The organism is Tellurirhabdus bombi, from assembly GCF_021484805.1.
Lineage (GTDB): Bacteria > Bacteroidota > Bacteroidia > Cytophagales > Spirosomataceae > Tellurirhabdus > Tellurirhabdus bombi.
The window spans coordinates 3,863,059-3,920,729 of record NZ_CP090557.1 but is presented as its reverse complement, the minus strand read 5'-3'; the positions used below and the strand labels follow the sequence as shown (position 1 = coordinate 3,920,729).

The window sequence follows — 57,671 nt, the reverse complement described above, 5'->3', positions numbered from 1 at the left end:
ACCCAGGGAAACTGGGGTGATATTCTGACCGGTGACGGTGCAGCAGCCCCGCGTTACATCGAGGTGCGCTTGTCGAAGTTTGGGAATGAAGTTGTCTTTAATCCACAAACAACGGAATGGCAACTTTCCTACGACGGACGCAAGCGGGAGCCGGTGACACTGCCGGTGAAGTTTCCGCTGCTGCTGGCCTTAGGTGTGGAAGGAATTGCGGTGGGTCTGTCAACGAAAGTACTGCCGCACAACTTTATTGAACTGCTGGAAGCTTCCATCAATATTTTAAAGGATAAACCCTTTGAATTGTATCCTGACTTCCCGACGGGCGGCCAGATGGACGCCAGCAACTACAACGACGGATCACGGGGCGGAAAAGTCCGCGTACGGGCTAAGATTGAAGAACTGGACAAGAAAACACTGGTCATTCGTGAGATTCCATTTGGCACCACGACAACCTCTGTTAAGGACTCGATCATTAAAGCCAACGATGACGGGAAGATCAAGGTCAAAAAGGTAGAGGATCTTACCTCAAGAGAGGTAGAAATTCACGTTCACCTGGCTCCTGGTGTATCGCCCGATATTACGATTGACGCGCTTTACGCCTTCACCGAATGTGAGGTTTCTATTTCGCCGAATGCCTGCGTGATCATTGGCGATCGTCCCCACTTTGTGAATGTCTCGAAAATTCTGGAGGTCTGTACGCACCAGACAGTACAATTGCTGGAACAAGAGCTGCAAATTCGCAAAGGAGAACTGATGGAGAAGTTGCTCTACAGTTCGCTGGAGAAGATTTTTATCGAGAACCGCATTTACCGCAAGATTGAAGAGTGTGAAACCTTCGAGGCGGTCCTGGAAACCATTGGTAAAGGACTCGAAAAATACAAGAAGCAGTTTTACCGGGCCATTACACAGGATGATTTGATTCGCCTGACTGAAATCCGGATTAAACGAATTTCGAAATACGACGCTTTTAAAGCCGACGAGCTGATGAAGCGTTTGCAGGAAGAGCTGGGCGAAGTAGAGGAGAATCTGGCTAACCTGACTCGGTACGCCATCGCTTACTTTAAAGACCTGCTGAAGAAATACAGCAAAGGCCGCGAACGGAAAACCGAAATCCGGGCATTTAACACCATTGCTGCTAACGTGGTAGCCGCCGCGAATGCGAAGCTCTACGTTGACCGCGAAGGTGGATTTATAGGCTCGGGCCTGAAAAAAGACGAGTACGTTTCCGATTGCTCGGACATTGATGATGTGATTGTGTTCCGGCGGGATGGCAAATGCCTGGTTACTAAAATACAGGATAAGGTTTTTGTCGGGAAAGACATTATCTATTGCTCTGTATTCAAGAAAGCTGACGAACGCAAAGTCTACAACTTGGTTTACCTGGATGGTAAGTCAGGGCTGTCGATGGCGAAGCGATTTAACGTCACCGCCGTTACCCGCGACCGGGAATATGACCTGACGATGGGCAATCCGAAATCGAAAATACTTTGGTTTACGGCCAATGACAACGGAGAGGCGGAGGTAATCACCGTTAGCCTGACCGCCCAGAGCGCCGCCAAAGTGAAACAGTTTGATTTTAATTTTGCAACGGTTGGCATAAAAAACCGGTCTGCACAAGGAAACATCCTGACAAAGTACAGCGTCCGGAAGATTGTGCAGAAATCGGGTGGTGTTTCGACGCTGGGCGGTGTGGATATCTGGTACGACGAACACCTGGGTCGGTTGAACCGGGATGAGCGGGGCCGTTATCTCGGAAACTTCAGCAACAGCGATACCATTCTGGTGGCGTATAAAAATGGGCAGTATGAGTTGACCAATTACAGCCTGACCAACCACTACGAACCGAACGAAATTGATGTGCTCGAAAAGTTCGATCCGGAAAAGGTGGTATCGGCGGTGTATTACGAAGCAACGCAGAAGGCCTGGTACGTGAAGCGGTTCCGGGTTGAGACGACCACCATAGACAAGAAGTTTAGTTTTATTGGCGAAACGAAAGGATCAAAAGCCCTGGCGGTATCGACCCAAAAATTTCCGCGCATCGAAATTGCCTACCAGGTAAAAGATCGTGGACCAGTAGAGAAGATGATTCTGGAGCCAGAAGGCTTTATCGATGTGCGGGGTTGGAAAGCCCTTGGCAATAAACTACCTTTTGCGCGGGTAAAAGAAGTAAAGATTCTGGCTCCCAAAGTCGTAGAAGAAGTTGCCACAACGCAGGCCCTGCCGATCAGTTCGGTTTCCGAGGATGCGGACATCGAAGAGGTGAGCAATGAACCGGAATCGACAGAAGCAGAAGTTACTGCTGTAAAGCAATTAAATCTATTTTCGTAGATGAATCCGATGGAGTATACAACCACTCGTAAATCCGGAGGCCACAAGCGAAATACCAAACGTCTCCTGCCCTTGATGCGCCTGAAACGGCTTGTCAAGGCAGGATTTCTGTTGTTGTTTCTGGGCTTGTTGCTGATCCTGCTTTGCAATTTGTGGGTTGTGTCCTCCACGCGGAAGCAAATTTACTTTAACATCAATCGATTGCCCTCCAACGATGTAGCGTTGGTACTGGGAACGAGCAAAACGGTAGCCAACGGCCGGGAAAACCTGTTTTTTCGTTACCGGATGGAAGCAACAGCCCGCTTGTTCAAAGAAGGTAAAATCAAGTATATTATCCTGAGCGGAAACAACGATTCGGAGTATTACAACGAGCCGGTGGATATGAAAAAGGCTTTGTTGAAACTAGGCATTCCAGAAGAAGTGATGACGCTGGATTACGCCGGATTCCGGACGTTTGATTCCGTTATTCGTTGCAAGGAAGTCTTTAATCAGGATAATATTACCATTGTCTCTCAAAATTTCCACAATGCCCGTGCGCTCTACATCGGGAATTACGAAGGAATCGAAGCCGTTGCCTTCGCTGCTCAGGATGTACCTGATGGCTACTCGATCCGCACGCTGATCCGTGAATACCTGGCCCGTCCGCTGGCCATGTTGGACGTGCATATTCTGCGTCCGCAGCCTGAATTGGTAAATCACGAGATCAAGCGCACAAAACACAACCAGTAACTTTCTTTATGACCGATATCAATTCAATAAAAGACGAGCAGTGGGCAACTTTTTTCGGTGATCAGGATGATTATTACCTCAATGTGGTGGACGAAGTGAAGGCGGGCAAAATCGTTGTTTTTAACGTCTACGCTTTCTTCTTTGGATTATGCTGGATGCTGTACCGGCGCATGTATTTAGTCTGTGCCTTGGCCATTGGGGTTCTGTATGTAGAGAATTGGGTGGAAGAGCTTGTGTTTGCCCTTTATTTTCCGTCTGTGACCGACGAAATCCGAACGGTCGTTAGTAATCTGGTTTGGGCCAGCGCCGTTGGGTGCTTTGCCAACTGGTTTTATATCCAGCACGCCCGGCGGCAAATCAGCAAAGTTTTGGCCCAGCAACAGGAAACTGAACAAACACTGGTTGAAATAGAAGCGAAAGGGGGAATCAGCTGGATGCCAATTATTATTATTCTTTCCCTTGTTTTGTTCTCCTTACTTATGTTGCGGTTTGGTGCCTGAGCTGCTTAATCTATTAGCGGTGTTGCTTTTTGGCTGCGCTATTCTTTACTTGCTACGCAGAAACAGGAAAGCTCCTTTGCCTGTTTACGGTAAAGAAATCACTATCTAACCATTTACATCATGGCCATTAAACGCAATGCAACCGCCCGCTGGGAAGGTTCAGGTAAAGACGGAAAAGGAACACTGACCACGGCAAGTACCGTTCTGAATGAGTCGCAGTATTCATTCAATACACGTTTTGCCGAGGGCGTTGGAACAAACCCAGAAGAATTGGTTGCTGCCGCGCATGCCGGTTGCTTTTCCATGAAGCTGGCTTTCAACTTACAGGGAGCGGGCTTCACCGCAGATTCCATTGAGACAAAAGGCGTTGTGACGCTGGATACAGACAGCGGAAGCATTTCTGGCTCTCATTTGACGGTTAAAGCCAGTGTACCGGGAATTTCCAAAGATCAGTTTGACGAATTAGTGGCTGATGCCGAGAAAAACTGTCCTATTTCGAAGCTGTTTAATACCAACATTACGGTTGATGCCGAGTTAAACAGTTAAGAGTAAGGATAGGCTTTTAAGGGAAGGGAACAATTTTCGTCGTTTGGAAGCCTATCCTTTTTCGCTTGCGACACGGGCACAGCTGGTTTATTCCGCCTGAAAAGCTTGCAAACTGCGTTTCTTTTCCTACTTTTGCACTTCATTCAGCGTTCAGCACAGAGAGGTGTCCGAGTGGTTGAAGGAGCACGCCTGGAAAGTGTGTATACGTCTAAAGCGTATCGAGAGTTCGAATCTCTTCCTCTCTGCAATATTTTCGATAACCGACTCATTACGAGTGGGTTATTTTTATTTTAAGGGCTTTTAGTTTGCAAAAGGTTTCAACATTAGTCGTCAATTCGCTCCACTTTAAAGTTAAAATCAGGAAATTTCGTTTGAAGGCCTTGGCGTATTGCTTCGGCTTCCGCTTGCGTAAACGTCTTGTCGGATTCAATGCCTTCAACCGCTTTTTCAATTAAGCCTGCTCCTTCAGTTCCTTTGGCATCCTCAACCTGATACCAACCTTCCAGCAAGTCCTGCATAAATACTCCATATCGTGCCATGCGTCTGATAATTTTAGGGATATGGGTACTAAACCAAATCGCTCAAAATTTGATTGATACCCCACTGTATTTGTTTATGGTATGGCCCGCTAAACGAATACGCTAACAGACACGCAACAAAATAGCCCCATCGATCGATGGGGCCTGGAAAGGTAAAAGAACGGATGGCTTACGATTTCCGAAGCCAGGCTTTCCGAGTGGCTAACTGCTCCGGACTCGGGTTTTCGATAAAGCTTAACTGGTTGTACTTTTTAGCTACCGATGGCATTACCCGTGTTTTTAGGGTTACAGGCTGAACAACTCCCTGCCCATTTTTACGGGAAACTACAATGGCCAGCTCATCGCCTTCTTTGACAGTCTGCATCCACTCTTTCCGGAAATCGCCGTAAGTAGAACTGGTAACTGAAGCCCCATTGATGGATAAAATGACATCGCCTTTTTGATAGCCTAATTGTTGGCCAACGGTGTTCATCTGGTTGGTACTAGCCACTTCCAGGCGCTCATTATCGATTTCCTGAAGCAGCACATTGCCCATCGTAAATACATTGACCGCTTTTTCCTCCTCCAGCTTCACGCCAACCAGATTGAAAACCTCGTGGAGCGGCAAAGGCTGGGAGCCCGCTACATGTTCATTTAGAAACGCTTTGATTTCGGTCGGGGCGATTTTCCCGATTTCGTCAAACAGTTGGTCGTCCGTAAATGGTTTTTGAACCCCAAACTGCTTCGATAAATCCTGAACCAGATCAATCAGACCCGCTTTTCCGCCCGATAGCTGGCGCAGTTTAATATCCAGGCACAAACCGATCAGCGCGCCCTTCTGGTAGACGTTGCCGTATTGCGGAGCGTATTTTTTCAGGACATTAGCACTCATCTGGGTGAAGGACAGCCGATCATTATACTGTTGCCGGGAGCTGGTAATCTTCGTGCTAAGTACGTTTAGAAGTTGCTCCGGCGTGGTGAGGTCATACCGCGTTTGCACCAGATGCGCGTGGTATTCGGTGGTGCCTTCGTAAAGCCACAAGTGCTGCGACATTTGAGGGCGATTAAAATCAAAATTATGAATTTGTTCGGAGTGAATGCTAAGCGGCGTCAGGATATGAAAAAACTCGTGGGCGGCAATATCGCGGAAGTAAGCGCCGAATGCTTCCGGTTCGTATTCCTGAAAATAATACACCGAAGAGTAAGAATGCTCCAAAGCACCTTCGCTACCGGACAGGCTGGGTTTGTCGGATAAATACACCAGAAAAGCGTATTTATTAACCGGCAGATTACCGCCTAAATACTGACCCTGCGCCTGCAAAAGAGGGCCCACGTGCTGGGCTAAAAAATGTGCAGACACTTTTTTAGTGGGCGAATACACCGAGATCAAAACGTCGGTATTACCTACCCGCACTACGGCAGTATCGGGCACACAATACATAATCGGACTGTCCACCAGATGGTTGTACGATTCGGTAACAAATCGATCCGTGCTCTGGCTGTCATCCTGATCGATCAGGGGTGTACTCCCGTAAAAGGCAGTCGGGTGCGTAATGGTTACTTCGTATTTCCGCTTTTCCATATTCGGGAAATAACCCATTAAGCCGTGGTTATTCAGCACGAAGTTCGTGTCCTGTTCAATGTTCACGCCTGCCGGCTCGAACACGGCTTTATTGCGTTTATCAACGGCGTCAAACGTGTCATTAACCAGGTACGTTATCTTATACAATTTATTGGCTTTCGCTATTTTCCAGCTATTTACGTTCACCTGAACCACTGGGAGCGATTGGCCATCCCGATCGAGAGCTACCAGGTTTTCAATAAAGCGGCCATAATCATCTTCAGAATAGGTGCCAGGAACAATTTTCGGAATGTTGTACGTAATGTCGTTGTTTTTCACTTCGGGTGTGATCAACTCAACCCGGATTTTATCCTTTTGAACGTTCGTTAAATCGATAAAAAATTGATACGAATCAGTTTGCTTTATGCCATCGGTGGCAAATAAAGTCCAGGAAATGAGGTAAAGAAAGAAGAAAGGGACCGCTGTTTTTTTGATTTTCATGTTTGTGGTTAAAGCTCGCTTACGTTTTGAGCCGTTTAATTTAGGTTATTTTTAATTGTCTACCCACTCGCCCGGTTGTTTTCCTGGTTGACTTTGGCGATTCGTCGTTTAATCACTCTGATCCAATAAGCTCTGGTAAGTGGATTGCGAAGAACGGTGTTGTCAGGGAGTGAATGCTCCCCTAAAATGAGGGATTATAGCAAGCGGGTTTCGAGTGCCAGCAGAGTTGTTCCCTATTATTTTGCTAAAAGGCACACTTTTAATGAGTACTTAACTTGAGTATATCTGTTTTAAGTATATTTGCTTATGTAATAAGGCATCGAGCCTAAAACACTTAGTACTTCTTGATTATCTTCCGTTTTACGAAAATAAGTGCATTGAGCCGCTATTTGGTATTTTGTAAGTAGGCCTCGCTTACTCTTTATCAATTACAAAAATTGCGTTTTACTACTCAATCTTTATAAACCGTTTTCTGTCAGGGTGCTTAATGACCCATAATCTGCCTGTTTTATTTTCTGTTATGATTTTAACCTTACTCACGGATGAAAATGATTGCTACCTATTTACGCTGGGGACATTATGATATGGTTCCCTGTCTGGATGAAATAGAAGGATTCAAGACACTTTCCTTTTTAACTGCGCATACTGAATTTTACCACCCGGTTTGTGTCTACGACCCTCTGACAAACAAGATGTTATGGCATCCGGAAAATCCTTACCGGCAGCTACAGGAAAATGATCCGGCACTGCGTCGTTTTTTGCTCATTTCGCAGCAAAACCAATGGCGGACCGAATTGGCTTTCTGTTAAGTAGAAGAGCTAAAAAAGCCCGGACGCAACGCAACCGGGCTTTCAAGATGCAATTATTTAAGTTCGCACGTGATGCGGTGCGCATCGAATATACACTGCTTTACGCTTATTTCCATGTTTCGGCTGCTTTTGGCGCGCAAAAAAGAGGAAAAAGCGTTGTTTGCTTTATCTCGTAAGTGTTGTGCGACGTAGTGGCTCTGCTACAGAAGTTTTACGGTAATCTTATTGTAATAGAAGACGGATTGTGCCTCGAAGCCGGAGTCCGTCCCAACAATCACCCAAAGCTCCCCATTTGCGTTAGTTTTTGCCGTGAAGGGTTTTTCTAGGTTGTTGCGCTTAACGAGCGTATAGACTTCCACATCATCGCCCGCACCTACATTTCCGATGGTAATCATGTCTTTGCCGTCGGAGGCCTGGTTGCCTTTGTCGATGTTCATTCGGTAATGATCGTCATTTTCCCGCACTTTTTTAGGCTCAGTACCAGATGCTCCTACTTTGACATACACGGAGCTGCCCGGCGATCCGCCAACGCCAAAACTATTGGTCGGGTAGTTTGACGCAAACTCAACCTCAAACGCCAGTTTGTAGTCCGTATTGGGGCGCAGGCCGGTGACCCGCTTTTTTAAATACATGAATAAATCATCGCTGCGGTTATAACCAGATACCATCAACGATTTTTTGGTGGTATCTAAAGGAGCTGGTAGCGCTTTGAGCTCATGTTTGAAATCGGCAACCGTATCCTGATGGACAGCCGAGAAATCAGCATAACCTACTTTCCAGTCTTCCAGGCTGGTTTTAAAGTCCGAATTAATCAGGGTATCGCCGGGGCCAGGTTCGACAACAGAATCACTTGTTTCACAGGAAGATAAGGCTGCCACGAACAAGGCAGGAACAAACCATTTTAGTTGCTTAATCATTTTTAGTTAGGTTTACTTTTTAATCAGAAGTGTGGTAGCTACCCGTTAGAAGACCCGCTAAAATAAAGTAGGGTTGTAATGGGCAGGTCAACAAAATGGGTTACAACGGTTATAGCAAGCACCCTTTGGGCATAGCATTAAAGCCCGAACGCGCTGATTATCTTTACACAACGGTGGCGCGCTGGTCTGTTGTTGAAGAGGCTAACTCAACTATTTTAAAGCTGATTTTTTTGATTGACCAGATAATAGAAGAGAATTTTAATTAGTAAGGGATGTGATACCTTTGCTTTTTTAGAAAAGCAATGATCAACAATATTTTTGAAAGTAAAGTACTTTGGGCGCAAATCGACGGTAACATGCACCTACGGCATTCCGCCTACGCCGATTTAGCGGCCCAGGCCCGGGTTGAGTTTCTGGAAGCGGCTGGTCTGAGTCTGGGTGTCGTGGCCGGTCTGAAAATTGGCCCTATCCTTTTCCGGGAAGAATTGATTTATCTGCGGGAGGTTCGCCTGAACGAGGTAATTAAAATTGTTACCCTGGTGACAAAAGCGCGCCCCGATTACTCCCGTTGGTCTTTTCGGCACGAATTGTACCGGACCGATAGCATTAAAGCGGCCATCATTAACGTAGACGGTGCCTGGCTGGATTTGCAACACCGCAAACTGACCGGTCTGCCAGAAATGTACTTGAATCAGGTTGCAGATTTACCCAAAGCCGAGGATTATCAGGAAGAGCCCCTAAAAGAATAACTTCAGCAAAAAGCCATTATAGAACCGCTCTAGTGGCTTTTTAATGAGTCGGCAGCACTTTTTGTTTGTCGGCTCTTCGCTGGCAACCAGTTCTCTGCCCAGGTATTGGATCTGTTGCACCGACCTCTCGATAATGCCACTGGCGGCTTAAGAAGTTGGCTTTGCCTACCTTAGCTGCTTGACCGGAAAAGTTTGCAGCGAATAGCTGGCTTCTTGAATAGGGGAGTCAAGTTGCTACCGTTATCATTTAATTGAGCCAAAAAGTATACGAAAAAGCAACATCAGGGAAAAAGTTGCTTACTGATTGGTGAACAAGAGAAGAAGTTACCTGTATATTTGTTACCAAAATAGCTGCTTTACCAATCTTTGAGCGGGCTTCAACTGCCCGCATCCCCAATGAGCGATAAACTCCGGATTGCCATGGTCGACGACGATCCTCATTTCTTGGATTTGTTTGAACGGGCTATGTATATGTATCAACCTCCGGTAGAAATTATCCGCTATACGTCAGGCGTTGATATTATTCTGTCATTGATTCAAATGGAGGTGGCCAATCGCCCCCACATTATTTTAATGGATTTGGTTTTGCCTGGCTGGAATGGAATTGAAGTAGCACAATCAATTCGAGAGCGCTCGGGATTCAAAAGCATGCCCATCCTGCTGCTTACCTGTTCCGAAAAACCGCAGGAAGTGCAGCGGGCCATCGATGGCGGACTGAATGCGTTTATTACCAAGCCTTTTTCCTATCAGGAAATGAAGGTACTCGTAAAGCGGATTTATGATTACTGGTTTATGTTTGGCGGCCTGCCAAGTCTTAATTAATGGTTTTCAATTAGCTTCCATAACTGTTTTTACAAAGTATTTTCCTGCCGAATTGAAAGCTATTTTATTCAAAATCAAGGGATACTGAAAACTATAAAACCACCCTCACGAGTGGTTTTATAAAATAAACAAGTGTGTCCTGCTTATTCTTCAATCTTGGCGGAAGCAGGCTTACGGCCGCGTTTTTTAGGCTCGCCTTCTTTCTTGACACGTTCCTGCTGCTCGGTTAGTGCCAGCTCAAATGCGCGAGCTGAATCTTCGTAATCGAATGATTTAACCGAGAAAATAAACAGTGTTGTTGTATAATCAAGGTTTAAATTCTTGAGGATTCCCTGCAGGGGAATGGTATAACTACGGCCAATTTTGACCAGTTCAAAAACATCCGCGCTATCATCTGTAGCCGGAACCAGGTACAGTGATTTAACTTTTCTTTTTCCTTCTTCAACGCCAACTCGGAAACGAGTTGTTTCAGGATTTACATCTAATTTTTCAATTGTTTTAATCGGAAAAATCAGTCGGCCAGTTAGCGAAATCGAAGCGGTTGGAGCGGCTTCCTTTTGCTCTTTGGCAGGTTTCGGTTTTGTTTCTTCGTTGTCCTGCGGAGAGAAGAAACGAATTTTTTTCTCTTTCATTGATTAAATGTTCTTGTAAGATTTAAATAGGTGTTGGTCTTCAAAGCGTTCATACATGCTGAACGATTACAAAACTATTGAAATAAAATTAAGTAAGTCAATAAAAACTTTTATAATGCCCTAAAGCAGTCAAGTTTTTATAAATCAATGTGAATTAGTAAATGAAAAAAATGGTGTATTCACATTAATTAAATGCCTCTTGAACGATCACTTAAATGCCAATAAAATACATTGATGTATGTACTATCATGCTTAAATGCATAATAGAAAAAGAGTAATGAAATGCGGCTTAATTCAAATCATGATTAAGAAAAACCTGAATACCAATAGTCGCTTGGCCTTGCAAAATACTAGCCGTTTGATAACCAGCGAATCCGTACTGTTACCTGTAACAAGAGCAGCGACTTGACTATAACAGAAAAAAGGTAGCCACGGATAGGGGGAAAGTCACTTTTCCGTGTCGTATAGTAAATGGCAGTGTGTTCAAATCAAAAGAATTGTAGCTTTGCGAGAGAAAAATTCAAAGCAAGCTCGTGCAAATTGCAGACCAGGACATTGTAGCAGCCATACGACAAGGTGACGAGTCGCTGTTCGAAAAAGTATTTCGGCAGTATTACTCGGTGCTCTGTCAGTACGCGAATACATTTCTGAAAGACTGGGATGATGCGGAGGAAACGGTACAGGCAGTTTTTCTAACTATCTGGGAAAAGCGGGAAAATCTAGACATTCAGGTTTCGCTCAAATCCTATCTCTACCGGGCGGTGCATAACCGTTGCCTGAACCGGTTGCGGCACGTAGCCGTGCAGGCCGAATACCAGCAGCAGGCAGCTTATGATGGCATTCAATCGGCAGAAACGCCCACCCAGACGCTAATTGCGGATGAGTTGTCGGTGCGCCTCCAGGAAGCCATCCAGCAACTGCCTACGCAATGTCGGCTTATTTTTGAAATGAGTCGTTTTGAAGAATTAAAATACCAGGAAATTGCTGATCGTCTTGGACTTTCTATCAAAACGGTAGAAAATCAAATTGGAAAAGCGTTGCGTATTTTGCGAACGGAACTAGCCGATTATTTACCCTTATTGATCCTTGAATTGGGTTTGAATAGCTTAGCTGATTTCTTTTGATTTATTGTTAAGAATTTGATTTAAGAACTAGTGAACCAAAAGAGCCAATTGCCAGCTCGTCAAGTTCCTACCGTGTAGTATGGCCGAAGAACCCGAAAACCGAATAGATGACAGCCTGCTGGGTAAATTCCTGGCGGGTGAATCCGACGCGAATGAGTCGGAGCGGGTTCGTCATTGGCTTACCGAAAGCAATGAACAGCAGGAGTTTAGCCGCTTCGAGCGAATTTGGGAGACGGCCGGACAATTAAAACACAAGGCATCGGATACGCCAGCGCCCGTAGATACAGATGCTGCCTGGGCAAAAATGAAAGGGCGTATGAAAGCGCCGGCTGAAACAGAGAAACCAGTCGGGATAAAGCTTGACTTGCAGCCTGAAAGAAAGGAAGAACCCACGATTGAAGCCCAAATTCGGCCGCTACCAACGCGGCCCCGTTCGACCTGGACCGCCTACTGGCGGGTGGCAGCGGCGGTGGTTTTGCTGATGAGCCTTGGATGGTTTGGCTGGCGGGAACTCCGGCAGCAACAAACCCCGGACTTGGTGGCGCAGGTAGCCGTAAAGAGTAAAAACAAAACGGTTGAGCGCCTGCTGCCGGATGGGACCAAGGTTTTCCTCAATAAAGACAGCCGCATCGATTATCCTGAGCGGTTTGCCGCCGACAGCCGGGAGGTTGTGTTAACGGGTGAAGCCTTTTTCGAGGTAAAACCCGATGCCGCCCGGCCTTTCCGAATTAAAGCGGGGCAGGCAACCATTCAGGTGTTGGGAACGTCGTTTAGTGTAAGGGCTTACACCAAGGATGTGGAAGTCGCGGTGAAGACGGGAAAAGTGCAGTTTGCCGTTAAAAAGCAGCAGATCTTTTTAACCAAAAATGAACAGGCCCGTTACGATGTTGCCAAAGATACCATCCAAAGAGCCCCTCGTTTTGATCCTAATTTATTTGCCTATAAAACCGGTCAGTTGCTGTTTGAAAACGAGCGGCTGGAAGATATTGTCCGCACGCTCAGTACAGTATACCGAACGGATATTCGACTAAGTAACGCAAAATTAGCTAATTGCCGCCTCACGGTTGGCTTTGACCACAACCAGTCAATTGATTCGGTGCTGACAATTACGGCTGAACCATTAAGGCTTGCATGGCGGCATGAAGGGCAACAATATTACCTGTACGGAGAAGAATGCCGGGAATAAAGCGTAGGGACTAAGTCATCCCCTGCGCATTGCCCAAACCAACAAAGCTACATGAATCCCCACCGTATCCTTATACTTGTTTTTGCCACCTTATTACTTGGTAGCAAATCCACTTTTGCCGACATTCCGCCCCTGGATCGACTCATCACGGTCGATATACGGAATGAACGAATTGATGTTGCCTTGAAGTCGATTGCCCGCGAGGGGAAATTTTTCTTTTCGTATAGTCCCGTTATTTTTAATGAAGGCACATTGGTTACCTTTCGGACGCCGGGCGGTGGCTTACCCGTGCGGTCAGTTTTGACGCACCTCTTCAAAGGAAGCATTGAGTATAAATTCAGAGGAAATCACGTGATTTTGCGGCGGGCCGCCGTCCCGGACCCGGAACCGAAAAGTTTCATCTTGGATGGCTACATCGTTGATCGGCAGACGGGTAACCGGATTCCGCAGGCCAGTATCTACGAGAAAACTTCGCTGGCTTCCACCGTCAGTAATCCATACGGATATTTTCGTTTGAAGCTACCCGCCGAAGTACCGGCGGTGCAGCTTGAAGTACGGAAGAAATATTACTACGGAGAGACCGTCACCTTAGCGGCAAAAAAATCACAGTCAGTTGATATTCGGTTAGTTGCATCGCCTTTGCAAACCGCTTCGATACAAACGTTGCCGGTACGCGTGCGGCAGGATACCACCCGCCCGGTGATAAACATACCGAGTACGCCACCCGTGGTTGCGGTGGTGACCGATACAAATCCGATTCCTGCGGCTAGCTCATCCACCAACAAAATTGATTGGAACCAGGCTAAACAGGAATTGCAGCGCAGTAAAGAGCAATTTATGAGTTGGGTTTTGTCTAAAAGGCAGGCCATTCACGAAGCGAACATGGGCGGTGATACCCTGTACCGGGATCTTCAGGTATCCTTCGTGCCTTTCATCGGAACCAATCATACCTTGAGTGCCCGGGTTATTAACCGGGTATCGTACAACATTCTTGCGGGCTATTCATTAGGAATGACTGGGGTCGAAATTGGGGGCGTATTGAATATCGATCAGGGTAGGGCCAGCGGCGTGCAGGTGGCGGGCTTTTCGAATCTGGTAGGTGGGCTGTCAGATGGCGTTCAGGTGGCGGGCTTCGTTAATTTAGATGGCCAAGGTTTCCGGGGCGTTCAGGCCGCTGGCTTCGGAAACACAATCGGAGGTTCTGTAACCGGGGTGCAGGCGGCGGGTTTTTATAACTTGGTACTGGGCGATCTAACGAGCAGTGTGCAAGTGGCGGGCTTCACAAACATGGTAAATGGCGATGCGCGTGGTAATTTTCAGGCTGCTGGTTTCCTCAACGTGGCGGGGCATGATATGGAAGGTTTCCAACTGGCTGGTTTTGGGAATGTCGTTGCGGAGCAAATGAAGGGAACGCAACTAGCGGGCTTTTTCAACGTAGTGGGAAATGATTTAACCGGAACGCAGATCGCGGGTTTCTTCAACCGCGCCGGTCGGGTTAGCCGGGGGCGGCAGTTGGGCTTCATCAATATTTCTCAATCATCCGAAAAGGCCCCGCTTGGCTTTTTTAGTTACGTAAAAGAGGGTTACCGACGTTTGGAAGTGTCGTTCGATGAGCTAAATACCGCCAACATTGCTTTTAAAACAGGGCACCAGCGATTCTATAATATTTTTACCGCGGGTGTTAATCGAATGCAGCCCAATGAAGTGCGCTGGAGTGCTGGCTATGGCTTTGGCCGGGCGTTTGATTTCGGTCGTGGTTGGATGCTCAATACCGATCTGATAGGGATTTACCACCTGCCCGGCGGAGGTCTCTTTGAGAAGGCAGGTAATTCACAAATTCGGTTTGCCGTTGCGTTGGAGAAAAAATTAACGCGGCATCTGGCCCTGACGTTTGGTCCCACGGCTAATGCCTATTATAGCGAACGAATTTATCCAAAACCAACGATTCGCCCCGTTGAGGTCCCTATCTTCGACTCCCAGTTAATGGGCGATTATGGTCGCCTGGATAGCTGGCTGGGCTTTTCAGTTGGTATTCGAATTTGTAACCATTAATTGAATGAGCGAAAGAATGAATGAGCGCATAAGGTGCGTAATTTCAATGTTTTATGCTTGGAAATGACCTGACTTAACTTTGCTCAACTACTTCAGTAATCAGGCAAAATTATCCACAGGGTCAACGGACCGAAAGTCGGCCAGTCATTCGCTCTTTCTCTCAATCACTCTTTCGCTCATTGGCTTAATCGGCTTGTCATTTACAGGCTCATTTCGCCACAAATGGGCTCGGCCAGTCGTTTCCGAATGGTCGCGGAGTCCGATTCTTGGGCAAGCACAAACATGAGTTTCGTAATGGCTGCTTCAACGGTGCAGTCAGCGCCGCTCACCACCCCGATTTGGTCAAGATGCTTGCTGGTTTGGTAACGTCCCTGCGTGACGCGACCCCCATCGCATTGCGACACATTGAAGATAATCATCCCTCGATCAACGGCCCGTTTTAGACCATCCAGGAACCAGGCATCTGTAGGCGCGTTGCCCGCTCCAAAGGATTCCAGGACAATTCCTCGCAGTGTCGGCAATTCCAGAATAGCCTGTACAACCGGCTGGCTAATGCCCGGAAATAAGGGCAAAACCATTACCCGCGCCTCCATCCGATGGTGAAGAGTCAGCTTGACATCGGGTTGGTAAGGCGTAATGAAAGGTGTATTGTATTCAATCCGAACGCCTGCCATTGCCAGATGCGGGTAGTTTTCAGAGTGAAAGGCGTTAAAGTGCACACTTTCTTTCTTTTTGGCCCGATTACCCCGCAAAAGCATCGAATTAAAATAAATGCAGACTTCGGGCACAAGCGGCTGACCATTTTCCTGCGCAGCGGCAATCTCAAGGGCTGTGATGAAGTTTTCGCGGGCATCGGTTCGAGCTACGCCAATGGGCAATTGAGCACCGGTAAGAATGACCGGTTTGTTCAAGCCTTCGAGCATAAAACTCAGGGCCGAAGCCGTATAAGCCATCGTGTCCGTTCCGTGGAGAATGACAAAACTGTCGTATTCATCGTAATTATCCCGAATGATATGTCCCAACTGGCTCCAAACGGCTGGCTGCATGTTCGAGGAGTCAATCAGGTGATCCAGAATAATCACGGTCAGTTCAAAATCCAGGCGTCGAATTTCGGGAACGTGATCGAGGACTTGCTCAAAATTAAATGGAACAAGCTGATCATTATTTCGGTCGTAAACCATACCTAAAGTGCCTCCAGTGTAGATCACGAGCACCGAGGAGCGAGGCGTATTGGGCAAAACAGGATTAATGTGAACAGTACGGTAACTCACGGGATTAATGGTTGGATACAGGGAAATTTTTCAGAAAAGAAAAGGCGTTGGCCGTGGTTGCGTCGGCTACTTCTGCCAAGGTGACTTGCTTTAAATCCGCAACTCGCTGGGCGATAAGTTTAATGTAGGCGGGTTCGTTGCGTTTCCCGCGATAGGGAACCGGGGCCAGATACGGCGCGTCCGTTTCCAGAACCAAATGCGCCAAATCGACGTGAGGAAGCACTTTGTCCAGACCGCCGTTCTTAAACGTTGAAACGCCACCAATACCCAGTTTAAAGCCCAGATCGATAGCTCGTTGCGCCTCATCCAGCGTACCAATAAAGCAGTGGAAAATGCCAGTCAAATCTGGTAAGGCTAGTTTTTCGATCAGGTCAGCCGCTTCGGTAAAGGCATTTCGGTCGTGACCGGAACGGCTATGAATGGAAATGGGGAGCTTGTAGTGAGAAGCCCATTGCAACTGCGTCCGAAAGGCTTCGAACTGCCGATCAACGTGCGTGAGGTCCCAGTAAAAATCCAGCCCAATCTCGCCAACAGCCATGAACGGGTAGCGACTCAGCCAGCTCTCAACGGCCGCCAGTTCGGCCTCAACCGTTTCGGTTACGTAGCAGGGGTGTAAGCCCATCATCGGCAAACAGCGGTCGGGGTAGCGTTCGGCCAAAGCCATCATGCTGTCAATCGTTTCGCGGGCGCAGTTAGGCATCCAAATCTGGCGGATTCCGGCTTCGTCGGCCTTGACCAAAAGAGCGTCGAAATCGTCGGTAAACTGCGGATCGTAAATATGGGCGTGGGTGTCGATTAAAGTCATTGAGTCAATCATCGTAAGTTCAGGCGGGGGCCGTAAACGGTAAAAGTTCAAAACGATAGCCTTTTTGGGAGAAATGATCCAACACGCGAGGTAGGGCAAATTCCATGTTCCGGCGGGCTTTCAGACTATCGTGAAAAAGCAGAATGGAGCCGGGTTCGGTATACTGAATGGTCTTTTTTAGAACGGTTTCGGGCGTCAGATTGGGCGAAAAATCACCGGATAAGACGTCCCACATAATGATTTCGTGCGTTTTTAGCACCTCCCGCGCTTGGCTGCGTTTAATACGCCCATAAGGTGGCCGCATCAGGTTGGTCGCATTATGGAGTTGCTGCTGACACTGGGCAAAATTTTCCAGATAAACCGCATCTTCTGTTTTCCAGCCATTCAAGTGATTAAACGTATGATTGCCGATCGCGTTTCCACTGGACACGACTTTCTGATAAATGAAAGGATGTTTCCGAACATTATCACCGATGCAGAAAAAGGTAGCCTTGGCCCGATATTGATGAAGCGTTTCCAGAACTGACTCGGTAACATCCGGGATAGGGCCATCATCGAAAGTCAGGTAAATGACGGGCTCCTGGGTGCGAACACGCCAGCGAAAACGCGGATAAGCTACCCGAAGCAGAAAATTTGATTTGTGTAAAAACATAGCTAGCGCAGCAAAACCCGGTTGCCCGTTATTCAAGATACCGTTCCGGCCATACGCTGCCGATCCGGTCTAATTTAGCTCGCGATCTTTCCAGCGAAAACCCTTTTTTTGAGCAGCCAGGCCAAAAAAAACCACGTAGAGCGAATAAACAAACTGCGTGGGGAGTATCCAGCCTACCGCCTTTCGTTTTTGCAAAAATACCAGAACCTGTCCCAAAAACAGCCATTCGGGCGCGACTTTCAACAAGAAGAGCAAGAATGCCTGAAAACCAGTCAGGCTACCCAGGAAAAAAAGAAGTGGAGTCGCTAAAAAAGCAGCGTTGGCCGAAAAAATAAACACCGCCAACACCGAAGGAAGGTAACTTTCGTAGGCACGCCATTTGCTGGCCCAGCGTTTGCGTTGGTGGTAAAAAGCCGAAAAGGATCGGTGCGGTGACGTCTGAACGATGGCCGCCGAGTTTTTTAGAAAATGTATATCGTTGGGGTGTTGCCGGGCAATTTTGTGCATCAACAACTCATCATCCCCGGAAGCAACGTGATCGACGCCGGAAAATCCACCTACTTCGCTGAACACCTTTTTTTCGTAAACCAGATTGGCTCCGTTGCACATCGTTGGCACGCCCAGCATCATCGTGCAGGCACCGGCCCCGATCAGGCTGCTGCCTTCGACGGTCTGTAAAAAATCAGAAGAAGTCTGTTCGGCGGTGAACGTAACCGGCCCGCTGATGAGTTTAGCGCCCGTTTGCTGGTAATACATAGCGATGGTTTCCAGCCAGCGTGGCCCCACGCGGCAGTCCCCGTCGGTGGTAACAATCAAATCGCCGGTGGCCTGGGCGATGCTGGCGGTGATGGCGCGTTTCTTGGGCGAGGCCGTGCGTTCGTTGGGGAGCGGGAGGAGCCGAAGCGGGTAGGAAACCTGAGAAATCAGATTTTGCGTGATTGACAAGGTATTATCGGTTGACGAATCATCGGCGACAATAACTTCAAAATAGGCTTTGGAATAGGTTTGTTGCTCTAAATCCGCCAACAGCTTAGGCAGTGTCTTTTCCTCATTCCGAACGGGGATAATGATCGTAATGGTTGGTTGGTTGACTGCCGGAGCCGGTGGAAGTGGTTTGTTTTTAATCCAGACAAGAAACAGCGTCAACGTAAAAACGGCGTAAATACCCAAAATCCCGGCTAAAATGTACAGCATACTCAGGCGTTGGTGGGTTTAAGTTTCCAAACCCCGATCAGGCCCACCAGAACGGGAATCAGGACGTTGATGAGCCAGAGGGTTAGGGTGGCCGACAGAACCTGCGGAGCCGGAACCGCCCACTGGCTGAACACGAACAGAGAGGCTGCTTCCCGAACTCCTAAATCGCTGAGCAGATTAAACGCCGGAATGATTGTTTTGCCCAGATAAACCAACCCAATGCCAGAAAACATATCGCGAAAAGAAAGCTCAATGCCAAAAAGTTGCAGGGCAAGCGCAAACTGCACCGTAAAGGTCAGGTGACGAAGCGAGGCAATCAGAAAGGCATGAATCAGCTCCGCCGAGGTGTAGTAAGCCGCCACGGACCAGTATTTTTCGTAGGGTTTTAGCCAGCGGGGAGCCGACGTCGCCAATCGCTTTCGGAACGAAGCGACCAGCAAGCCCAAAGCAAGCAGCCCCAGCAAAGGCCAGAATAAATAACGAAAAAGCGCGTTGGAAGTAGGTGCCGTGGCGTCTAATCGCAGGATAAGCAGGCTTAGAAAACCAAAAAATAAAGCCACGTAAAACTGCATTCCGCCGGCTACCAGGGAGGCACCAAGCCCTTCCCAGCGGCGAGCCGTACGCAGGGAAAGCAACCGCCCGGCCGTGTCGCCCACCTGGGAGGGCAGGGCGAAGCTCATTGACAGACCCGCCAAAACGCCCTGGTAGGCTTCCCAAAAAGAAATGCGGGCAACCCGCTGCGCCAGAATTTGCCACTTGCGCGCTTCCAGCGCCCAGTTCAGCGGAATGAGCAGCAAAAGCGCCACGCCTGAAAAACTGGCCCAGTTTGCCCGTTGCCAATACGTCAAAACCGAACGCCAGTCGTGTTGCTGGCGATGAAACGTATAGGCCACAAAGCCAACGACGCCGGTTAATATGGCAATTTTAACCCAAAAAATGATTTTTTGAGACCGTTTATGGGTTGGTAGCGAATAGAACTCCTTATCTTGCATAAAAACTTGACAACGCCGTACGACCGAACACTTATGAAAACACCCCTTGTTCCTGCCGAAAAAATCATTCTTGGTGTCGATCCCGGTACAATGGTGGCGGGCTACGGCGTCATTATGGTGCAGAACAGGCAAATGAAAATGCTCGAATGCGGCGTTATTCACCTGAGCAAATATAGCACCTACCAGCTAAAACTAGAGAAACTTTATAGCCGCACGCTGCAACTGATCGATCAATTTTCTCCCGATGAAATGTCCATTGAAGATCCATTTTTTGGGAAAAACATTCAGGCGATGCTTAAACTGGGGCGGGCTCAGGGCATTGTGATGGCGGCGGCACTTTCGCGGGGCATTCCCATTGTGGAGTACGCCCCCCGGAAAATAAAACAGTCGGTAACCGGAAATGGCAACGCGTCAAAAGAACAGGTGGCGCACATGGTAGGGCACTTGCTGCAAGTCGAGATTGAGTCCGCCTTTTTTGATGCCACCGACGCCCTGGCTATTGCGATCTGTCACCATTTCCACGAAAATGCCCTCCCTGGCGCACCGAAAACCACGAGCAGCAAGAAAAGTAAAAAAGGTGGCTGGGCTGCATTCGCCGGAGAAAACCCCGACCGGATTAGGTAACTACTGGCTGACACGAATGGCGTCGCCCGTATTACGCGTGAATCGCCCGGAATAAATCAACAGCACTGAAGCGGTAAGCATCGTGAGGGCCAGTAAATAACCCAAAAAACGTCCGTTATCGGTTTACGAAATACGTTCGAATCAACTGAATTGCTTCGCTTTCTGACTGGGCACACGGGCGACAAAACGTACCGACACCATCGACTGGCCCTTCGTACTGCCAGGCAAACGATTTGGCGGATGGACGCCTGGGGTCGGACACGTGGAGGCGGTTGCCTTTGGGCATTACCACCAGCACGTGCTGATTCGGAAACAGCAGTTTAAAGCCCGTTCCCTGCTTGCCCCCATACCGAAGTTTTACTTCTTTCCGGTCGCTGCCGTAGGTATAAATAATGTCGGTGCGTTTTGTGCCATCTGTCCAGAATGAAAGTGACTCGTAGGCCTGGCTACCCGGTTCTCCGTAGGCGTAATTGGCTACCTTTTGCGCCGTAGCCAGCGTGGTACTGGCCAACAGCAGAAAAAACATGAGCAGAATAGACGGCATGCTTTTAGGCAAATGAGTGAATGAATAAATGAGAGAATGAGTGAATAAAGAATTGAATTTCAGTGTATTTATCCCATAAGGTAAGTTAAAGTGCTGAAAATCGACTAAGTATTCGCTCATTCAATCAATCGCTCATTCGTATAAATTGTTTAGATCGGCCGCCGCTAACTCGACGAGTAAGCCGCTAATTTTCTGCGTGACATCCTCAAAATAGCGTTTCCCTTTTTCGGCGGTAGCTTTTTTGGGGTTTCCAATTCCGGTGTCTTCGGTCACCTGCGACCATTTCCGTTCGGCCCACGCCCAGCCTTCGCGGAAGCCCTGCACTTTCCATTTTTTGGCTATGCCATCACCGGCTTCATCCAGCGGAGTGACCAGATCGGGGCGCAAATGGAGGAGTAAGCTGGTTTCCATCTCATCGGCATGATCGCCTTTAGGCTCGTCGAAGTACTTGCTTTTGTCCAGCGTCTGAAACCAGGAGCAACTAGAGAGGAGCATGTTGGGGTAACGAACGCCGAGTTCGCGCAGCATCGTCCGAAAATCGTTTCCGCCGTGACTATTCAGAATCAGCAATTTGTGAATACCTTGCCGGTTCAGTACCTCCACAATGTCATTCAGGACGGCCAGTTGGGTGCTGGGATGCATGTTGATATCCAGCAAAATATCGGTCTGGCCCGTATTTACCCCAAATGGAATCGTAGGTAAAACAATCACTTTGGCGCCTTGTTCCCAGGCAAGTCGGGCGGCTTCGGCAGAGATTGTGTCCGCTTCGATCACATCCGTCGCGTAAGGCATGTGGTAATTATGGGCTTCGGTAGCCCCCCACGGCAAAATGGCCAGGTCAAAGCGGGTTTCCTGGATTTGTTTCCAGTTGGTTTCGGCGAGGATGTAGGGACGCATCAGACTAAACAATATTGGTTAAAAAAGATTGACAAGTTTAAAGAATTAACGCTTTAGAATACCATGTCTTATTTTCAGAAGACTTTTCAATTGCCCGCTTATTCGCGCGGCTTTCACTTGATTACCCCGATTGTGGAACGCGAATTTGCAGAAATTCGCCAAATCCGCGTTGGATTACTGCATGTATTTATTCAACATACATCGGCCAGCTTAACCATCAACGAAAACGCGGACCCCACTGTGCGGGAGGATTTCGAAAGCTATTTTAACCGCGCCGTACGCGAAAACGAACCCTATTATAAGCACGACTACGAAGGCTCCGACGACATGCCGGCTCATATAAAAGCATCACTTTTAGGCAGTTCCGTGAGTATTCCGATTACCAATGGACGGCTAAACCTGGGCACCTGGCAGGGAATCTACCTCTGTGAACACCGCAACCAGGGTGGCCGCCGGACGCTAGTCGTGACCGCATCCGGCGAAATTACCCGGCCCAAATAAAAGCAAAGCTCGTTAAAGCAGACTGGCCAGAGCCGCCTCAACGTCGGTGACGGGCAGTTGGCAGGTCCGGTTGTAACACACATAAATGGCCGTTTTGCCGTCGATGGTCGTGCGTTGTTCGAGCAGGGGTAAGGTGCTTTCTGTTTCGGTACCCGCCAGGACTTTATTGGGGTAAAAGCGCTGATCAAGCTCCTGCCGGAGCGCCTGAGCATCTGGCCCAACAACGGCAATTTCGGCGGTCGGCTGTACCCGCAACGCGTAAAGGGCAGCCCAGTTGGTGAGGTAATCGGCGTTTTGGGCCAAAAGGGGCAGAGCGCGGCCTAGCATCTCTTCTACTCGCTCGCTATATTCTGGCCGGTCGAGCAGCAGGCTCAATACGTACAGATTATGCGCCATCATAGAATTGGAGGCCGGAATGACGTTATCGAAAACCTCTTTCTTGCGGGCAATCAGGGCCTCCCCGGAATTATCCGTGAAAAAGAACAGGCGATCTTCGGCGTCCCAGAAGTGATCCAGCGTGTAACGGGCGAGCCGGTCGGCTTCGGTCAGCCAGCTTTCGTCGAAGGTAGCCTGATACAAAGCTAAATACCCATCGATGACGGCGGCGTAATCTTCCAGGTAAGCCGTAATGGTGGCTTTGCCATTTTTGTAAGAATGCCAGAGTCGCCCGGTCTGCGGATCGGTCATACCGGCTAATAAAAACTGCGCGTTCCGTTGAGCCAAGGTTAAAAAAGAAGACTCCCCAAATACCCGGTAGGCCGTCACCAATCCTTTCAGCATCAGACCGTTCCAGGAGCACAGAATCTTGTCGTCCAGACCGGGCCGGATTCGTTTGTCGCGCTCGGCCATTAGTTGGTAGTGGGCTGTCTCTAGCTTTTGCTGAAACTGTTCGGGCGTAAAATTCCAGTTTGCCGGAAAATCAGCGTTTTCCTCGCTACGGTGCAGAATGTTGCGTCCGTGTTCCCAGTTGCCTGCCTCTGTTATTCCGTAAAAAGCTGCAAACCAGAGGAAGTCATTACCCAGAATCTGCTGAAGCTCAGGCATGGTCCAGGTATAAAATTTACCTTCTTCGCCCTCGCTGTCAGCATCTAGCGCAGAGTAAAAGCCCCCTTCAGGACTGGTTAACTCCCGTTGCAAAAAGGCAATGGTTTGAAAAATGGTCTTGCGGTATAACTCGCTTTTTGTCAGGCTATAGGCTTCCGAATACAGCGTGAGAAGCTGCCCGTTGTCGTACAACATCTTCTCAAAATGGGGGGCAAACCATTCGTCGTCCACTGAATACCGCGCAAACCCGCCTCCCAACTGGTCATAAATCCCACCCAACGCCATGCGGTCGAGCGTCAGCCGAATGTGCTGAAGCGCTTCCTCTTTTTGGGTCAGGTGATAATACCGCAGAAGAAACGAATAAATGCTGGGCATCGGGAATTTGGGCGCTCGCTGGGGGCCGCCTTTTTCGGCATCGAACGATTGCTGGAGTTTAACAAACATCCCATCCAGCAGTTCCTGTGTGTAAACCGGCGCGTCGTCTTTGAGGTAATACTGTTCGGTTACGCTCATGTTCAGGTGCCGCGCAAAGCTTTCCGCCGACTCCGCTAATTGCTCATTCTGGTCCGTAAAAGCATTATGAATACTGTTGAGCAACTGAATCCAGTTCCGGGGTGGAACGTAAGTAACCCCGTAAAAAGGTTTGGCATCGGGCATCAGAAAAACGTTCAGGGGCCAGCCACCCTGCACACCCATGGCCTGCACCGATTCCATGTAAATGGCATCGACATCGGGGCGTTCTTCCCGGTCTACTTTGATGCAGACAAAGTGCTGGTTCATGACCTCGGCTACCTGTTCTTTCTCGAACGATTCCCGCTCCATGACGTGGCACCAGTGGCAGGCGGAATAGCCAATACTGACCAGAATAGGCTTGTTTTCGTCGACGGCTTTCTGAAGAGCTTCTTGCCCCCAGGGAAACCAATCGACGGGATTATGGGCGTGTTGCAGCAAATAAGGACTGCTTTCCTGACTAAGACGATTTGACATAATAGTAGATCGCTGTGCCGATTTTCGACCAGCCGCATAGAAGCAGTAGTGAATGAATCAGCGCGTAATCAATAGTTTTTTCTGTGCAGTTTTCTGGCCGTCCTGAACGCGGATGATGTGCAACCCGGTTGGGAACGGCGCCATGTCCCATTCTAACTGCACAGCCCCCGAAGAGGTTCTAACTTTCTGGCTTTTCAGGAGCTGCCCCGCCAGGTTAATGAGTTGCACGTCTACCGTTGGGCTGTTGGCTGTTGTATATTGAATCGTCGTGTGGGTAAAAGCCGGATTGGGCGAAACAGACAAACCGGCGGTTGATTCAGGCTCCAGGCCGACAATAACGGAGAGATCAAATTTGCAGAGGTAGGTTTCTTTGCCGGTTAAGGTAATCTGCGTGCTCCAGTTTTTGTAGCGGACGGTCAGGGGTGTTTTCTCGTTGTCGTTGGCGTAAGGATTTTGGGCAGCTACTAGCAATTTGTTGTTCTTGAATACGCCCCGCCAGACGGGCAGGCGCTTGTCCATCAGCTCCGGAGCGGGCGTTTCGGCAACCAATTCGTACGTGCCCTCAAACATATCCGCGAATGTTGAGAGGCGATACAGGCCATGAATAAAATGCTCGTAGGCCGCCATTGGCCGCTCGGCATCCCGAAAATTGGGTTCTTCCCAAAGCCACAGCCCTTTGGCACCGGCAAAAAACGGAAAGATGGCGCTGGCCTCGGCCATGAACGGCTGGATGAATTTAGGGTAAGAACCGCAGCAGTCGTGGTAGCGCATCCAGGCGATGGGGTGGACGGGTTTGCTACTCCAGTTGCGATTTACTTCGACCTGAAAAAGCAGGTAAGCCAGATAGTCACCCGCTAACGGATTGGGGTAATCGTAGTAATAATAAATCGATGGCTGAAGAAAATCGAGTTGCTCGTGGAAGGCCCCGCCAATTTTGGTTTCCGTGGAATCTTTAAACAGAAAATTAACGCGGGTTAAATTGGTTGTCCAGTCCTGCCAGGAATTACCCACCACATTCAAATACGTATTTCGAACGGGAACATCGCTATAGGCCGTTACCTTAACACCGGAAAAATCACCTTTCTGGCGCAGAAACCGGATGGCTTCGGCGTACAGGTCAACCATATCCCGTTTGTATGTTTTTAGGAAATCTGTGTCTGGCAATTGGCGGTATTGAGCGGGTGTCTGTGGATTGGCTTTCAGGCGGAGAATTTGGGGATCGGTTTCCAGAACCCGTTCATAATCGAGCATCAATGTACTAAATCCGGGAAACCAGCGCCCCAGCGTATCCTTGCCAATGGAGTGGGCTTTCAGCCAGTTTTCCCACTGGGACCGGTATAAGGCAGTATCATTACCCCAGGGGCTTTCGAGCGTCTCCCAAGGTTGATTTAAGCCATAGGCAACGCCGTAATAATCAATGGCTTGTTGTGATTTATTGGCACTTGTTTCGTCATTGCGCAGGCGGGTTAACTGACTAAAACCCCGTTGTAAAGGCGCAAAAGCAGCCTCTCCCAGACGCGGCCCACCATAGATCAGCTGAAAAGGCAGTTTAAACGCTGGGAATTTATCCCAACCAATTGAATTCGTTGTACTAACAGGTTGAAATACAAATGGTTCGCTGCATTGCTCTTGTCCCAGCGCCGGCAAAACGGCCAGGGTGAAAAATAGCATACGCGCCAAAGACCATTTTTTAAGAGGATAAAGCGGCATAGACAGGTATTTCCCCCAAAACTACTAATTTGGCGGTGAAATTGTGGAGAAAGCAGATATTCCTACCTTTTGGCATTATTTTAGTAAACTATTTCGTTGTCTTTTTATCAATATTCACCTTCAGTTATGAAACGCCTGAGTTTTCTTGCCCTATTGTTGGTTGCCATGAGCATGGTTGTATCTTGTAAGAAAAAGAATAATCCTGAGCCGATAAGCCCATCCGACCGGACAGAAGTAGTAGCGGCACGCCCCTGGAAGCTAAATCAGATTACAGACACCCAGGGAGCGATTATTAACCAAAACCGATTTGACTTGGTGACGCAAGCGATTTTTGGCATGGAGTTTTTGTTCCAGAAAAACAATATTGTCCGGGCAACCGATGCCAACACCAAGCAGGTGCTCAACGGAGGAACCTGGTATTTGGTCGACGAGGGCAAGTCTATGGACATCGAAGTAAGCCAGTTTAAAGGCCGTTTTGAGATTATCTCCCTATCGAATAGCAAGCTGGTCTTGAGAAACAAAGTACCTGTGAACGGGGTGTCTACGGATGCCAACATGGAATTTCTGCCCTCCCTTTAACGCTATTTTCAGACGCAGAAGCTGATTTGGGCACGAATTGAGCCAAGTCCCGGATTGATTGTAAAATCATCCGGGATTTTTTTATATACTCGGCCTTTATTCCTCAACCTTGGATATATTCGCCCGCTCATCCTTCTAACCCCGTTTCAATGAAAAATGTCCCCCGTGTGCTGAACGCCTGGTGTCTTTACGATTGGGCTAATTCAGTGCACTCGCTGGTCATTGTCTCCAGCATTTTTCCGGTTTATTTCGAGGCTACGGCCGTCAATGCGGCGGGTGGTCCCGAAATTGATTTTCTGGGCTTTCCCGTCAAAAACTCGGTTCTTTTCTCCTATGCCGTTTCGAGTGCGTTCTTGCTCATCGCCATTCTGAGTCCGTTCTGTACGGCGGTGGCCGATTACAGTGGTCGCAAAAAAAGCTTCATGCGTTTCTTCTGTTACCTGGGGGCCATCAGTTGCGCACTGCTTTATTTTTTTACGCAGGAAACCACCACGTTTGCCGTTTTTTGCTTCATGGCGAGTTTGGTCGGCTGGAGCGGCAGCATTGTCTTTTATAATTCCTATTTACCCGAAATTGCTACGGAAGACCGTTTTGACCGGCTTAGCGCGCGCGGCTTTTCTATGGGGTATATCGGCAGTGTGCTGTTGATGATTTTTAACCTGACCATGATTCTGTTTCCAGACTGGTACGGTGGTATTTCCAGCGGCATGGCTTCCCGCATTGCGTTTCTGACGGTGGCCATCTGGTGGATTGGGTTCGCGCAGATTCCGCTGCGGATCCTGCCCGATGGACAACGGCGAAACGATACTTTAGAAAGTGGCTGGATTTTCAACGGTTTTCGGGAACTGCGCAAAGTTTTCTCGGAGGTGCGCCGCCATACGTTGCTGAAACGGTTTCTGCTGGCCTTTTTTGTGTACAACATGGCGGTTCAAACGGTGATGTACATCGCGACGATTTTTGGCAGCGTCGAGCTGAAATTAAAAGCCCAAAGCCTGATCATCACCATCCTGCTGATTCAGCTTATTGCCATTCCCGGAGCCGTGCTGTTTGCGCGGCTGTCGGAGCGCTTCGGCAACACCTACGCCCTGATGGTGGCCGTGCTGATCTGGATTGGTATCTGTACGGGCGCTTATTTTGTTAATTCCGAAAATCAGTTTTATGCCCTGGCTACCGTGGTGGGTTTGGTGATGGGGGGCATTCAGTCGCTGTCGCGGTCGACTTATTCCAAACTGGTGCCATCCTCCACAAAAGATACAGCTTCGTATTTTAGTTTTTACGACGTAACCGAAAAGCTCTCCATCGTGATTGGAACCGCTATGTATGGTCTGATTGAGCAAATTACGGGCAGCATGCGAAACAGTGTACTGGCCTTATTGCTGCTTTTTGTGGTTGGATTGCTGCTTTTGTGGCGTATTCCCTCGCAAAAAGTTTACCGGGTCGATTTGCAAGCCAAGTAAATTTGGCTACTTTTGCACACCCAAATGGCGCAGCATGTGTCCAGAAAGGATGTTAGCTCAGTTGGTTCAGAGCGCCGCCTTGACAGGGCGGAGGTCAGCGGTTCGAGCCCGCTACGTCCTACTTAAAAGCCTCAGACTCTTAGCAGTTTGAGGCTTTTTTTTTGCCGCCCGCGCTCCTTTCCCCCGGAAACTAACTTGAACAAACCTTCTTTTGGCGGGTTAAATAATTGTGTTTAGGTTAGCCATTCGCTTCATTTTTCCCTTCACGCTTTTAAAATAATGAGTACTAAAACCGAATCAATTGAAGAATTAGGCATCAATACCGTGCGGGTATTATCCGCTGATGCCGTTCAGAAAGCCAATTCTGGTCACCCTGGGCTACCGATGGGGGCGGCGCCAATGGGACATGTTCTCTGGGCGAAAACCATGAATTACAATCCCGAAAATCCCGACTGGCCCAACCGCGACCGGTTCATCTTGTCGGCCGGGCACGGGTGTATGTTGCAGTATTCGTTCCTGTACCTCACTGGTTATGAACTTAGTTTAGACGAAATAAAGAATTTCCGCCAGCTCGACAGCGAAACGCCAGGTCACCCGGAATATGGCTTGTCGAAAGGCGTTGAAATCACAACGGGTCCGCTGGGGCAGGGCTTTGCCAACGGGGTAGGCTTTGCCATCGGCATGTATCACCTGGCTGCTCGTTACAACAAGCCTGATTTTCCACTATTCGATTATAAAATTTACGCCATTTGCAGTGATGGCGACATGATGGAAGGCGTCACGTCTGAGGCGGCTTCGATGGCTGCCCACCTGCAATTGGGCAACCTGATTTATTTCTACGACGATAACCACATTTCCATCGAGGGTACAACGGATCTGACGTTTGACGAGGATGTGGCCCAACGCTTTATGGCCTATGGATGGCACGTGCAGGTCGTACCCGATGGTAACGATCTGGAGGCGCTGTCGGAAGCACTGAAAGCAGCCCAGGCCGAAACCAAGCGGCCTTCTCTTATTAAAGTGCGCACGCACATTGGCTACGGCAGCCCCAATAAAGCGGATACGGCTGACGCGCATGGTTCTCCACTCGGCGAAGATGAAGTAAAACTGGTAAAGAAAAACCTGGGCTTCGATCCGGATAAATCGTTCGACGTGCCCCAGGAAGTACTCGACTACTACCGCAACGTTGGCAAAGAACGCGCCAAGAAAGAGCAGGCGTGGAACGAGTTGTATAAGCAATACAAAAAAGAGTATCCCGAACTGGCCGAAGAGTTTGAGTGGGTTAGTAATGGCAAACTACCGAAAGGCTGGGACGAAAAGCTGCCGGTTTTCAAAGCGGAAGACGGTAAGATAGCTACTCGGAAAGCGTCGGGGGAGGTGCTTAACGCCATCGCCGACGGTTTGCCCCACTTGATCGGCGGATCGGCGGATTTGTCGCCATCGACCAATACCGACCTTAAAGGATATAAGTCTTTCTCTTCCGAAAACCGGGAAGGACGAAACTTCCACTTTGGCGTTCGGGAACACGCCATGGGCTCAGTCCTGAATGGACTAGCCGTTACCAAAGGAATTATTCCCTACGGAGCGACATTTCTGATCTTTTCGGAATACATGCGACCACCCATTCGCCTGGCAGCGATCATGAAAATCAGACCGATTTTTATTTATACGCACGATAGCATCGGCCTTGGCGAAGATGGAACCACGCACCAGCCGATTGAACAGCTTATCTCGTTGCGGGCTATTCCTAACTTGGTTGTGATTCGTCCGGCGGATGCCAACGAAACGGCCCAGGCATGGCGCGTGGCGATTCAGCACCCGGGCGGACCCGTTGCCATTATATTAACTCGTCAGGGACTGCCCGTGATTGATCAGGATAAATACACCAAAGCAACAGAACTGGAAAAAGGGGCGTATATCTTGTCGGAAGCAGATGGCGAACCGCAACTTATTCTGATGGGGACTGGCTCCGAGGTATCGTTGCTGTTGCAGGCGCAGGAAAAGCTGAAAAGTGAGTCCATTGCGGCCCGCGTGGTAAGTATGCCCTCCTGGGAGCTGTTCGACCGGCAGGAAGATAGTTATAAAGAGTCAGTTTTCCCGAAAGCGTTGCGGAAACGTCTGGCGGTGGAGGCAGGGTCGGTGCTTGGTTGGCATAAATACGTCACCGACGAAGGAGATATTATCGGGATGACTACCTTTGGGGAGTCGGCGCCCGCCGAAGATTTATTTAAAAAATTTGGCTTTACAGTGGAGAATATCGTGAAAAAAGCCAAAGCTTTGCTGGGCAAATAAGCCAGCATCTGCATCTAAACGTTCATTCACCATGAAAGTAGGAATCGCCGCCGATCACGGAGGATACGCGCTTAAGGAAATTATTCGCCCTTTTCTAACTGATTTAGGCTACGAAGTCGTTGATTTTGGCGCCTATCAGGAAGATAAACTGGACGATTACCCGGACTTAATTATTCCCCTGGCCCGAGCCGTGGCCAGCAAGCAGGTTGAACGCGGCATTGCCGTTTGTGGCAGCGGGGTGGGGGCAGCCATTGTCGCCAACAAGATTGCTGGCGTACGCGCTTGCCTGATCAATGACCATTTTTCGGCGCATCAGGGCGTGGAAGATGACGACATGAACCTGCTTTGTCTGGGTGGCCGGATAACGGGTTTTCGGGTAGCGGAAGAATTTATCCAAACATTTCTGGAGGCAAAATTTACCGGCGCCGAACGGCACCAGCGTCGGTTAGAAAAGGTTATCCAGTTAGAAAACGAATAGCGGATTGTTTGTCTTGAATAATTCGTTTGTACTTACCTATTCACCATCAATTACTTATCAATAATGGAAAACAAAGTTAAACGTATTCATGATTTCGACCAGAGCATCTGGCTGGATTTCATTGACCGGAAAATTATGGACTCCGGCGATCTGCAAAAACTGATCGACGAAGACGGTGTTCGGGGTATTACATCGAATCCGGCAATTTTTGAAAAAGCGATCAGCAGTAGTTCTGATTACGACGAGGATATAAAAAAACTGGCGCAGGAAGGGAAAAATGACGAAGCCATTTTCTACGCCCTGGCAGTGAGCGATATTCAACGGGCGGCTGATATTTTCAAGCCCGTTTACGAAGAAGAAGAAGTAAAAGGAGCCGATGGCTACGTGAGTCTGGAAGTGTCGCCACACCTGGCCCTGGACACGGAAGGAACCATCAAGCAGGCGCTTGAGCTCTGGGAAAAAGTAGGACGGGATAACGTAATGATCAAAATTCCGGGCACTGCGGAAGGGTTGCCAGCCATTCGCAAAGTCATCAGCGAAGGAATCAACGTCAATGTAACGCTGCTGTTCGGACTGGAACGCTACGAAGCCGTGACGGATGCCTACCTGTCGGGTCTGGAAGATCGTCTGGCGGCGGGCCAGTCCATCGATGGAATTGCGTCGGTAGCCAGTTTTTTCCTGAGCCGTATTGATGTGATGGTTGATCCATTGCTGGATGAAAAAGGCCTGGGTGAGTACAAGGGCGAGGTTGCTATTGCATCGGCCCGGAAAGCCTACGAAATTTACAAGCGGGTTTTCGGTAGCGAACGCTTCGCTAAACTTGAAGAAAAAGGCGCTAGACCGCAGCGGTTGCTCTGGGCCAGTACCAGCAGTAAAAACCCTGCTTTCTCGGATACAAAATACGTGGAGGCGCTGATTGGGCCAAAAACCGTTAATACCGTGCCGATGGAAACTTTGGAGGCATTCCGGGATCACGGCGATGCGCAAAGCCGTCTGGAAGATGATCTGGATAAAGCGACTAGCTTACTGGAAAAACTGAAAGAAGCAGGCATCGATCTGGCTGACGTTACGCAAAAGCTGGAAGATGAAGGCATCGATAAGTTCAACAAACCCTACGATAAGCTGCTGGAAGCTATCGGCACGCAGAAAAAAGCACTCCAAAATGCCTGATCATGGATCTTGCACCCCTAAAATTCCTTTTTCTTGATATAGGTGGTGTGCTGCTTACCAATGGGTGGGGGCACGAGTCCCGGCAGGCGGCGGCCAGCGAATTCGGCTTTGATTATGCCGAGATGGATGTATTGCACGATTTTATGTTCAATACGTATGAAATCGGTCGAATTACGCTGGATGAATACCTGGATACGGTCATATTCAATCAACCGCGCGAATTTACCCGGGAGGATTTCAAAGCATTCATGTTTGCTCAATCGCAGGAATTACCCAATCTTCTGTCGTGGCTTATTGAGTGGAAAAAGGAAAATCCGCCTATTCGCATCATCTCGATCAACAACGAGGGTCGGGAGTTGAATGAATACCGCATCAAAAAATTTAAACTGCACCGCCTTTTCGACGCATTTATTTCTTCCTGCGAAGTTGGTATGCGAAAGCCCGACCCCGGTATCTTTCGGTTGGCAATGGGCATTGCTCAGGCGCGTCCTGAGCAATGCATCTATTTTGACGATCGTTCGATGCTGGTAGAGGCCGCCCGTAAATTGGGAATCAAAGCCATGCAGCACAAAGATTTTGAATCCACTAAAACCATCCTGGAAAAACTGAAAGACGAACCGATAAACTTGCATGAGTTAAATGGCAGAGGCAACCTATAATTTTGGAATGATCGGTCTTGGTACAATGGGCCGTAACTTGTTGTTAAACATGGCTAGCCACGGAGTTCCGGTGGCGGGTTATGACATTAGTGCCGCACAGGTTGCTTTGTTTGAAAAAGAAGGCGAAGGCAAACCCGTGAAAGGATTTACCAACCTGGAGGAAATGGTTCAGAGTCTGACCAAGCCCCGGGCGATCATGATGCTCGTGCCCGCCGGTAAGCCGGTTGACAACGTAATCAGCAACGTGAAGCCGTTCTTGAAGGCAGGGGATATCATCATTGACGGCGGAAATTCGCACTTCACCGATACCGTGCTTCGGGACCAGGCTTTGGATTCGGAGGGTTTCCACTTTTTCGGTATGGGTATCTCCGGAGGGGAAGAAGGCGCGCGGAAAGGCCCCAGCATGATGCCCGGTGGCGATAAAGAGGCGTACCTGACCCTGAAACCGATCTTTGAAGCCATTGCGGCCAAAGTGGACGGTGATCCCTGCGTAACCTACGTCGGGCCGGGCGCGTCAGGCCATTTCGTAAAGATGGTGCACAACGGGATTGAGTACGGATTGATGCAGCTTATTGCCGAAACCTACGAGATTCTGCGTAAGGGCCTGCAACTGGAAGATGCTGCCATTCAGCAACTTTTCGCCAAATGGAACGAAGGGCGTTTGCAGTCATTCCTGATCGAGGTTACCCGCGATATTTTTATGGTTAAGGCCGAAGGCGCTGACCACCTGCTGGTGAACGACATCAAAGACCAGGCCCGTTCGAAAGGTACCGGGAAGTGGACCTCGCAGGTAGCGATGGATCTGGAAGTACCCATTCCAACCATTGACATGGCGGTGGCCATGCGCAATCTGTCAAAGTACAAATCGGTGAGAACCGAAGCGGCCCAGTTATACGGCGATAAAAAACCAGTACTCAACGTCGATCAGGAAGCGTTTCTGAGCGATTTGGAACAGGCGCTTTATTTCAGCGTAATTGTGACCTATGCCCAGGGCTTGCACCTGCTGACGCGGGCATCGGCTACCTATAGTTACGACCTGCAACTGTCCGAAATTGCCAAAATCTGGCGGGGAGGCTGTATCATTCGGTCGACCTTATTGAACGATATTTACAATGCGTACAAAGCCGAGCCTAATCTGGAGAATCTGTTGCTGGACGGTCAGGTGAGTACCTTGGTTCAGGAAATTTTACCGGCTACGCGTTCGGTGGTGTCTACTTCCCTGGGGGCGGGTATTGCCATTCCGGCTTTGGCGGCTTCGCTGACTTACTTCGAAACGTTCCAGAGCGAGAACATGCCGTCCAATCTGATCCAGGCGCAACGCGATTATTTTGGTGCTCATACCTACGAATTGATTGGAAAAGAAGGCGTATTCCACACCAACTGGATGCCTTTGCCCAGCAAGCCGTAAAACCTCTTTTTAAATGAAAACAAACAGTAAAGCCGAACCAACCGTATTTGTTATTTTCGGTGGAACGGGCGACCTGGCCTGGCGTAAACTAGCGCCAGCCTTGTACAATTTGTTTCTGGATGGATGGCTGCCCGAACACTTTTCCATCATCGGGACCGGACGTACGAAACTGAACGACGACGAATTTCGGGAGAAGCTCGCGGAAGGAATCAACAAGTTTTCGAGAAACGGGAAGATCAAGAAAGAGCAGTGGGATGTCTTCTCGAAGAATGTCTATTATCAGGTTTCTGATTTAAATAACGCAAAAACGTACCAGGAACTGGACAGCCGGATTCAGGCCTACCAGGAAGACTGGAAGCAGAATGCGAATGTGATTCATTACCTGGCCGTTTCGCCAAATTTCTTCCCGATTATTGCGGAGAATGTGGCAAAAAATGGCTTGGAAGCCTATGCCGAACGTACCCGGATTGTGATCGAAAAACCATTTGGACACGATCTCGAATCGGCAAAAGCGTTAAACAAACTGCTACAGGGCTTATTCGACGAACGCCAGATCTACCGCATCGACCATTATCTGGGCAAAGAAACGGTGCAGAACATCATGGCTTTCCGTTTTGCCAATGCCATTCTGGAACCGCTCTGGAACCGGAACTTTATCGAACACGTCCAGATTTCAGTAACTGAGCAACTCGGCGTTGAAGATCGGGGCGGGTATTACGACGGCTCGGGAGCAATGCGGGATATGGTGCAAAACCACATTCTTCAATTGCTTTGTCTGATCGCGATGGAAGCGCCCATTAATTTCGATGCGGATGAAGTACGCAACCGCCGGGTAGACGTGCTCCGGGCCATGCGGCGATTCACAGGCGAAGAAATTCAGAATTCAGCCGTTCGTGGACAATATGGTCACGGCTGGATCGAAGGCAAAGAAGTGGCTGGTTACCGCCACGAACCCGAAGTAGCCCCCGATTCAAACACGGAAACGTTTGCTGCCGTCAAGTTCTTTGTGGATAGCTGGCGTTGGCAGGGCGTTCCTTTCTACGTGCGCACGGGCAAGCACCTGAGCCAATCGGCTTCGGTTATTACGATTCAATTCAAGAGCGTGCCGCACTGCGTTTTTCCGCAGGAAGCCATTGAAAACTGGCAACAAAACCGACTGATTATCAGCATTCAGCCCGAAATGAGTATTCGTCTTCAGGTACAGGCCAAGCGGCCAGGTCTGGAGATGGTTCTGAATCCGGTGGATATGGTATTCGATTACAGTGGCACCTACGAAGGAAAACCGCCTGAGGCGTATGAAACCCTATTGCTAGACACGATGCTGGGAGACCAGACGTTGTTTATGCGGGGCGATCAGGTCGAAGCGGCTTGGGAGTTGATTATGCCGATTCTGCACGCCTGGGAAAATAAAAAGAGCCTGAGCTTTCCGAATTATACGGCGGGTTCCTGGGGACCTGAAAATGCCGAAGCCCTCATTGCCCGCGATGGCTTTCACTGGTTTACGCTACCTTTAAACGGAAAACATTGATGCAGGAAATAGCCATTTATATTTACGAAACAGCCGACGAAGTTTTGCTGTCTTTGGCCGATTCTTTTGTGGATATGGCGCAGAAAGCCATCGACGAAAAAAGCGAATTTACCGTGGCTCTTTCGGGGGGAAGCTCGCCCAAGAAATTGTATGAGCTGCTGGCGTCGTCGGAATTCAGCAGCCAGGTGGATTGGAATAAGGTTTATTTCTTTTTCGGGGATGAGCGCTACGTGCCCGCTGACGATCTGGAGAGTAACGCCTTGATGGCCAAAAAAGCCTTGTTCGAGCCACTGCGCATTCCTGCCGAAAACATCTTTACGGTAGACACAACCTTGCCTCCAGCCGAAGCGGCAGCAAAGTATGCCGAAGTGATTCAGACTCGTTTTCAGTCTGATAAAGCCCGTTTTGATCTGATCTTGCTGGGTTTGGGCGATGATGCACACACGGCTTCGTTGTTTCCGAATACGTCGGTTCTGGCCGAAGAGGCGGCTACGGTGAAAGAAGTTTTCTTACCAGAAAAAAACGTGTATCGCATCACGCTGACTGCTCCTCTGATCAATCAGGCCCATCAGGTTGCCTTTTTGGTTTACGGCGAAAGCAAAGCCGAGGCGGTGCATATTGTGCTGGAAGAAGAGAATAACTTTGAAAAATACCCGGCTCAGCTCATTGATCCGATAGATGGAGAAATGCAGTGGTTTTTAGACGAGGCTGCGGCTGCCCGTCTGGAAACAGAAGCTGAAGACGACGAATAATTTTAGTGCGCGAAGGAGACTTCCTTCGCGCACTGGCTTTTGGCCGGTTTACCGGAAAAAATAAACCTTGGCAATCTTATCGCCAGCGATGTAATAGACGGCCACTGCATCAAAAGGATCGGGGCGGGAACCCGTGATGTGTTCGTGGTCGATCACCACGTTGCCCTCTACAATTCGGTTGCGCAAATCGCAGTGCAGCTTGGTTCTCGTCTTGAACATGGTGGCATAAATAGTCCGCATCTGCTCCTTTCCCTTCGCGATCAGCTTGTGCTCCGGTAACGAATAAATCGCGACCGTATCGGCATAAGGTTTCAAAAAAGCTTCTACATCACGGGCATTGTACGCGTCGAGTTGCTGCTGGGCCAGTTGCTCGGGAATTGTCTTGCTCTGGGCTTGCAGGTGCAAAGACAGGCCCCCGAAGAGAAGAGTCAGCAGGAAGGTGAAAATAGGACTGAACGATTTCATCATGTAATAAATCAATGGGTAAACCTAATAACAGCAAATAACAACAAACGAAGGCATATGGTCAAGGTTATTTTTGGCTAACTTATCGCCCTTAAAGATAGAAATAATGGAGAAAATAGTGCCAGATATAAAGCTGATTGCTACCGACATGGACGGGACGCTGCTAAACACCAAAGGCGAGCTTGGCCCGACTTTTTTTACGGTATTCAGCCAGTTGAAGAATCAGGGAATTTTATTCGCAGCAGCCAGTGGCCGTCAATTTTTCAACCTGCAAAAGCGATTCGATTTAATCAAAGATGAGATGATTTTTATCGCGGAAAATGGCAGCTATGTCGTTTACAAAGAGACCGAATTATTGGTGCAGGATTTGCCCGCCGACACCGTTAAGGAGCTGATTCAGATAGCGCGGACTATCCCGAATACATTCCCAATTATATGCGGAAAAAAACGGGCTTACATCGAAACATCAGATCCCGAACTGGTAAATCGTCTACGACTGTATTTCGAACGCTTTGAAATCGTGAATGATTTGCTCGACGTTAAAGATGACCAGTTTTTGAAAGTTACCGTCTGTGATTTAAGCGGTTCTGAAAAAAATAGTTACCCGTATTTTCAGCACCTGAGCGATGCATTGCAGGTGAAAGTTTCGGGGCCAATCTGGCTGGATATGTCGCACAAGCTAGCCGATAAGGGCCGCGCTCTGAACGTGGTGCAAGCACATTTTGGCGTTACTTTCGACCAAACCATGGTGTTCGGCGATTACCTCAACGACCTGGAAATGATGCAGCAGGCGCACCATTCGTACGCGATGGCTAACGCGCACCCCGACGTTAAAAAAGTAGCCCAGTTTACGGCAAAGAGCAATGATGAAAACGGGGTTTTGGAAGTTATAAGCGAGTTTCTGGACCAAACAGCCGATCTGACTGCCTAGGCCGCGCTGGTCATTACGCGAAGCTTCTGGTTTTGCTGGCGAATCCGTCCGCAGAGAATGCGGATGATGTTGCGCATTACTTCTTCGCGTTCATCCATTAGGTCGTAAAAATCGTCCTGGTCAATGCGGAACAAAGTCGTGTCGGAAACGGCTACTGCCGAAGCCGAGCGGGGTTCGGCATCGAGCAGGGCCAGTTCGCCGAAGAAATCGCCTTTGCCAAAAACAGCCAGTTCCTGCGTTTCGTCGTAGATACCAACCCGACCGCTGAAAATAATGCACATGTAAGTACCCAGTTCGCCTTTTTTGAAGATTTCCTGTCCTTCCGAATAGGTTATCTCTTTCATAATTGGTGCAATACTGCTCAAAACGGCTTCGGGCGTTTGGGAAAACAAAACGTTATTTTTAAGAATAAAAACCCGTTCTGTAGCGGATATAGTCGACGATGTAGCGGCAGAATGACTCATAACTAATTGGTTGAAGGCCGGATTTTTCGTAATAAAAGTGGCAAATAGTACGGGTTGCTTATCTCGGAATTGCAATAGAGAATCAAGAGCATTTTCCTGAATAATCGGGTTGTCGTGATTGATATAGGCAGGCAAATGCTTTACGTCATCCACTTGATGCGTAAACATTTGCCGCAAGGCCATCGCCACCGTCCAGTCAGAAAATTGCGTGGTTCCCTGTTGGATAATATACGATTGAATTAACGTAGTATCTTCAAAATCATCCAATTGTGCATCAATCAGCCGGACTTTATCGGCCAAGGGCAATGGATCGGTTAACACTTGCAGGCAGGTATAAACCGGGCGAGGAATGAGGTTTTCCAGTAACTCCAGGGAGTTAGCGCGCCGTTCGGCCGAAAGGTGGGTCAAGCTAAGCCGAACCGCCGTGACGAGTTCCCGATCATAAAGCTGTGCTAACAGATAGCAAACGCGTTGCACTAAAACCTGTAATTCGTAGGTCAGGCAGTGGGTTAAAGCACTGTCTGGCTGAGCGTTACTTCCGTGCAGGAGGCGCTGTGCGAACCGGATTTCTTTGTCCAGCAAGTGCTCGAAAACGGCGCTAAAAACAGGCGAAGTTTCTTCCTTCAACGCTTTCAGGGCGGCAAGGCGAATGGTCAGGTCAGGGCCTTCGGTCAGCGAAACAAGCAGGCGCTGCGCTTCGGGTAGATGAAGGCGCTCGCCAACGGTAATGAGCCGAAGCACCAGTAGCCGGTCTGATGACTGTTGCAGATTGGCCTGTAAAAAAGGTAAAGCCTGACCGCCCATTGCCGCCAATTGCCGGACCGCACTGCGCCAATGTTGCTTGTGGGTTAGAAACGGAAGAAGCAAGTCCGGCGCTTCGTCAAGAGGCAAGGCCGATGTAGCAGCCAGGGCCGCCGTTACCAAAGAAACCTGATCACTTTGTAAACACGCTTTCACAAAAGCAGCGTAGGGGGTAAGTCCTATGGAGCCAATGCATTCCAGCGCCGCTAGTTTTTCGATCAATAAAGAACTATTGCATAGAGCCTCCAGGCTGTTGCGGGCGGGTGCGTACGTGGGCCGGTTGCGCAAAAAACCCTTGATGGCTCCTTTGCGCGTAGCCAGATCGGGAACACTCACCAAATCCTGTTGGTAAGAAGATGCGTTTGTCAGGTTTCCAATTAGTTCTGCGGCCAACTCCCGGACAGCCGGATCTGGGTCATGCAGCGCCAGAATGTGCACTTTTTCGGTGGGAAGCGGAATGGAAAGCGTTTGGTATGCCTCCAGTAAACGATGCCGGACCCGCGCATTTTTGTGCGTCCAGAGGTGAGTCGTTTGGTGGCCCAACGCGTGCGGGTGGTAGGTAATCAACCAGTCAATTGAGTTAATAACCTCTTCGGGAACATCGCTTTGCAGGGTAGCAATGACAAGACCGGTTGCTTCGTCGGGTAAAGCGAGCTGATCAGCCGTCAGAAACCGCCGTCCCAGGGCGTCGTGCAGGCTATTTACATACTGGTCATAAGTGCGCCGAACGGCCCATAAAGCAGCCAAACTAGCCAGCGCAATGCCACCAATCAAAAACCAGTCGATGTTTTGGGGAATGTGCCGCAGCAGAAAAATAAAAATTCCGCCGAGCGCCATACCCAGAGGCTCATAAAAACTCTTGGCCAGTGTATGTCCTTTGAGCCGTTGCTGGGGAGGTAGAGGCTGGAATAAAACCAGAAAAACCGGATCAAACAAGGCGCGGCGGACCACCTCGAACACCAAATAAAGCCCGCAATAATAAATCATTAAACTGGTTTCGTCGGGAAAACCAATGGCAATAACTCCGTATAAAACCACAATGACCAGGGCCGCAATGGGTAGCAATCGCAACGTGCGCAGGATACCGAAGCGGTCGAGGGTTCGGTGGGAGGCTACCAGCTTAACCACCATGGCAAGCAGATAAGTAATGGCCAGAATAAAGCCCAAATACTGCATCACAACCGCCTGGTCGTGAAATTTATACTTGACGTTAACAAAAAAAGCGTATTCAACAATGGTGGCCACAACTGCAATGAAAAGCACATTGAGACACATCGCAAAAATGAGTTCGCTGCCACCAAACAACTGCTGGACCAGTCGGAGTTGGGGCCGCCGGGCCGGACGTGCCGGCTTGTGTGCTGCGTGTACATCGTGCGAATGAATGGTGAGCCGAACCGTGTAAAGCGCCGCGCCGTAAAAGCCGAACGCAATAATTAAAAGCAATCCCAGGTAGCTATGACCGTGAATCAGCGCGGCCAGCACGGCACCCAACGCCTTGGCGGGCATATCTCCCGAACTAATCACACTAAACAGCCGCTTGCTTTGCCGAACGTCGAAAACCAGCGCGGAAATCCCCCAAAATTCAAGATTTGTTAATAAATAAATGGCCCGATAGCCCACCATAATGGCAATGGCCATCGCTACCGAATGCCCAAAAACAACAAGACCGATGATGAGGCCCGTCAGAATGATAACCGACCAGAGCACCCGAACCACCAGTTTCTGAAGCGATAAGTGGTGCTCGAAGTAAGCGTACAACTTGCCCATTCCCATCATGGCGAGAGCCGCAACCACATAAGCGACGGGCAAGCTGGTTTCAGGATGATTCTCTAGCAGAATCACATTTGCCGCCACGTAGACGAGAATCGTACCTAAACCCAGAAAAAAATGATGCAAGAAAAACAGTCGAACCGTTTGCGTTTCTGTTGAGCGAATGCCCATTGACCGTTGCAAACGTTGCGAAGAAGGAGAACCAATCATACTGCAAAGAAAAACAAATATCTAATTTAAGTAAATTAGGCTATTTTGCGATTTTATGATAAAAGCTTTTCCGAAATAGATAGAATGACGAATCTGCTGATCATTTTAGGTTTGAGCCGGTATATCCGAAAAAACTTACAATTGGCTACGCGCCTGCCCTTTTGGGACAGAGTTTTGGAGTTCATCGTTTTTGGTTCTCTCCTTCTGGTTATTGCCAACATTTCCGTTGAATTTACAGGCAGCGAATCGCTGGAATGGCTGGTGAAGGTAGCTACGGTTTTGTGGTCCATTCTAGTTTCTTATCCCATACTGCTTCGGGTGCTTTATTTGATGCGCGACCAGCGCCAGGCTCTTTTTGTGCTGATTGCTTCGGTTCCTATCATGGTGGTTTATACGCTTACCAAGCTGACGCAGGCCATCTCCATGTCGTTTTACCAAAACTATAAATCCTATTATGGGGGAGCGGAAGATTATGCCATCTTCTGGGTCATGATGGTTGGGGCGGGTGCCTGGCTACAGCGGCGGTACGGCGAACAGGCGCTGGAAAAAGAACGTTTGAAACGCCAGCAGGAAGAAGAAAATAACCGGATCATTGAAGCCCAAAAAGTGCAACTGGAGCACCTGGTCGCGGAAAGAACTTCGGAATTAACCAAGCAGAAAGAAGAACTTCAGCAGGCACTGATCGAATTGAAATCAACCCAGGCGCAACTTATTCAGTCGGAAAAAATGGCTTCGCTGGGAGAACTGACCGCCGGTATTGCTCACGAAATTCAGAATCCATTAAATTTTGTCAATAATTTTTCGGAAGTATCCGTCGAACTAATTACCGAACTGAAAGAAGGACCCATTCAGAAGCTGGCGGGGGATGATAAAGACTACGTGGAGGAAATTCTGGCTGATTTAACCCAGAACCTGGAGAAAATTACGCACCACGGCAAACGGGCCGATTCCATTGTAAAAGGCATGTTGCAACACTCCCGTGCCAATACGGGGCAGAAGCAGCCAACTGACATCAATGCGCTGGCGGACGAATACCTGCGGCTGGCTTATCACGGACTGAGGGCTAAGGATAAAACGTTTAATGCTCAGCTAATTACGGATTTTGCGCCAAACTTACCGAAGATCGAGATTATGTCGCAGGACGTAGGGCGGGTGTTACTAAACATGTATACGAACGCCTTTTATGCTACCAACGAACGCCTGAAAACCAAGGAAGAGGGCTACCAGCCTACTGTGAAGGTCAGCACCAGCGTCCAGGACGGCGAAATGGTCATTCGGGTGCGGGACAACGGCTGCGGGATTCCGCAACAGGTCGTGGATAAAATATACCAACCCTTTTTTACGACCAAACCAACGGGGCAGGGAACGGGACTGGGGTTATCCATGAGTTATGATATTGTGACGAAGGGCCACGGCGGCGAACTGGAAGTAGACACGCAGGAGGGAGAATACACCGAATTTACCATCCGCTTGCCGCTCGAAGTCTTGTAGGCCTTATTTTTTGTTATCTTTGACATTAATCCTGTGCTTGTATCGTGAAAAAAATACTGGTTGTTGACGATGAAACGGATGTTCAATTTTTATTTGAACAGCGGTTTCGGCGGGAAATTCGGAATCAGGAAATTAATTTTTCCTATGCCCACTCCGGGGAGGAAGCACTGTCTTACCTAACAAAGCATGAATCGGAATTTGTTATTATTCTGTCGGATATTAACATGCCGGGAATGAGTGGCTTGGAACTGCTCAAGTGCATCCGCACGACCCATCCTTTGTCTCCCCCCACGGTCATGATGATTACCGCCTACGGGGATAGTGAAAATTATGACCAGGCCATGCAGGCCGGTGCCAACGCCTTCCTGACTAAGCCTTTGAATTTCAACGAACTAAAAGAAAAGCTGAATAATACGGTATGAGTGCTAAAATTCTGGTCGTAGATGATGAAACGGATTTAGAGTTGCTCATTAAACAAAAGTTCCGGCGGCAGATTCGCGAAAAACAATATGATTTTGTTTTTGCGCACAACGGCGTTCAGGCGCTGCAGAAATTAGAAGAAATGCCGGACATTGATGTGGTACTGAGCGACATCAACATGCCGGAAATGGATGGGCTAACGCTGTTGGTGAAGATTGGGGAGATGAGCCCACTTATCAAATCGGTGATTGTTTCGGCCTACGGCGACATGGACAACATCCGGACCGCCATGAACCGGGGAGCGTTTGACTTTATTTGCAAACCCGTCAATTTCGATGACCTGGAAGTGACCATGCAGAAAACGATTCGGCACGTCCAGCAACTGCGTGAAACCCTGCAAGCCGTAAAAGAAAACGATATTCTGCGGATGTACGTCGATGAAAACGTGCTGAAGTTTATGAACCGTCGGGAGTTTGAACTCGCGTTGACGGCTAATGAAGTGATCGACGGCACGGCGGTTTTTATGGATATCTGCGGCTTTACGTCCATCACCGAACGCGAGCGACCCGACGTTGTTGTGGGCCTGATCAATAAGTATTTTGAGGTGATGGTGAAAGAAATCATTGCGCAGGGCGGCCACGTCGACAAGTTTATGGGCGATGCTGTGATGGCTGTCTTTCGGGGCGATTATCATCTAGACCGCGCTATCGAAGCGGCGCTTTCAGTCCGAAGCCACATCAACGAAATTCAGGAAGCCCTCTCGGATCAGGAAATTTTCATGCCCAAAGTGTCGATTGGGATCAATAGCGGCGAAATGATTTCGGGGAATATCGGTTCGGCTACCTTGCGGCGGCTGGATTATACTGTAATCGGAGATACGGTCAATACGGCGCAACGCCTTCAGGCAGCGGCAAAAGAAGGCCAGATTGTGATTTCTGAGAAAGCCTACAACGTAGTCAAAGAATCGTTTCAGTGCCGCTATCTCGGAGAAGTAAATCTGAAAAACAAGTCCAAAACGGTCAATATTTACGAAGTCGTAGAATAACGAAACTGGCAGGCGGCGGAAAGCTTTCCGCCGCCTGCCAGTTTCGTTGAAAAGCCATACTGAAAAAAGCGGAAATGCGTTTAGCTCATGTTTCTAATTGAATCTATGCGGCTAGCTCTACTACTTTTTTTCTTGCTGACGCATTCGCTTCAGGCACAGCTCTACAAAACGTACCAAAAGCCCCGCCGCTTTTCCGCAACGGCGGAATTGGGGGGCATCAATCCCATTATTGCCGCCAATATAGAGTATAATCCCCTGCAAGTTGGGCGGTGTTTTCTCACTTTAAGACTCGGAGTTGGTCACATGCTGACAAAATACAGCATTAATACTTTCCCCATGCTGCCACAGTGAATGTATTGCTTAACCGACGCAAAAACGCTTGCCTGCCGCCCGTTGGTGAATTAAATCAATGGTTTTTGGAAGTAGGGGCGGGTGGCTTAGCGTTCAACAAGCCCCTCGACAAAGGTGATTACCGGTTCACGCCGATTCTGGGCGTCCGGCACTACCAAACGGTTCCCTTGACAACCACTCGGTATTTCTGGAAAGCCCAGCTTACTCCCTTTATTCTGGGAAAGCTGGCACCCTGGGGCGGTTTGGGTGTTGGGCTGATCTTATAGCGTAATCTACTTGATGACCAAAAGGCCAAAAAGATTTAGCAAGCGAAACAGAATCACGGTTTTACCCATCTGAGACGTGCAAACCTGGATTGAGCCCGCAAAAAATAGCCAGTTTTTTGATAAGTTGGGGACGAGGCCGATCACCAGGCAAACAGAAGGTATTTTTGAAATGCACCAGGTGGGCACGCAAGTCAAACCCTTCGGTGAATTCTGGGTTAGTTGAAAAGGATGCAGGTCGAACGGCATGGCAGCTAGGTCAGATTTATTAGATTGCTCTAGTCAACAGAATGACACTTTACTAGCGTTTTCCGGGGGAGGATAACGACTGCAATTTCGTGATTTCTACTGGGATTTAGAAACTATTTTTAACATATTTATGTAACTATTTTTAACATTGATTTGCCTCTATGCTCTATATCTCCCAGAACCTGACTGCCCTGCGAAATCATTATCAATTACGGCTGGAAGATGTGGCCGGACTGATTGATGTTTCCCGACAAACCTTGTCTAAGTACGAAAAAGGGCAGGCTGTTCCACCTACGGATGTAGCGGGGCGATTGGCTATATTTTACAAGGTTACCCTGGACACATTAGCTTACCATGATCTTTCCCGACTAACCACTCGGCAGTTTGAGCAACTTCTTGCATCGCCCGATCCCGCGGTTCGGGGGCAGACGCTCCGAATTAGGGAGCTTATCCGCACCGTAGGGGAGGACAATGAAGAAAATATTGAGCTGGTTCCCGTGAAGGCTGCCATGGGCTACTGCCAGGGTGGGTACAGTGATGAAACGTTTATTGCCGAACTGCCCGCTTTTCGTTTACCGCTACCGGTAATTTCCAAAGAGCGTAAGTATCGTCTTTTTCCCGCTGGTGGTGACTCCATGTTACCAATTCCATCCAACGCGTATGTGCTGGGGGAATACGTCGAAGACTGGTATAGCATTAAAGACGGCGGTTGCTACGTTGTTATTTGTGAAGAAGGAATTGTCGTCAAAAAGGTCATCAATCAACTAACCAGCCAGCGCCGACTGGTGCTACACTCGCTGAACCCAGCTTACGAACCTTATGAGTTGCCGGTAGAACAAGTCCGCGAATTATGGAAATATGTGCTCTACCTGACCACCGATTTTCCCGATCCAGAACCCACGCTAGGGGCCATTCTGGGCGAAATCCGGCAGTTGCGAAACGAATTGAAAAAGCCCCATGATTGAGATCCATAAGCGAAACAAAAGTTTATCGGCGCTTAAACAAGCGAAAATTATCATTCACCGGACCAAGACGGGGTAACCGGTTAGGATTTTATCTATACTAAAGATCACTGATCAAACGGGCTAAGTCCTTTGAGGAAGAAAATCCTCATTTCCTCGCGCAATTTCCCCGCTCAACGCAACATAATTCGGTCCTATGAAGTTGAGATGATATTGACTTTGATATGTGGGTTGTCTTTCATGCACGACAGGCGTCGGTATGAAGCTGCTGATACAAACACCCAACCGGAAATAACAAAACGTGAAGCGATTTCTTCTCTTTTTCCTCTATGCAATACTCGCCATTATTCTGCTGGTGGTTGGGTTTGTTACAGTGGTTGCTACGACAACCTGGGGCCAGAACTTTGTTACGAGGCAAGTGAATAATTACTTAGCTACGAAGCTCAAAACGCCGTTCAAAATTGGTCGGATTGGTTATCATCTTCCCGACTGGATTGAATTGGAAAACATCTATTTTGAGACACCTAAAGGGGATACTTTGGTGGCTGGACGCCGAATTTACGTCAATATGGACATGATGGCGCTGTTAAAAAGTCGCGTGTCTATCAATGAAGTGGAGATGGAGCAAATCCGGCTTAATTTGAACCGTACGTTGCCCGACACTACCTTCAATTTTCAATTTTTAATCGACGCTTTCGACACGGGCGCACCGCCCACGCCAGCCGATACGGCGGCAGCACCGCTCGACATAAATCTATCGGCAATTGCACTTAAAGACGTTCGTATACGGTACAAGGATGATGTGGTTGGGGCCGATGCCAATATTTACCTGGACAGTTTGCGCAGCACCTTAGACAAGACCGATCTTAACCGCTCGCAATACCATTTGAATAACGTTGCTTTGGATGGCCTAGCGGCTAATGTGCGCCTATACCAAGGCATTGATTTGCCCCAGACGGCTCCCGCTAGCTCCACGCCAGCCAGTGATTCAATGGATTTGGCATTGGGTTCCTGGAAAGTAAACCGGGCGCGGTGGAATGTTCGCGTCGAAACGGCTGATTTTTCGACCAAAGGTTCGGTGGGGCAACTTAATCTGGAAACGGATTACTTTTATTTGAACGGGCAAAAAGTAGGCTTACGCTCCTTGTCGCTGGCTAACTCAGACATTGAGGCAGTACTCGAAAAAACAACCCCACAACCCGCCGCGAAAGCCGCTCCCGCAGAACCGGCGTCGGCGGATGCGAGTGCGGGCTGGCAGGTGATTCTGAAGCAAACCCAACTGGCTAACAACCGGATTCGCTTCGACGATCGAAATGCGCCCGTTCAGAAAACCGGCCTTGATTTTGGCCACCTGGATATTCAGAATCTGGGCTTAAACGGTCAGGACATAGTTTATAGTCCTTCGCTCATTACGGCTAAAATTCGGCAGGGTCATTTTCAGGACAAGAGTGGATTTGCCCTAAAACAGTTTAATGTTGATGCGCTGTACGGTGAAAAAATGGCTTCACTGAACAATCTGTACGTGCAGACGGGTCGTTCCATTTTGCGGGATCGTGTGGTGTTGCGGTATGATTCACTGGCGCAACTTAGTGCATTGACCAACCCGCGGGTGGCAGAACGGGTGCGCATCGATTTGAGTTTGCGGCAAAGCTCGCTGGCTGTTTCTGATATTTTGCAATTGGCGCCTTTTCTGGCCGATACGCCGCCTTTTCCCGGCAACCGGGATGCATTCATTCGCGTGAATGCGCGCTCAACCGGTACCCTGGCCAACCTGAACATTCCCGTATTTGAACTGGCGGCGTTTACCGGAACGCGGATGGTCATGAAAGGGCGAATCCGAAACGTCATGGATGTCGACCGCATTGCGCTGGATCTAACCATCACGGACGCGGCAACCAATCGCAGCGATCTAAATAAATTACTGCCTAAAGGAACACTCCCTGACTCATTCAACGTAGCCCCCCACTTGCGTTTAAGCGGTCGCGTGGCGGGTGGTCTGAACAACATCAACGCCGATGCCCGTTTGCAAACCGACTGGGGAAATGTCCTTTTTGATGGGACCTTGAACGGGTTTATGGCGGGTAAAAACCAGGCTTATAAAGGCAATATGGCCTTGCAAAACTTTAACGTAGGTAAGTGGATCGGGCAAGAGGCAACCATTGGCGAAATCAGTGCAGATGCGACGTTCAATGGGCGCGGCATTGATGTCAAAACAATGGAAACCACGTTCCGGCTAAACGTTAGCGAAGCCGTTCTGAATCGCTATCGCTACCAGCGGTTCAACGCACAGGGGCAGCTAAGCAGAGGAAATCTAACGGTGCGTGGTGGTTTGGACGACCCGAATGCGCAGATTGCTTTAAATGCCGTCGTGGGTCTGAATGCGGAGTATCCAAGCATACAGGGCGAGTTGGCGTTGAACGAATTAAATGTCACGAAACTAGGCTTCTACAAAGAGCCTCTTGCGGTGAAAGGTCGCTTTCTTCTGGATTTTGCTTCGACCAACCCAAACCAGCCGAATGGGTCTCTCATCGCTCAGGATGCGGTCATTAATTACCAAAATACAGCCTATCCAATTGATTCACTGTATTTGCTGGCTCGCACGGACGGCAGCGAAAAGCTGTTGAAAGCGGCCCTTCCCTTCGGCCAGTTAAGCCTGATCGGAAATTACGATTACACCCGTTTGTATGATCTGGTGGCGGGAGAAATTAACCGTTATTTTTCCATTCCAGATTTGAAATTCAATCCAGTTCAGCCGCCTTACTATTTCACGTTGGCCTCACAGGTGCACAATCATCCTTTGCTTCAGGCGTTTGTTCCGGGCCTGACCCGAATGGATACGGTGAAATTTGATGCTTATATTGATAATCGGCTGGATACCACCATGATCGCCCGCCTTAAAACCGGCACTATCGAATACGATACAACGGTTGTTCAGAATGTGACGCTGAACATGCTGGCGGTGGACAATCAGCTTTCGTTAGATGGCAAGATTGCGGGTGCTAAAGTCAATGACATCAATATTAGCCTGACCGAGCTTTCAGCAACGGCAGCGGAAAACCAGCTGAATTTCCGGGTGGTCAATAAAGATTCGGTAGGTGGCGAACGGCACGGTCTGGCGGGTAAAGTAGCCTTGAAGGATAGCAATTACGTAGTTCGGTTTAATGCCGAGGGATTGCTGACCAACTACCATTTCTGGCAAAGCGATACCACCGGGTTCATCCAATACGGAAAGGCCGGTCTGCTGGCCGATCATTTTCGGTTGCGCTCGGGTCAACAGGAAATTGCCATCAACAGCACGGAGCCAAAGCCCAATGCCCCGATTCGGGTCGAGTTGAAAGATATCGATCTGGGCGATATGGCGCGCCTGGCTAATCAGGACACCACGCTGGCCGCTGGGACATTAAATGGTGATGTTGAATTGAGCGATTACATGACGGCTCTGCGTTTCAAAGGAGAGGTATCGATCGACAGCCTAGAAGTGATGCAAAAGCCAATCGGGACGCTAACGGCTCAATTCACGGATGTTGATCAGCGGATTAGCGTCAATGCCGGACTGGCGGGACCTTATAACCAGGTTAACGTAACCGGTTTCTATAACCCAGAAAATCCAAACCAGGCGCTTGATTTCAAAGTTGATTTGCAGCGGCTGGATACGCGCACGGTCGAGGCATTTAGCTTTGGTCAATTGCGGGACGCAAAAGGCGGATTAACGGGTAATTTCGACATTGCCGGATCAACCTCAGCCCCTAAAATTGACGGGCAGGTCAAATTTGATTCCGTCGGGTTTACTGTGGCGCAAATCAACGCACCTTATCTGATTAACGACGAGACAATCACTTTCGACAACCAAACGATTCGCTTAAACCAGTTTGACCTGATCGACGGCCAGGGACGGAAACTAACGACCGACGGAACAGTATCACTAAAAAATATTCCTGATGTCAGCTACGATCTGCGCGTGAAAGCCAACAATTTCCAGGTTTTGAATGCGGGTCGGAAAGACAACGATTATGCCTACGGAAATGCAGCCATCACGACCAATCTGCTGGTGCGCGGCACAGGAGCAAGTCCTTCCGTATCGGGTGATATTCGGCTGGAAGATGGTAGTAACATAAACATCGTGCTACCGGATATGGGCCCTTCGGTCGATGAAGCGAAGCAGACGGTTTTCTTTATTGATCACAAGGATACCTTGGCCTTAAAGAAATACCTGATGCGCCCAAAAATTGACACAACCGATACCAAAATCAATTTTCAGGCGCTGAGCAACGGCAATATTTCGCTAAACCTGGAAGCGAGTGACAAGTCCGATTTGACCATTATTATCGATGAATTAAACGGAGATAATCTACACGCCAAAGGAAATGCGAAGCTTACGCTGGGTATGAATGCGGCGGGCGATATGACGTTGCTGGGAACCTACGACGTAACAGAAGGAGAATACTCACTGACTTACCAGGTGCTGAAACGGGAATTTTCGATTCAGAAAGGCAGCCAGATTACCTGGACCGGCGACCCGCTGAAGGCAATTCTGGACATCAAAGCGGTCTACGAAGCGTCGACGGCACCAGAAAACTTGATTGCCAACGAATCGACCAGCCAACTGTCGCAGGCGTTCCGGCAGAAGTTGCCGTTCCAGGTTGTGTTGGGGATGGAAGGGAGCCTGACAGCGCCAAAACTATCCTTCGATATTCAACTACCTAAGAGTCAGAATTACATTGCCTCCGATGAGGTGAAGAAAGCCGTTGAAGACAAGCTGATTATTTTACGGCAAGATCAATCGCAAATTAACAAGCAGGTTTTTGCCCTGCTGGTATTGGGTAACTTCATTAGCGAAAGCTCGTCGAGTTTCTTCTCGGGAAGCGGGGAAAGCAACAGCACCGAATTAATGGTACTCAATAGTGTCAGCAAAGTGTTGTCCGACCAATTGGAAAAATTTGCCTCCAACGTCATCAAAGGCGTTGATGTCAACTTTAACCTGATGTCGCAAAATGCGTACACGGCGAATTCAGGAGGAACGAGAACCGATTTGAACGTTGGGCTGTCAAAAAGCTTCATGGATGGACGCCTGACGGTGTCGGTGGGCCGCAACTTCGAACTGCAAAACAATTCGGGAATTAGCCGAAACCCGTCCGAAGTATTTGATAACCTATCCCTCAATTATAGCCTGACTAGCGATGGGCGGTATGCCGTTCGGGCGTATCGGAACAGCGCCTACGATTCGCGCATCAACCTGGACGGTTATGTAATCGAAACGGGCCTGGCCTTTGCGATTACCGTTGATTATAACCTGTTCCGTGAATTGTTCCAAAAGCAGGAGAAAAAGAACTTATGAGAAAATATAGCTTGTCTTTGTTGCTGATTTCTTTCCTGACAGGTTGCAACGTTTCTAAGTATATTCCCAAAAACGAAAAGCTTTTCTATGGGTCGGAAATCAACATGCGGGCCGATTCCACCGTCGGAAAAGACGAAACTAGTACGTTAAAAAGCCAGTTGGAGGAGTTGGCGCGTCCCAATCCCAACAGCCGCCTTTTTGGCTTTCCGTACAAGGTATGGTTTTACTATTACATTGGAGAGCCCAAAAAAGAAAACGGTTTACGCGCCTGGTTGCGCCGGAAGTTAGGCCAGCCGCCTGTGTTTGCGAGTGCCAAGGCTTTATCATCAAACTCGCTGATTTTTACGTCTTATCTGGAAAATAATGGCTATTTCCGCTCTACGGCGCAGGGTGCACTGGTTGAGGTAGAAAAGAAACCTTACTTTAATAAAGCCGTGTATCAGGTTCAGGTTCAGCCCCGCTATTACCTGGATTCCATTTCGACCGTTGCCGATTCGACGCCCGCGGGGAAGGCACTGGTGCAGGCATCAAAAGGACGAGGCACGCTCCTGAAAGAAGGCGACCCATATCGTTTTGATGTGATCAAAGCCGAGCAACAGCGGATTCACCAGCGATTCCAGCAACAGGGCTTTTTTTATTTTCAGCCCAATTACATTGCGTTTCTGGCTGATACCAACTACGCAACGCGCCGAATGCGCCTTTATCTGGCCCTGAAACCGGATATGCCCAATGCCGCAGGTTTGCAATACTACGTCCGAAATATCTACATCTATCCAAACTATACATTGAGCGTGGGCGGGCAAACCGAAGCGATCAATGACACCAGTAAGGTCAATGCGGACCGCTATAAGGATTTTTACATTTCCGATTCAACCCGATCTTACAAGCCAAAGTTGTTTGAAGACGTGGTGAGTCTCCGGCCGGGTCGCCGTTACAACAGCCGGGCGCAGGATTTAACCTTGTCCCGCTTTATCAACCTGGGAACGTTCAAATTTGTGCGCAACCGGTTTCAGCCCCTGGAAGAACGGGATTCAACGTTTTTGGATGTTCATTATTACCTGACGCCTTCACCGAAGAAATCCATTCGGCTGGAACTAGCCGGCTTGACCAAATCAAATAGCCTGGCCGGTTCCCAATTAACCCTGAGTTGGCGCAATCGGAATGCGTTGCGGCAGGCTGAACTGCTAACCATAAATGGCTACGCCGGGATTGACTTTTTCGTTGGTGGCGGCGACACGCTGGGCTTGACCAACCACCGGTTCGGTCTGGAAACTTCACTGACTTTCCCGCGTCTGGTGTCGCCGATTCGGTTTCGCTACGACCGTCGGCAGTTATTGCCCAAGACTATTCTGACGTTGGGGTATGATTTGATTGTGCGTCGGCAGCTTTACAACCTGAACCAGTTCCGAACGTCGTTCGCCTATGCTTGGCAGAAAAATGCGCAGATTGAGCAAACATTCCAGCCTTTTGGTATTGCTTATGTACGGGTTGCCAATTTTGGGCCGCGCTTCTATAACATATTAGCAACCGGGAGCGATGCCAACGCAAATGAACTATTACGTATCTTGCAAGGATCGCAGCTAATTCTTAATTCGGTCTATTCTGTAAGCTATAATTCATCGCCGCGTACTTCCGGCCGGCGAACATTCCGAACATCGTTCAACGTAGAACCAGCTGGGAACATTGCAGGCTTGCTAATAAAAGACCGCGACGAAGACAAAGTCAAAACGTTATTTGGTGTACCTATTGCCCAATATGTGCGGGTAGATATTGACAATCGGTATTATTATCGCCTATCACCGGGTATGACCTGGGCCAATCGAATAGCTGCTGGTGTAGGTGCACCTTACGGAAGCTCCAACCAGATGCCTTTTATCAAACAATTCTTTGTGGGTGGTAGCAATAGCATTCGGGCATTTCGGCCCAGGGGCGTTGGTCCTGGAATCTACAACCGTCCACGGGAAGATGGTCAAACTTTTGTCTTGCAAGACGGTGGGGGCGATATCAAAATTGAAGGCAGTACGGAGCTGCGACCAAAGTTTAATAGTTTCTTGCAGGGAGCTATCTTTCTAGACGTAGGTAACGTCTGGATGTTTAAAGATACCTTAGCCTATAATGATGGCTCCCAGTTTAGCAAAGATTGGCACAAACAACTGGCAGTTGGTACGGGGGTAGGCTTGCGGCTCGATCTATCGTATTTCGTTCTTCGCTTCGATTTGGCCTTTCCGCTGCGGAAGCCCTATTTGCCGGACGGAGAACGCTGGGTATTCGATCAGATCAGCTTCGGAAGTCGCAGTTGGCGGCGCGAAAACCTGATTCTGAACATTGCCGTGGGTTACCCATTCTAAGCCCAAAAGCAGACTACTTTGAAAAAAGCCGGCCAATAAAGTCGGCTTTTTTGTTGTTTTGTTAAGGAGAAGGCCCCATTAGTCACCGAAATCGCTTATTCGCTCCATGAAAAAAATATTGATAATTGAAGATGATCGTCGGATTGCGCAAAACATTAGTCGCGGTTTGAATGAAGAAGGATACGAAACCGATATTTCCTACGAGGGTTATAACGGGCGAAATCTGGCTTTGCAGCAAGCCTTTGATCTCGTTATCTTGGATATAAATTTGCCGGGTCTGAACGGCTTTGAAATTTGCCGGAATCTGCGGGAGGAGAAACCGCACTTGCCCATTATCATGCTGACAGCTTTGGGTGAAATTGAAGATAAAGTAGAAGGGCTGGGGCGCGGTGCGGACGATTATATCGTTAAACCGTTTGATTTTCGCGAGCTTAGCGCCCGGGTGGCCACTTGTCTCCGCCGCGCGGATCTAGTTCGCAGCCCTGAGCGGGAAGAGGTTTTGCAGCTAGCCGATTTAGTGGTGAATGTAACGACCAAGGAAGTGAAACGGCATGATACGTCGATTGAATTAACTGCCCGCGAATTTGCTTTGCTGGAATACCTGCTGCGTAATCGGGGGCGCGTGGTATCAAAAATTGACTTGAGTGAACACGTCTGGAATTTTAATTTTGATACCGGAACGAACGTAGTGGAGGTCTACATCAATTATTTGCGCAAGAAAATTGACAAAGACTTTTCGCCCAAACTAATTCATACGCGCCCTGGCCTGGGCTACGTCATGAAGGAAGACTAAAAATGCTTGCCTATGATTCCTATACCTACTCCAGACCAGAAACGCACCCGTTTTATTCCCTCAATTGCGCGGTATTTGGGGTGGAATTCATTTCAGATGAAGATAAAAAACCGGATTGCTTTACAATTTTCGTTAATTGTCGCGTCAATTCTGCTGGTTTTTTCCGTGACCATTTACCTCACTTCGGCTAATTTTCGGCAGGAGGAATTTTTCGAGCGCTTGAAAAAGAAGGCCCGCACAACGGTACGGTTTCTCATAAAAGTAAAGGAAGTTGACAAAAGTTTGCTGAAAATCATTGACCGGAACACCCTAACCGCGCTTTACGACGAAAAAGTATTGGTGTTTAACAATCAGAATCAGCTGATTTATGCTAGTGTAGACGACCAGGTTATCCACTACCAGCCTTCCTTACTGGATGAAGTGCGTCAGGAAAAAGAAGTCGAGACGTTTTCGGGAGACAACGAATTGGTAGGCTTGCTGTACGACGAAGATGGCGAGCAACTGGTGGTTCTAGCCTCCGCCAACGATCGATTTGGGAAGAATAAAATGCTTAATTTACGGTATACGCTGGGTTGGGGACTATTGGCAGGCATTGGCGTAACGGTTGTGTTGGGGATTTTTTTTGCGGGTCAATCGCTGCAACCCATTAACCGGATTAACCAGGAAATTCAAACCATTACGGCCAAAAATCTACGGCAGCGCCTTAACGAAGGCCCCAGGCAGGACGAAATTGGTCAGTTGGCGATGAATTTCAACCTCGTGCTAGAACGCCTCGAACAGGCCTTTGACCAACAGCGTAGCTTTGTTTCGCACGCCTCACACGAACTCCGTACGCCCCTGGCCGCGCTTAAATCGGAGATTCAGCTGGGTATGCGGCGAAAGCCAAGCCCCGATGAGTACACCGAAATTATGAAAAACCTGCTGGAAGATACCGACCGATTAATTGGCTTGTCGAACAGTTTACTGTTCCTGGCCCGAACCCTGGAGAACCTGGATCAATTAACCTTAAAGGCGGTGCGGATGGAAGATGTCTTGTTTCTGGCGCAGGAAGAGTTGATTTCGGCGCGTCCGCAGTATCGGGTTGCCATTGATTACGTAAATATTCCCGAAGCGGAAACCGAAACGTTGGTGCAGGGAAATGAGGAATTACTGAAGCGGGTGGCGCTCAATCTGATGGATAACGCCTGCAAATATTCCCCCGATCACCGCGTTGAGGTGCAGATTCGAACCGATAATAGCCACTGCTGGGTTGACTTCAGGGACCAGGGAATTGGCATTGATTCAGAGGGTATTCAGCATATTTTCGAGCCGTTTTACCGCTCAGGAAATGCTAAAATCTACGAAGGGTTTGGTATTGGCCTGTCTATCAGCCAACGCATTGTTGAGTTGCACCAGGGAATAATTCTGGTTGAAAGCCAAACGGGCCGGGGAAGTGTATTTACCGTTAAGCTACCTCATTTATAATTCTAATCTTTTTCTAATTCAGACCTTAGTTTTTTCTAATCTGTCTCTTACGCCTTTCTAAGGTGGCGGATTGATCTTTGTGCCGCACTTTTTGATTTATGCGGTTCCTATTCGTTTTTTTTCTTTCCTGCATTACATTTTCTCTATCGGCAGCTACGCTGGATTCCCTACGGCTTACGGTGGGTCAGGCTGATAGCCTTTTTGTCCGAAATAATCTTTTGCTGCTGGCAGAGCGCTTTCGCATAGAGGCGAGCCAGGCGGACATTATTCAGGCCAGTTTGTTTGAAAACCCTACGGTCGCCGTTGAGCTAAGTGCTTATAATTCAACTCGCAATAGAGTGCTGGATGTGGGCCGGCAAGGACAAAAAATCGTTTCCGTTCAGCAACTTCTTTATACGGCAGGAAAACGCAACAAGCGCATTGCGTTGGCGGAGGAGAGTGCGAAACTAACCGAATACGAGTTTACGGACTTGCTTCGGGCGCTTCGCTTCGATTTACGGAGCCGTTTCTACGAAAGCTATTTCCAGCAGAATACCATTCGTCGGTATGACCAGCAGATTGCTACGCTGCAAACGACGGTTAATGCCTACGAAACACAATACGAAAAAGCTAACGTTTCGCTTCGGGAACTGCTTCGCCTGAAAGCGCTTGTCTTCCAATTGCGAAATGACCGAACGGATTTAGTTTTTCAACTGGCTGAGAATCAGAAAGCCTTACGAACGCTACTGTCCATCGAACAGCCCATTACCCTCATAGTGAACGAAGCGGGTCTGACTCGCTACCGTTTGCCTGTTGAATCGGGCGAGCAGCTACGGGAGAAAGCCTTTGCAAACCGGGCTGATTTGAAAGTTAGCCAGTCTTTAACCCGACAATCTGAACTCAACTATAACTTTCAACGCGCCCTGGCTCGCCCTGACCTTAGCCTCAGCGGAGTATACGACCAGCAGGGAAGCTATATCTCCAACTACATCGGGGTTGGTGTTGCCATGAGCATTCCGGTCTGGAATCGAAACCAGGGGGGCATCAAAGCGGCTCGTAGCCAGATTGATTACCAGAAACGTCTGGAAGAGAACAAGCACCTTCAGATTGCCAACGAGGTCAGTACCGTGCTCCAGAAGGTACAGGAAGTAGAGCGGACGGTTCAATCCGTGGAGGGGCGTTTTACCGAACAGTTCGAAGAACTCAGCATTGGGGTAACCAAAAACTTCGGTAAGGGAAATATATCGCTCCTGGAATTTGTGGATTTGATTGAGACCTATAACGAAAGCGTCCGGGAATTAAATCGCCTGAAAGCCGACCGGATTGGAGCTTACGAAGAGTTGAACTATGTCGTTGGAGAGGATTTATTCCGATAACAAATTATGAAAAAAGTATTGATTCCCAGTTTTGTGGTGGCAATGGTGGCCGTATTGGCGGTTTCTTGCCAACCTAAGCAGGAGGCAGAAGAAGCGGAGGCATTTATGCTGTCTGATACCATGATGCACCGCATTCGGATCGACAGCGCCGTGACCCAGACTGTGCAGAGTGAACTAACGCTGGTGGGCAAGGTCGTCGCCGACGAAAATAAAGTAATCAAGGTTTTTCCGCTCGTTGGTGGGGTAGTGGAAGAAGTGGAAGTTGAGCTTGGGGATTATGTTCGGAAAGGGCAGACGCTGGCCGTTATTCGCTCCGGCGAAGTGGCCAACTTCGAGAGCCAGATGATTCAGGCGCAGTCAGATTTGTTGCTGGCCCAGAAAAACTTACGGGTTGCCGAAGACCTGTACGAGAGCAAACTGAATTCGCAGCGCGAAGTTA

The 57,671-nt window shown here is 48.8% G+C and carries 51 protein-coding genes and 2 tRNA genes (2 of these 53 only partly in view); 38 read left to right on the top strand and 15 right to left on the bottom strand.

The features are described from left to right. The 5 genes from L0Y31_RS16620 to L0Y31_RS16600 all read left to right on the top strand — a co-directional run. Positions 1–2,325, top strand: partial view of a DNA gyrase/topoisomerase IV subunit A gene (locus L0Y31_RS16620; RefSeq protein ID WP_234734204.1) — the 3' portion only. Its footprint begins 327 nt before the window's first position; the window shows 2,325 of its 2,652 coding nt (coding positions 328–2,652); the start codon falls outside the window, past its left edge; its stop codon occupies positions 2,323–2,325. Beyond that, positions 2,326–3,054: a SanA/YdcF family protein gene (locus L0Y31_RS16615; protein ID WP_407084040.1), complete on the top strand. Its 729-nt coding sequence runs from the start codon at positions 2,326–2,328 to the stop codon at positions 3,052–3,054. An 8-nt stretch (positions 3,055–3,062) separates the two neighbouring features. After that, a complete protein-coding gene (locus tag L0Y31_RS16610; RefSeq protein WP_234734203.1) occupies positions 3,063–3,554 on the top strand; it encodes a DUF2628 domain-containing protein in 492 nt (163 codons plus the stop codon). A gap of 120 nt (positions 3,555–3,674) precedes the next feature. Further along, positions 3,675–4,100 (top strand): OsmC family protein, encoded by a 426-nt coding sequence (locus tag L0Y31_RS16605; RefSeq protein ID WP_234734202.1) that lies wholly within the window; start codon positions 3,675–3,677, stop codon positions 4,098–4,100. Positions 4,101–4,257: 157 nt separating this feature from the next. After that, a tRNA-Ser gene (locus tag L0Y31_RS16600) sits at positions 4,258–4,345 on the top strand. A 78-nt stretch (positions 4,346–4,423) separates the two neighbouring features. Here the strand turns inward: L0Y31_RS16600 and L0Y31_RS16595 are convergent. Then, the gene (locus tag L0Y31_RS16595; protein ID WP_234734201.1) at positions 4,424–4,639 is read right to left on the bottom strand and encodes a hypothetical protein; all 216 of its coding nucleotides are present in this window, start codon (positions 4,637–4,639) and stop codon (positions 4,424–4,426) included. A gap of 169 nt (positions 4,640–4,808) precedes the next feature. Next, a complete protein-coding gene (locus tag L0Y31_RS16590) occupies positions 4,809–6,680 on the bottom strand; it encodes a M61 family metallopeptidase (RefSeq protein WP_234734200.1) in 1,872 nt (623 codons plus the stop codon). Positions 6,681–7,222: 542 nt separating this feature from the next. On the opposite strand from L0Y31_RS16590, the gene L0Y31_RS16585 reads away from it, so the two are divergent. Together L0Y31_RS16585 and L0Y31_RS16580 are read left to right on the top strand one after the other, a co-directional pair. After that, complete coding sequence (locus L0Y31_RS16585) at positions 7,223–7,489, top strand: hypothetical protein (protein ID WP_234734199.1); 267 nt, start codon at positions 7,223–7,225, stop codon at positions 7,487–7,489. Next, positions 7,462–7,665 (top strand): hypothetical protein, encoded by a 204-nt coding sequence (locus L0Y31_RS16580; protein WP_234734198.1) that lies wholly within the window; start codon positions 7,462–7,464, stop codon positions 7,663–7,665. Before L0Y31_RS16585 ends, L0Y31_RS16580 begins: the two co-directional genes overlap by 28 nt. A 24-nt stretch (positions 7,666–7,689) precedes the next feature. Here L0Y31_RS16580 and L0Y31_RS16575 read toward each other — a convergent pair whose 3' ends face one another. Then, the gene (locus L0Y31_RS16575) at positions 7,690–8,406 is read right to left on the bottom strand and encodes a hypothetical protein (RefSeq protein ID WP_234734197.1); all 717 of its coding nucleotides are present in this window, start codon (positions 8,404–8,406) and stop codon (positions 7,690–7,692) included. A gap of 95 nt (positions 8,407–8,501) precedes the next feature. Here L0Y31_RS16575 and L0Y31_RS16570 point away from each other — a divergent pair, with 95 nt between their 5' ends. The 3 genes from L0Y31_RS16570 (at position 8,502) to L0Y31_RS16560 (ending at position 9,977) form a co-directional block, all read left to right on the top strand. Further along, the gene (locus L0Y31_RS16570) at positions 8,502–8,672 is read left to right on the top strand and encodes a hypothetical protein (protein WP_234734196.1); all 171 of its coding nucleotides are present in this window, start codon (positions 8,502–8,504) and stop codon (positions 8,670–8,672) included. Between the two features lie 36 nt (positions 8,673–8,708). Then, complete coding sequence (locus L0Y31_RS16565; protein ID WP_234734195.1) at positions 8,709–9,155, top strand: acyl-CoA thioesterase; 447 nt, start codon at positions 8,709–8,711, stop codon at positions 9,153–9,155. 396 nt (positions 9,156–9,551) lie between these two features. Next, on the top strand, positions 9,552–9,977 hold the full coding sequence (locus tag L0Y31_RS16560; protein WP_234734194.1) for a response regulator: 426 nt from the start codon (positions 9,552–9,554) through the stop codon (positions 9,975–9,977). 143 nt (positions 9,978–10,120) lie between these two features. Here the strand turns inward: L0Y31_RS16560 and L0Y31_RS16555 are convergent, their stop codons facing one another. Then, positions 10,121–10,609: a hypothetical protein gene (locus L0Y31_RS16555; RefSeq protein WP_234734193.1), complete on the bottom strand. Its 489-nt coding sequence runs from the start codon at positions 10,607–10,609 to the stop codon at positions 10,121–10,123. A 533-nt stretch (positions 10,610–11,142) separates the two neighbouring features. Here L0Y31_RS16555 and L0Y31_RS16550 point away from each other — a divergent pair. The 3 genes from L0Y31_RS16550 (at position 11,143) to L0Y31_RS16540 (ending at position 14,971) form a co-directional block, all read left to right on the top strand. Continuing rightward, positions 11,143–11,733 (top strand): RNA polymerase sigma-70 factor, encoded by a 591-nt coding sequence (locus L0Y31_RS16550; protein ID WP_234734192.1) that lies wholly within the window; start codon positions 11,143–11,145, stop codon positions 11,731–11,733. Between the two features lie 79 nt (positions 11,734–11,812). Beyond that, positions 11,813–12,919, top strand: coding sequence for a FecR family protein (locus L0Y31_RS16545; RefSeq protein WP_234734191.1), 1,107 nt, complete (start codon positions 11,813–11,815; stop codon positions 12,917–12,919). A gap of 51 nt (positions 12,920–12,970) precedes the next feature. After that, positions 12,971–14,971, top strand: a complete 2,001-nt coding sequence (locus tag L0Y31_RS16540) for a carboxypeptidase-like regulatory domain-containing protein (protein ID WP_234734190.1) — start codon at positions 12,971–12,973, stop codon at positions 14,969–14,971. 200 nt (positions 14,972–15,171) lie between these two features. Here L0Y31_RS16540 and L0Y31_RS16535 read toward each other — a convergent pair whose 3' ends face one another. From L0Y31_RS16535 to L0Y31_RS16515, 5 genes are all read right to left on the bottom strand, one after another. Then, positions 15,172–16,242 (bottom strand): asparaginase, encoded by a 1,071-nt coding sequence (locus tag L0Y31_RS16535; RefSeq protein WP_234734189.1) that lies wholly within the window; start codon positions 16,240–16,242, stop codon positions 15,172–15,174. A 4-nt stretch (positions 16,243–16,246) separates the two neighbouring features. Further along, entirely contained in the window at positions 16,247–17,047 is an 801-nt protein-coding gene (locus L0Y31_RS16530; RefSeq protein ID WP_234734188.1) for a TatD family hydrolase, read from the bottom strand. Positions 17,048–17,066: 19 nt separating this feature from the next. After that, positions 17,067–17,699 (bottom strand): polysaccharide deacetylase family protein, encoded by a 633-nt coding sequence (locus tag L0Y31_RS16525; protein ID WP_234734187.1) that lies wholly within the window; start codon positions 17,697–17,699, stop codon positions 17,067–17,069. A 69-nt stretch (positions 17,700–17,768) separates the two neighbouring features. Then, complete coding sequence (locus tag L0Y31_RS16520; RefSeq protein ID WP_234734186.1) at positions 17,769–18,893, bottom strand: glycosyltransferase; 1,125 nt, start codon at positions 18,891–18,893, stop codon at positions 17,769–17,771. 2 nt (positions 18,894–18,895) lie between these two features. Further along, positions 18,896–19,885, bottom strand: a complete 990-nt coding sequence (locus L0Y31_RS16515; protein ID WP_234734185.1) for a lysylphosphatidylglycerol synthase transmembrane domain-containing protein — start codon at positions 19,883–19,885, stop codon at positions 18,896–18,898. Between the two features lie 33 nt (positions 19,886–19,918). On the opposite strand from L0Y31_RS16515, the gene ruvC reads away from it, so the two are divergent. Continuing rightward, entirely contained in the window at positions 19,919–20,509 is a 591-nt protein-coding gene (ruvC, locus tag L0Y31_RS16510) for a crossover junction endodeoxyribonuclease RuvC (RefSeq protein WP_234734184.1), read from the top strand. A 115-nt stretch (positions 20,510–20,624) separates the two neighbouring features. Here the strand turns inward: ruvC and L0Y31_RS16505 are convergent, their stop codons facing one another. Together L0Y31_RS16505 and L0Y31_RS16500 are read right to left on the bottom strand one after the other, a co-directional pair. After that, entirely contained in the window at positions 20,625–21,053 is a 429-nt protein-coding gene (locus tag L0Y31_RS16505; RefSeq protein WP_234734183.1) for a hypothetical protein, read from the bottom strand. Positions 21,054–21,185: 132 nt separating this feature from the next. Beyond that, complete coding sequence (locus L0Y31_RS16500) at positions 21,186–21,950, bottom strand: creatininase family protein (RefSeq protein ID WP_234734182.1); 765 nt, start codon at positions 21,948–21,950, stop codon at positions 21,186–21,188. 63 nt (positions 21,951–22,013) lie between these two features. Between L0Y31_RS16500 and L0Y31_RS16495 the strand changes: the two genes are divergently transcribed. Continuing rightward, entirely contained in the window at positions 22,014–22,451 is a 438-nt protein-coding gene (locus L0Y31_RS16495; protein ID WP_234734181.1) for a secondary thiamine-phosphate synthase enzyme YjbQ, read from the top strand. A gap of 12 nt (positions 22,452–22,463) precedes the next feature. Here the strand turns inward: L0Y31_RS16495 and L0Y31_RS16490 are convergent, their stop codons facing one another. Further along, positions 22,464–24,482 (bottom strand): thioredoxin domain-containing protein, encoded by a 2,019-nt coding sequence (locus L0Y31_RS16490; RefSeq protein ID WP_234734180.1) that lies wholly within the window; start codon positions 24,480–24,482, stop codon positions 22,464–22,466. Positions 24,483–24,539: 57 nt separating this feature from the next. Next, complete coding sequence (locus L0Y31_RS16485; protein WP_234734179.1) at positions 24,540–26,153, bottom strand: T9SS type A sorting domain-containing protein; 1,614 nt, start codon at positions 26,151–26,153, stop codon at positions 24,540–24,542. A gap of 165 nt (positions 26,154–26,318) precedes the next feature. On the opposite strand from L0Y31_RS16485, the gene L0Y31_RS16480 reads away from it, so the two are divergent. From L0Y31_RS16480 to pgl, 10 genes are all read left to right on the top strand, one after another. Then, positions 26,319–26,771, top strand: coding sequence for a hypothetical protein (locus L0Y31_RS16480; protein ID WP_234734178.1), 453 nt, complete (start codon positions 26,319–26,321; stop codon positions 26,769–26,771). A gap of 149 nt (positions 26,772–26,920) precedes the next feature. Further along, positions 26,921–28,228 carry an MFS transporter gene (locus L0Y31_RS16475; protein ID WP_234734177.1) on the top strand — a complete coding sequence of 436 codons (1,308 nt, stop codon included), beginning with the start codon at positions 26,921–26,923 and terminating at the stop codon, positions 28,226–28,228. Positions 28,229–28,274: 46 nt separating this feature from the next. After that, positions 28,275–28,349: transfer RNA gene (locus L0Y31_RS16470), tRNA-Val, on the top strand. A 158-nt stretch (positions 28,350–28,507) separates the two neighbouring features. Next, complete coding sequence (gene tkt / locus L0Y31_RS16465) at positions 28,508–30,520, top strand: transketolase (protein ID WP_234734176.1); 2,013 nt, start codon at positions 28,508–28,510, stop codon at positions 30,518–30,520. Positions 30,521–30,551: 31 nt separating this feature from the next. Continuing rightward, positions 30,552–30,998, top strand: coding sequence for an RpiB/LacA/LacB family sugar-phosphate isomerase (locus L0Y31_RS16460; RefSeq protein ID WP_234734175.1), 447 nt, complete (start codon positions 30,552–30,554; stop codon positions 30,996–30,998). A gap of 63 nt (positions 30,999–31,061) precedes the next feature. Next, a complete protein-coding gene (gene tal, locus L0Y31_RS16455) occupies positions 31,062–32,168 on the top strand; it encodes a transaldolase (protein WP_234734174.1) in 1,107 nt (368 codons plus the stop codon). A 2-nt stretch (positions 32,169–32,170) separates the two neighbouring features. Next, the gene (locus L0Y31_RS16450; protein WP_234734173.1) at positions 32,171–32,827 is read left to right on the top strand and encodes an HAD family hydrolase; all 657 of its coding nucleotides are present in this window, start codon (positions 32,171–32,173) and stop codon (positions 32,825–32,827) included. Further along, positions 32,808–34,235 (top strand): NADP-dependent phosphogluconate dehydrogenase, encoded by a 1,428-nt coding sequence (gene gndA / locus L0Y31_RS16445; protein WP_234734172.1) that lies wholly within the window; start codon positions 32,808–32,810, stop codon positions 34,233–34,235. Before L0Y31_RS16450 ends, gndA begins: the two co-directional genes overlap by 20 nt. Before the next feature lie 13 nt (positions 34,236–34,248). Further along, on the top strand, positions 34,249–35,763 hold the full coding sequence (zwf, locus tag L0Y31_RS16440; RefSeq protein WP_234734171.1) for a glucose-6-phosphate dehydrogenase: 1,515 nt from the start codon (positions 34,249–34,251) through the stop codon (positions 35,761–35,763). Further along, positions 35,763–36,515: a 6-phosphogluconolactonase gene (pgl, locus tag L0Y31_RS16435; RefSeq protein WP_234734170.1), complete on the top strand. Its 753-nt coding sequence runs from the start codon at positions 35,763–35,765 to the stop codon at positions 36,513–36,515. The genes zwf and pgl overlap by 1 nt, the downstream gene beginning before the upstream one ends. Positions 36,516–36,563: 48 nt before the next feature. On the opposite strand, the gene L0Y31_RS16430 is transcribed toward pgl, so the two are convergent. Next, entirely contained in the window at positions 36,564–36,983 is a 420-nt protein-coding gene (locus L0Y31_RS16430; RefSeq protein WP_234734169.1) for a nuclear transport factor 2 family protein, read from the bottom strand. A gap of 103 nt (positions 36,984–37,086) precedes the next feature. Between L0Y31_RS16430 and L0Y31_RS16425 the strand changes: the two genes are divergently transcribed. After that, the gene (locus tag L0Y31_RS16425) at positions 37,087–37,911 is read left to right on the top strand and encodes a Cof-type HAD-IIB family hydrolase (RefSeq protein ID WP_234734168.1); all 825 of its coding nucleotides are present in this window, start codon (positions 37,087–37,089) and stop codon (positions 37,909–37,911) included. Here L0Y31_RS16425 and L0Y31_RS16420 read toward each other — a convergent pair. Beyond that, positions 37,908–41,156 carry a cyclic nucleotide-binding domain-containing protein gene (locus L0Y31_RS16420; RefSeq protein WP_234734167.1) on the bottom strand — a complete coding sequence of 1,083 codons (3,249 nt, stop codon included), beginning with the start codon at positions 41,154–41,156 and terminating at the stop codon, positions 37,908–37,910. The genes L0Y31_RS16425 and L0Y31_RS16420 overlap by 4 nt on opposite strands. Positions 41,157–41,240: 84 nt before the next feature. On the opposite strand from L0Y31_RS16420, the gene L0Y31_RS16415 reads away from it, so the two are divergent. The 12 genes from L0Y31_RS16415 to L0Y31_RS16360 all read left to right on the top strand — a co-directional run. Next, positions 41,241–42,647, top strand: a complete 1,407-nt coding sequence (locus L0Y31_RS16415; RefSeq protein ID WP_234734166.1) for an ATP-binding protein — start codon at positions 41,241–41,243, stop codon at positions 42,645–42,647. 44 nt (positions 42,648–42,691) lie between these two features. Continuing rightward, positions 42,692–43,069 (top strand): response regulator, encoded by a 378-nt coding sequence (locus L0Y31_RS16410; RefSeq protein WP_234734165.1) that lies wholly within the window; start codon positions 42,692–42,694, stop codon positions 43,067–43,069. Continuing rightward, positions 43,066–44,112, top strand: a complete 1,047-nt coding sequence (locus L0Y31_RS16405) for an adenylate/guanylate cyclase domain-containing protein (protein ID WP_234734164.1) — start codon at positions 43,066–43,068, stop codon at positions 44,110–44,112. The genes L0Y31_RS16410 and L0Y31_RS16405 overlap by 4 nt, the downstream gene beginning before the upstream one ends. Before the next feature lie 105 nt (positions 44,113–44,217). After that, positions 44,218–44,463, top strand: coding sequence for a hypothetical protein (locus L0Y31_RS16400; protein ID WP_234734163.1), 246 nt, complete (start codon positions 44,218–44,220; stop codon positions 44,461–44,463). Further along, positions 44,460–44,729 (top strand): hypothetical protein, encoded by a 270-nt coding sequence (locus tag L0Y31_RS16395; RefSeq protein ID WP_234734162.1) that lies wholly within the window; start codon positions 44,460–44,462, stop codon positions 44,727–44,729. Before L0Y31_RS16400 ends, L0Y31_RS16395 begins: the two co-directional genes overlap by 4 nt. Positions 44,730–45,136: 407 nt before the next feature. Then, the gene (locus tag L0Y31_RS16390) at positions 45,137–45,940 is read left to right on the top strand and encodes an XRE family transcriptional regulator (protein WP_234734161.1); all 804 of its coding nucleotides are present in this window, start codon (positions 45,137–45,139) and stop codon (positions 45,938–45,940) included. A gap of 298 nt (positions 45,941–46,238) precedes the next feature. Next, a complete protein-coding gene (locus tag L0Y31_RS16385; protein WP_234734160.1) occupies positions 46,239–51,272 on the top strand; it encodes a translocation/assembly module TamB domain-containing protein in 5,034 nt (1,677 codons plus the stop codon). Next, complete coding sequence (gene tamL, locus L0Y31_RS16380; RefSeq protein WP_234734159.1) at positions 51,269–53,620, top strand: translocation and assembly module lipoprotein TamL; 2,352 nt, start codon at positions 51,269–51,271, stop codon at positions 53,618–53,620. The genes L0Y31_RS16385 and tamL overlap by 4 nt, the downstream gene beginning before the upstream one ends. A gap of 106 nt (positions 53,621–53,726) precedes the next feature. Further along, positions 53,727–54,413, top strand: a complete 687-nt coding sequence (locus tag L0Y31_RS16375) for a response regulator transcription factor (protein WP_234734158.1) — start codon at positions 53,727–53,729, stop codon at positions 54,411–54,413. A 96-nt stretch (positions 54,414–54,509) separates the two neighbouring features. Continuing rightward, positions 54,510–55,877 (top strand): HAMP domain-containing sensor histidine kinase, encoded by a 1,368-nt coding sequence (locus tag L0Y31_RS16370; RefSeq protein ID WP_234737188.1) that lies wholly within the window; start codon positions 54,510–54,512, stop codon positions 55,875–55,877. A 98-nt stretch (positions 55,878–55,975) separates the two neighbouring features. Next, positions 55,976–57,232, top strand: coding sequence for a TolC family protein (locus tag L0Y31_RS16365; protein ID WP_234734157.1), 1,257 nt, complete (start codon positions 55,976–55,978; stop codon positions 57,230–57,232). Positions 57,233–57,238: 6 nt separating this feature from the next. Continuing rightward, positions 57,239–57,671: the 5' portion of an efflux RND transporter periplasmic adaptor subunit gene (locus L0Y31_RS16360; RefSeq protein ID WP_234734156.1), read on the top strand. It continues 656 nt past the right edge of the window; the window shows 433 of its 1,089 coding nt (coding positions 1–433); the start codon lies at positions 57,239–57,241; its stop codon lies beyond the right edge, outside the window.

Bases quoted from the DNA above. Each gene is read 5' to 3' on its own strand.
- L0Y31_RS16590 (WP_234734200.1), bottom strand. From the start codon at position 6,680: ATGAAAATCAAAAAAACAGCGGTCCCTTTCTTCTTTCTTTACCTCATT.
- L0Y31_RS16400 (WP_234734163.1), top strand. From the start codon at position 44,218: ATGCGGCTAGCTCTACTACTTTTTTTCTTGCTGACGCATTCGCTTCAG.
- L0Y31_RS16610 (WP_234734203.1), top strand. From the start codon at position 3,063: ATGACCGATATCAATTCAATAAAAGACGAGCAGTGGGCAACTTTTTTC.
- L0Y31_RS16430 (WP_234734169.1), bottom strand. From the start codon at position 36,983: ATGATGAAATCGTTCAGTCCTATTTTCACCTTCCTGCTGACTCTTCTC.
- tamL (WP_234734159.1), top strand. From the start codon at position 51,269: ATGAGAAAATATAGCTTGTCTTTGTTGCTGATTTCTTTCCTGACAGGT.
- L0Y31_RS16480 (WP_234734178.1), top strand. From the start codon at position 26,319: ATGAAACGCCTGAGTTTTCTTGCCCTATTGTTGGTTGCCATGAGCATG.
- L0Y31_RS16375 (WP_234734158.1), top strand. From the start codon at position 53,727: ATGAAAAAAATATTGATAATTGAAGATGATCGTCGGATTGCGCAAAAC.
- L0Y31_RS16370 (WP_234737188.1), top strand. From the start codon at position 54,510: ATGAAGATAAAAAACCGGATTGCTTTACAATTTTCGTTAATTGTCGCG.
- L0Y31_RS16525 (WP_234734187.1), bottom strand. From the start codon at position 17,699: ATGTTTTTACACAAATCAAATTTTCTGCTTCGGGTAGCTTATCCGCGT.
- L0Y31_RS16425 (WP_234734168.1), top strand. From the start codon at position 37,087: ATGGAGAAAATAGTGCCAGATATAAAGCTGATTGCTACCGACATGGAC.
- L0Y31_RS16475 (WP_234734177.1), top strand. From the start codon at position 26,921: ATGAAAAATGTCCCCCGTGTGCTGAACGCCTGGTGTCTTTACGATTGG.
- zwf (WP_234734171.1), top strand. From the start codon at position 34,249: ATGAAAACAAACAGTAAAGCCGAACCAACCGTATTTGTTATTTTCGGT.
- L0Y31_RS16485 (WP_234734179.1), bottom strand. From the start codon at position 26,153: ATGCTATTTTTCACCCTGGCCGTTTTGCCGGCGCTGGGACAAGAGCAA.
- L0Y31_RS16460 (WP_234734175.1), top strand. From the start codon at position 30,552: ATGAAAGTAGGAATCGCCGCCGATCACGGAGGATACGCGCTTAAGGAA.
- tal (WP_234734174.1), top strand. From the start codon at position 31,062: ATGGAAAACAAAGTTAAACGTATTCATGATTTCGACCAGAGCATCTGG.
- L0Y31_RS16365 (WP_234734157.1), top strand. From the start codon at position 55,976: ATGCGGTTCCTATTCGTTTTTTTTCTTTCCTGCATTACATTTTCTCTA.
- L0Y31_RS16415 (WP_234734166.1), top strand. From the start codon at position 41,241: ATGACGAATCTGCTGATCATTTTAGGTTTGAGCCGGTATATCCGAAAA.
- L0Y31_RS16560 (WP_234734194.1), top strand. From the start codon at position 9,552: ATGAGCGATAAACTCCGGATTGCCATGGTCGACGACGATCCTCATTTC.
- L0Y31_RS16450 (WP_234734173.1), top strand. From the start codon at position 32,171: ATGGATCTTGCACCCCTAAAATTCCTTTTTCTTGATATAGGTGGTGTG.
- L0Y31_RS16540 (WP_234734190.1), top strand. From the start codon at position 12,971: ATGAATCCCCACCGTATCCTTATACTTGTTTTTGCCACCTTATTACTT.
- L0Y31_RS16500 (WP_234734182.1), bottom strand. From the start codon at position 21,950: ATGCGTCCCTACATCCTCGCCGAAACCAACTGGAAACAAATCCAGGAA.
- L0Y31_RS16605 (WP_234734202.1), top strand. From the start codon at position 3,675: ATGGCCATTAAACGCAATGCAACCGCCCGCTGGGAAGGTTCAGGTAAA.
- L0Y31_RS16575 (WP_234734197.1), bottom strand. From the start codon at position 8,406: ATGATTAAGCAACTAAAATGGTTTGTTCCTGCCTTGTTCGTGGCAGCC.
- L0Y31_RS16545 (WP_234734191.1), top strand. From the start codon at position 11,813: ATGGCCGAAGAACCCGAAAACCGAATAGATGACAGCCTGCTGGGTAAA.
- L0Y31_RS16405 (WP_234734164.1), top strand. From the start codon at position 43,066: ATGAGTGCTAAAATTCTGGTCGTAGATGATGAAACGGATTTAGAGTTG.
- L0Y31_RS16580 (WP_234734198.1), top strand. From the start codon at position 7,462: ATGGCGGACCGAATTGGCTTTCTGTTAAGTAGAAGAGCTAAAAAAGCC.
- L0Y31_RS16420 (WP_234734167.1), bottom strand. From the start codon at position 41,156: ATGATTGGTTCTCCTTCTTCGCAACGTTTGCAACGGTCAATGGGCATT.
- L0Y31_RS16505 (WP_234734183.1), bottom strand. From the start codon at position 21,053: ATGCCGTCTATTCTGCTCATGTTTTTTCTGCTGTTGGCCAGTACCACG.
- ruvC (WP_234734184.1), top strand. From the start codon at position 19,919: ATGAAAACACCCCTTGTTCCTGCCGAAAAAATCATTCTTGGTGTCGAT.
- L0Y31_RS16490 (WP_234734180.1), bottom strand. From the start codon at position 24,482: ATGTCAAATCGTCTTAGTCAGGAAAGCAGTCCTTATTTGCTGCAACAC.
- L0Y31_RS16615 (WP_407084040.1), top strand. From the start codon at position 2,326: ATGAATCCGATGGAGTATACAACCACTCGTAAATCCGGAGGCCACAAG.
- L0Y31_RS16570 (WP_234734196.1), top strand. From the start codon at position 8,502: ATGGGTTACAACGGTTATAGCAAGCACCCTTTGGGCATAGCATTAAAG.
- L0Y31_RS16530 (WP_234734188.1), bottom strand. From the start codon at position 17,047: ATGACTTTAATCGACACCCACGCCCATATTTACGATCCGCAGTTTACC.
- L0Y31_RS16515 (WP_234734185.1), bottom strand. From the start codon at position 19,885: ATGCAAGATAAGGAGTTCTATTCGCTACCAACCCATAAACGGTCTCAA.
- L0Y31_RS16595 (WP_234734201.1), bottom strand. From the start codon at position 4,639: ATGGCACGATATGGAGTATTTATGCAGGACTTGCTGGAAGGTTGGTAT.
- L0Y31_RS16565 (WP_234734195.1), top strand. From the start codon at position 8,709: ATGATCAACAATATTTTTGAAAGTAAAGTACTTTGGGCGCAAATCGAC.
- pgl (WP_234734170.1), top strand. From the start codon at position 35,763: ATGCAGGAAATAGCCATTTATATTTACGAAACAGCCGACGAAGTTTTG.
- gndA (WP_234734172.1), top strand. From the start codon at position 32,808: ATGGCAGAGGCAACCTATAATTTTGGAATGATCGGTCTTGGTACAATG.
- L0Y31_RS16555 (WP_234734193.1), bottom strand. From the start codon at position 10,609: ATGAAAGAGAAAAAAATTCGTTTCTTCTCTCCGCAGGACAACGAAGAA.
- tkt (WP_234734176.1), top strand. From the start codon at position 28,508: ATGAGTACTAAAACCGAATCAATTGAAGAATTAGGCATCAATACCGTG.
- L0Y31_RS16520 (WP_234734186.1), bottom strand. From the start codon at position 18,893: ATGCTGTACATTTTAGCCGGGATTTTGGGTATTTACGCCGTTTTTACG.
- L0Y31_RS16495 (WP_234734181.1), top strand. From the start codon at position 22,014: ATGTCTTATTTTCAGAAGACTTTTCAATTGCCCGCTTATTCGCGCGGC.
- L0Y31_RS16585 (WP_234734199.1), top strand. From the start codon at position 7,223: ATGAAAATGATTGCTACCTATTTACGCTGGGGACATTATGATATGGTT.
- L0Y31_RS16390 (WP_234734161.1), top strand. From the start codon at position 45,137: ATGCTCTATATCTCCCAGAACCTGACTGCCCTGCGAAATCATTATCAA.